Here is a 57,671-nt window from a genome sequence, read left to right as displayed (position 1 = left end):
CCTCGGTTTCAGCGGCATTCAATTGTCCCAAAATACTAGTTACTTTTTCAGATAAAACCTTTTCCATTCTACCATTGAAAGTACCCTTTATACAAGAAAAAATTGACGGTTCGCCACGAAATATGTCGTTTAGCCGATCCATAAATTTCTTTGATTGTAAAAAGGCCACACTTTCCTCATTCCATTTTCCGCCGGTCACCTTATATATTATATACGCATCTGCCTTACGGGGTGTGCGGGTAGAAATTAATTGAAGGTATTCCTGGCCATAGGAGGTAGAAGGAGATACAGCAGTTGCCTCCCAAAGATGGCCTTTAGAGGTGATGGACCATTCCCAGTCCGGGAACATGTCCTGAAGCTCATTGGCATACTCCTCCAATTCCCCGGGTGAATTGGAGACTTCAATATACTCCCGTGAATAAACCGACCACTCCTTAAAGCTAATATCTTCTGCTTCCAATACAGCGGCAAGCCTTAAAATTTCCGATGCACTGTCAGCTACAGTCGTCTTATTCCCAAGTTCCAACATGATAAAACCAATTATGGCAAATAATGATAAAGCCTTTTTAATATTCATGCGCCCGCTCCCTTTCCCTTATTACCATTTTTGCCAGGGAGGGTGGGTACATACATGGGAAATCTCGTCACTTTTAGACAAAGTGTTTGCACATATTGTATTTTAAATCACAATCTTGATTGTACTGAAAAAACACCCATTTGAACACATGAATGAAGTCCTATTTTATTTTCCAGTTATTATGCAATTCAATCGGGGCCGATTTCCCTCCGATATAGACGTTTAACCTCAAGGAAAGTTTCAATTTCTTGCAATCCATTTCACATCCCCAAGAGGTTTTCATCATGAGAAAAGGAATGCACATTGCTTGTTCAAAACTTAAAACATATGCTGGAGCTGCCTTGATAGCAGGAGGTAATCCAAAAAGAAGTTACTTACGGTCGATCCAATTCCGATTGATAGCAGTATGTATAAAATCCTTGCCTGCAGCACTTTCCCAGCACGTAGAAATTTGTCGAAATTTAACGACTGCAATGCCCACCATGTTAATGCTATAAAAATTAGATGGGTAGTAATACCCACCAATGCCTCTGGCCCAAGTCCGCCTACCATTGTTCGTTCCTCCGTTTTTTCTTTCCAGGATTAAAATTTTCCAGAGCTACTAAGTATTGTCTGAATGTTTTTTATATGAAATAATAATAAATATTACACTTTTTATTGTAGGGAATGGCTTCCCCGAAAGCAATTTTTTAAACTTTTAATGGATTTTTAAATACATTTTGGAGAAGGAGATCAATGTGAAAAAAGTAAGAAAAGCAATTATTCCTGCTGCTGGACTTGGCACTAGATTTTTGCCTGCAACAAAAGCAATGCCAAAAGAGATGCTTCCGATTGTCGATAAACCAACCATTCAATATATTGTTGAGGAAGCGATTGAGTCCGGAATTGAAGATATTATTATTGTTACAGGTAAAGGAAAACGATCTATCGAGGATCATTTTGACCATGCTTTTGAATTGGAACAAAACCTTCTGGAAAAAGAGAAATACGACTTACTGGAGAAAGTACAGGCTTCGACGAATATGGTCGACATCCACTACATTCGCCAGAAAGAGCCAAAAGGGCTTGGCCATGCGGTTTGGTGTGCCCGCAATTTTATTGGGGATGAACCGTTTGCCGTTCTTTTAGGTGACGATATCGTCCAGGCTGAAGTTCCATGCCTGAAGCAGCTTATCAATCAGTATGACGAGACTCTCTCTTCTGTTATTGGGGTCCAGCGCGTTCCTGATTCGGAAACGCACCGATATGGAATTATTGATCCGATTGAGGAATACAACAGGCGCTATCAAGTCAGGCAGTTTGTCGAAAAACCGAAGCCTGGCACTGCTCCATCGAATCTTGCCATTATTGGACGGTATATCCTTACTCCCGAAATCTTTATGTTCCTCGATAAGCAGCAAGTCGGAGCTGGCGGGGAAATTCAGCTTACTGATGCTATCCAAAGCTTAAATGAAATTCAGCGGGTCTTTGCTTATGAATTTGAAGGAAACCGCTATGACGTTGGTGAAAAACTCGGTTTTATTGAAACAACGATTGAATTTGCTTTGCAAATGCCAGAATTACGTGAAGACCTGCTTGCTTTCTTGAAGAAAAAACTAGACTAATAGTATAACAAATGGCCGGCTCATAGTTTTGAGCCGGCCATTTGTATCATCTATGTTACCCCTATTTCTGAACCATGGGCTCCAGCTTCCCCTTCGCCAGATCCCGGTATTTCTTAACACAAGCCCTGGCTTCCCCTAAAAACCAAAGGCCCTTCGTTATACCTTCCCTGCACACGCAGATTTCCTTTCTCCTATCTAAGGATATCGGTAAACCCATTAAAATATTCGTGCAAGAAATCAAGTGCCACATTTGGAAGTATACCGAACAAAATGCTGCCCGCAACGGCTATCGAAATGGCAATCGTCAATACCACTGGTGTCTTGATAGCTGAACTATCTTGGGCCGGACGGAAAAACACTTGTGTCAGTATCCCAAAGTAATAAATATACGAGACAACTGTCATGGCAATCATGACAGATGCCAATACATAATGTGGATTCCCCGGGTCAACAAAGGTACCCATAAAGATATTCACTTTGCCGATAAAGCCTGCCGTGCCTGGGAATCCGGCCAACGAAAGGAGCAAGATTCCAAAAGCAGCTGCCAGTAACGGTGCCCGTTTATAAAGTCCGGCAAAATCCTTTATTTCCGATGAACCTGCCTTTTCAGTTATTAATTGGATAACCGCGAAAGCCCCAAGATTCATGAAAAGATACGCGACTAAATAGAACCAGATGGCATCAAACATGAAATAGCTTAATGTTGAGAAGGCTACAAGCATATAACCGGCATGGGCAATGCTTGAATAGGCAAATAGCCGTTTAATATTTCGCTGCCTTAGGGCAACAACGTTTCCAATAATCATTGTTGCGGCTGCAAGGAATGCAATGTAATCCTGCAGCTTCAATAGGAGCGGCATTGTATTTGGTCCCTCAGATGCCAAGGTTCCAAAAACCGAGAGCATGATTCGAAGAATGATGATGAACCCGGCTGTTTTAGATACGATACTCAGAAACGCCGTAACAGGAGTTGGTGCTCCCTGATAGACGTCTGGCGCCCACATATGGTAAGGGGCGGCAGCGATTTTGAAGGATAATCCGATTAAGATCATAAAGAAGGCGATCCCAAGCAAATAAACATGCTGGGTATCGGCAGTCATTTGAAGAACACTGGCAATTTCCTTCAGATTTGTCGAACCAGCCAAGCCATATACATAACTCATTCCAAACAATGTAACTGCAGTGGAGATACTGCCATTAAGAACATATTTCATTGCAGATTCGTTCGAATCAAGCCTATTTTTCCGCATCCCAGCCAGGATATAGGATGAAATAGACAGTGTCTCTAGACCAACGAACAACGTTATTAAATCGCCGCTTGATGCCATAATCATGGCACCCAGGAGAGCTGTCAGGAATAAATAGAAAAATTCTCCCCGATATTCCTCGAAACCGTCTTTCGGATCATACTGTATTGCCAATAGCAAAACGAGCGCAGAACCGGCCAACAGGATGAACTTGAATGCCTTGGCAAACGAGTCCAGCCTGAACGTATCGGCAAGGATGGACGTAACTGGTACATCAATCATCCCGGCAAGTGAGATACCCGCCGAAATAATGGCGACAATCGCAATCCAGCCCAGAATCCTTCGGTCATTTTCCTTTGGCATAAATAAATCAATCAGTGTCAGAAGCGCTGCAGTGCCGAGGATAATGAACTCAGGCATCATCGCTCCCCATTCATATGAAAGCAATTCGTTTAAATCCATTGCGCATCAACCCCCCAGCCCAAGCATGATAGTTTTTAGAGCCGATTGAAGCGGTGAGCCGAGCACACTTGGGAATACACCTATCAGTACTATAAGGAATAAAAGAGTCACTGCAGGCACATATTCAACGCCCTTCAAGTCAGATACAGCTGTAAATTCCCGATGAGACTGCCCATATGTGATGCCAAGAATCGCACGCAGCAGGTATACCGCAGTCATAATAATACCGATACAGCCTATTGCCGCCAGAACTGGCATTACCTCAAACAACCCCAGGAATGCCATAAATTCGCTTACGAATCCTGACATGCCAGGCAGCCCGAGAGATGCCATGCCGGCAGCCAGCAAAATACCAGAAGCGATTGGCATGCCTTTCGCAAGGCCGCCCAGATTCGCAAGAAGGGATGTATCAAGCCGGTTATATAAGACTCCAACAAGGAAGAACAATAAGGCTGAAATCAATCCATGTGAAATTACCTGGAATATAGCACCCTGAATACCTGCCTCATTTAATGCGGCCAGTCCAATCAGGACGATTCCCATATGAGAAATGGATGAGTAAGCAAGCACCATTTTGAAGTCCTTTTGGATAAAAGCCAGAAAGGCACCGTACAGGAGATTCACAATGCCGAGTATGGCGATAATGACTGAAAGCTCCTTGAACTGTTCAGGGAAGATTCCGAGGCCAAATCGAATCAATCCGTATGCTCCAATTTTCAGGAGAATGCCCGAGTGGATCATGACAATTGCAGGTGGAGCCTGAACGTGTACCTTTAGCATCCAGCTATGGAGAGGCACAATTGGCAGCTTGATGCCAAAGGCAACGAGCAGTGCAATCAATAAGCCCATCTTGACGCTTGCCGTAATCGGTTCATCCAATCCAGCAGCCGGATCTTTTACCAATGTCTGAAGAATGTCGATATTGGTGGTGCCCAGTCTCGAAAATAGAACCATGATTACAATCAGCAAGATGGCTGAACCAAGCCCATTGTAAATCAAAAAGCTATAAGCTGCTTTTTCCCTTTCAAAATAACCCCACTTTCCAATCAGGAAGAACATTGGAATAAGCGTCATTTCAAAGAAGAGGAAGAATAAAATCAGGTTTTGAGCCGTAAAGACACCAAGCATGCCAACCTCAAGGAGAAGGAACAGCATGAAGTACCCTTTCAATTCCCTGTTTACCTTCCAAGAGGCCAGCGCCGCAAGAGTTGCGACAACTGCTGTCAATACAACCAGCAGCATGGAAAAGCCATCGATCGCCAGTTCATAGTAGACAGAAAAGAAGTTCTCCTCGGTAAAACCGCCAAATTGGATCCACTCGGCCCTAACCGAAAAGTCTTCAAGGTCTTTGCCCCATAGGTAATGGAGATACGTTCCAACTGCGATAAGCAGTGGAGGAATGGTAGCCAGGAATCCTACTAGCTTTACAGACTTCTCATTCGATTTACCAACAAAGGCCAAAACTGCGATTCCCAACAGAGGGGAGAATACGAGCAGTGTAAGAACAAACGAAAGATCCATTACAAGTACCCCCCTGTCAGCGCAAAGATGACTGTCAGTACAGCAAGTCCGATGAAGGCAATGGCAGCATAAGTTTGCACTTGTCCGGACTGAAGTTTCGATCCTGTTTTGCCCAGAGCCTGGATTGTACCTGATACTAGGCTTGCCAATCCTTCAACCAGGAAAATATCAAGATAGCGGAAAAAATGGCTGATGCCCTTCGTTGCATTAACGACAGACAGCTGGTAAAACTCATCAACATAATATTTGTTATAGAGAATGGTGTGGAGCATTGGTGTACTGCCGCTTAACCAATCCCTTGAAATTGAACGTTTTCCATACATGAGCCAAGCAAGGAAAATTCCCGCCAGCGACACGAGTGTTGCAACAAGCATAATCCAGGCCGGCCCTTTGATATGGCCGTGTCCAAGTGCTTCGGTTCCTTCAGTAAGCCAATCGCCGAGGAATGAGCCAAACCATGGTGTATTAACGTAGCCAGCTACAACCGCAAGGACGCCAAGAATAATCATCGGCCCTGTCATAGAGGCAGGAGATTCGTGCACATTTTTTGTATCAGAACGGGATTCGCCCCAGAAAACCATAAAGAACAATCGGAACATGTAGAAGGCTGTAAAGAATGCCGCAATCACTGCAAGAGTGAACAGGATTGGATGCCCTGCCTCCCAAGCGGCGATCAGGATTTCTTCTTTACTGAAGAAACCGGAAAATAACGGGACACCACTGATAGCAAGGGTTCCGATTAGGAACAGTGGTCCGGTGAGCCTCAGTTTTTTCCAAAGACCGCCCATCTCTTCAATATTCTGTGTGTGGACGGCATGGATGACACTCCCTGCAGCCAGGAACAGGAGCGCTTTGAAAAATGCGTGGGTCATCAAGTGAAACACGCCTGCTACATAACCTGCAGAACCAAGTGCAAGCATCATGTAACCGAGCTGGCTGACTGTCGAATAGGCAAGTACCCTTTTGATATCCTTTTGAACAAGGCCGATGCTTGCCGCAAAAATGGCAGTGAATGCGCCAATGGTAGCAACCGTCAGCATAGCGGTTTCACTGGCATTAAACAGTGGGAACAAGGCGGCAACAAGATAGACACCGGCCGCAACCATTGTGGCTGCGTGAATCAAGGCAGAAACAGGTGTCGGGCCTTCCATCGCGTCCGGAAGCCATGTATGCAGCGGGAACTGGCCAGACTTACCCATAGCCCCTACGAAAATGAGAATTGCAATCAACGTTAGCATTCCGCCTGCAATAGCTCCGCCTTCTACTGCTTTAAAGATTTCATCATATTCAAAGCTGCCAGTTTCCCAGAATAAGAGAATCATGCCTATCAAAAGGCCAACATCACCAATCCTGGTCATAATAAACGCCTTCTTGGCGGCAGCCTTAGCTTCCTCTTTGTAGAAATAAAAGCCAATCAGCAAGAATGACCCAAGCCCTACCAATTCCCAGAATATATAGGTTTGCAAAAGGTTCGGTGAAATGACCAATCCCAGCATGGCAAATGTAAACAAGCCAAGATAGGCATAGAAAACCGGAATGCGCTCATCGCCTTGCATGTATCCTTTCGAATAGATATGTACGAGACAGCTAACGAGCGACACAATAAGTAGCATCAATGCATTTAGTTGGTTCACTTCAAATCCCGCTGTTAATTGAATCTCCCTTATTGTGAGCCAAGTAGCCTCGGATTTATATGTAGGCTCTGAAAATCGCTCAAAAAGGACAAACAGAGACATGGCAAGGGTTGCCAGCGTCAGCGCTATTCCTACATAAGCGCTTGCCTCTTTAAGGCGTTTTCCGAATAAAAGAAGAATCAAAAACGATAAGAGCGGGAGAAGCGGTATGATCCATGCATTTTCCATCAATACACTATCCCCTTTTTAAACGCGCATCCATTTGTCAGTGGTCTCTGTCAGCGCGCCTGATTGAGCCTTTTAGACAGGCTCCGCAGGTCGGCCCTGCGTTTTACTAACCATCAGCAAAGAACGCTGATGGAAGTTTCACTATCTCCACGTGTGCCCTACAAGACAAAGCTTCGGAAGCGTTCACCTCGAATGAAAAAAAGCTTTAGCTCTTTCGAGGAGGCTTCGCTCGCATTAAGGGCTGTACGCGGCACTTCCGCTTTTAATCTATCCAGCTTCAGCGCCCAGCGTCTAGTGTCCTTCGGTCCCCTCTGTTACGATAAGTCAACATCGATTCGCTTTCGCTCCTCGTGTTTCCTTTATCTCACTTCGAGGCCCTCCAGGCCATACGCTGCTTACCGGGCACTTCCGCTTTTAATGTTTCAAAATATCCATTTCGTCGACGTTGACGGTTTTTTTGTTTCTGTATAAAGAAATGAGAATCGCTAGCCCTACAGCCACTTCGGCTGCTGCGATTGCCATACAGAACAGCGCGAAGATCTGCCCGTCAATAGATGGAGCCACGCCATATTTGCTGAAGGTAACAAGGTTAATATTGACTGCATTCAACATCAATTCAATTGAAATGAGTACGATGACTGTATTACGTTTTGTAAGGGCACCGTACAAACCAATGCAAAACAGTATCAGTGCCAGGGCAAGGAAAGCAGAAGCCGGTACACCGGAACCCATATTACTCGCCCTCCTTCTGATCTTTTTTTGCCAGGATAATTGCCCCCACCAGGGCAACAAGCAGGACAACAGAAACTAGTTCAAACGGAATGATATATCTAGAAAACAGAGCAATGCCAATTTGTTCGGTGTTGTTTACATGAAGGGTATTAGAGCCAGGATTTAAATCTAGATTATAGATACCGGCATACACCACACCGGCAAATGCTGCAACCCCCAAAAAGACAGGAATATTTCGCAAGTTCCCTTTCTGCTGCTCGCCTTCATCGTCATGTTTTGTAAGCATGATCCCAAAGAGCATGATGATGGTGATCGCACCGGAATACACAAGTATTTGTACGGCAGCGATGAACTCAGCTGAAAGCAAAATGTAAATTCCAGCAATGCTGACGAATGTGAATACGAGGGCGACGACCATATGGACGACTTTCGTTAAGTTCAAAAGAAGCACGCCCCCGATAACTCCGACTAACGCAAGCCCCATAAAGGCCAGAAATTCTCCTGAGATCATGGCTTATTCACCTTCCGAACATTCTCATCATTTTCATCCAGCCACTCAAGATTTTTAAACAGGAAATCCCGGCTGTATTCAGCAAGTTCAAAATTATTCGTCATAATAATTGCTTCGGTAGGGCATACCTCTGTACACAGGTCGCACAGTATACAAATTTCGAAATTGATATCGTACGTATCAATGACCTTTCCCTTTTTAGTCGGATCCGGATGCTTTTTCCCTGTTAGCTGTATGCAGTCAGTTGGACAAATATTTGCACATTGATTGCAAACGATGCATTTTTCAGGATAAAACTTCTGAATTCCCCGGAATCGGTCAGGCAACGGCAGCGGTTCATTCGGATAATCGTACGTTACCTTTTCCCTGGTCAGATTTTTCAGGGTATATTTTAAGCCTTTTGCCAATCCAAGCATGTTCTCACCCCTTATTTCAATCATTTAAGACAAATTCCTATTCGCTAAAAGAGTTCCAAGAGTTCTTTAATAAGCGCAGTTAGGAAAACGTTAGCCAACGCAACCGGAAGAAGGACCTTCCAGCCAAATTCCATTAGTTTATCTGCGCGGAAACGCGGGAATGTGGACCTGAACCATATCAGGATAAAAATAATTAAACTAAATTTAAGCGAGAACCAGACTGCTCCCGGAATAAAATTGAGAATCTCCAAAGGTGGCAGCCATCCGCCCAGGAATAACACTGTAGTTAGAGCTGCCATTCCAAACATGTACACATATTCCGCAAGCATAAAAAATGCCCATCTAAAGCCTGAGTATTCGATATGGTATCCTGAAATAATTTCAGATTCCCCTTCTGGGAGGTCGAATGGGACACGGTTTAACTCTGCAACGGACGCCACCAGGAAGACAAGAAATCCAATAGGCTGCAGAATGATATACCACCCATTTTTCTGAGCGTCGACAATGTCGTTCAAGTTCAGGCTTCCCGTCAGCAGGATGATACCAAGTACTGACATAACAAGCGGTATTTCATAGGATATCATCTGGGCTGCTGCTCTCATGCCGCCGAGCAATGCATACTTGTTATTTGAACCCCAAGAGCCGATGAGGATACCAAAGGTAGTCAAACCTGATACCGCTATATAGTAGAGAAGCCCGACACCAATATCAGCAAATTGAAATGCATCTGTAAATGGAATTGCCGCGAGTACCATAAAGGAAGGTGCAAAAGCGATCACTGGAGCCAGTATGAAAAGCGGCCGGTCAGCTGCCTTCGGAATAATGTCTTCCTTTAGCAGAAGCTTTAATACGTCCGCCACTGTCTGAAGCAATCCCCAGCGTCCGCCAACCTGGTTCGGGCCATGCCGCATTTGCATGAAGCCCATGACCTTTCGTTCCGCGAGAATGCCATACGTTACGAAGCCTAGAACAACGAGCAGGAACACCGTGGTTAGCAAGAAAAAGATAGCAAAGTTGGCCAGCCCCGGGGTTGAGGAAAGCAAATTTTGTATCATTACCCATCCACCTCCCCGAGGACAATATCAATAGCCCCCAGAATCGCAATCATATTCGCCATATTTTCACCGACCAGCAGCTTCGGCAGGATTTGCAGGTTATAGAAGGAAGGTCTTCTGAATTTAAGGCGATATGGCTCTTTTTTTCCATCACTTGCAATATAGCAGCCGATTTCCCCGCGCGGTGATTCAATTCTGACATATGCTTCACCTTTTGGAGCCTTGATAATCTTCGGTACCTTGGCGAGGATTTCCCCTTCCTCCGGGAATTGCTCGCACGCCTGTTCAAGTATTTTCAAAGATTCCTCGATTTCACGGGTGCGGACATGGTAACGGGCCCAGGCATCGCCGCCCTCCTCGGTAATCACGTCAAAATTAAACCGGTCATAAATCGAGTAAGGTTCATCCTTGCGTAAATCATATTTGACACCTGTACACCTTAGATTCGGGCCGGTCAATGAATATTGGATTGCCGTTTCCTTTGAATAGCGGCCCACGCCCTTTACCCTATTCCTAAAGATTTCATTGCCAGTTACAAGCTGATGATAGCCTTTAAGCTGTTCCCTCATGTATGGGATAAATTCTTTTACTTTATCAATCCAGCCTTCAGGCGCATCCCATTTTACGCCTCCAACACGCATATAGTTGAAGGTCAAACGGCCGCCGGAAAGCTCATTGAGCATATTGATAATCATTTCACGTTCTCTGAAAGCATAAATGAATGGGCTAGTTGCACCCAAGTCAAGCAGATATGTTCCCCACCAGACAAGATGGCTAGCAACCCTATTCAATTCCATTGCAATGACTCTAAGGTATTCCGCCCTTTCCGGTACCTGGATATTCATCATCGTTTCAACTGCATGGCAGATTACATAATTATTTGTCATTGATGAAATGTAATCCATCCGGTCTGTATATGGAATGATTTGTGTATATTGAAGATTTTCAGCAATCTTTTCAGTTCCGCGGTGCAAATATCCAATCACCGGCTGTGCATCCGTAATGATTTCTCCATCAATTTTGACGACAAGCCGGAACACTCCGTGGGTACTTGGGTGCTGAGGCCCTACATTCAGCAGCATTTCTTCAGTTCGTATCACAGGTTACACCTCCACGTCGTACTGCTCGTAGTCTTTTCTTAGTGGATGGCCTACCCAATCTTCTCCCAGGAGGATCCTATGCAAATTCGGATGTCCTGTAAATGTAATCCCCAGCAAATCATAGGCTTCACATTCAGGCCAGTTTGCACCTGCCCATAACGGATGGAGGGATTCGATTGTTGGCTCGTCACGATCAACTTTCACTTTCAAAGCCACAGATTGGCGATTTTTGTATGAGTACAAGTGAACATACAATTCCATATGTGTCTCAAAGTCCGACCCGTGCAGCTCCGATAGATAGTCAAAGCTGAGCTGTTCATTGAATTTAAGGAACTGGGCGACCTTGTAGTAGGTTTCCTTCTTGGCTACAAGTGTAGGGACATCCTTTGAAAGTTTATTAATATAGGAATCTTCCAAAACATCCTTGCCAAGATGCTCTTCAATCACTTTTACATACTTATTAAGATAAACTTGGTTAGGAGAAGGAGCTGCCGGTGCTGTTTCTTCCTTCTCAGCGCCGCCTTTTGCTGATGCTGCAGCACGTGCCTTTGCAGCTGCTGCAGCTTTCGCCTTCGCGGCAGCGATGGCTTTTGCTTTTTCGTCATCGCCGGCTGCCTCAGCACCTGCTTCGCCCGACTGTTTTGCGAGTGCGGCTGCCTTTGCCTTTGCTGCAGCTGCCGCTTTTGCCTTCGCCGCAGCGATTGCTTTTGCTTTTTCATCATCGCCCGCTGCCTCAGCACCTGCTTCGCCTGACTGTTTTGCGAGTGCTGCCGCCTTTGCCTTTGCTGCAGCTGCTGCTTTTGCCTTCGCAGCCGCAGCTGCCTTTTTCTTTGCTAAATCGGAATCGTCACCAGTTTCAGGTACAGTTCCTTCTACCGGCTGGGAGTTTTGAGGCTGTTCGGCGTTTCCAGCTTCACGCCGTTGTTTCGCTAGTGCAGCTGCCTTCGCCTTCGCAGCGGCTGCCGCCTTTTTCTTCGCTAAATCTTCATCCTCAATTAATTGTTGAGGTGTTTCCGCTGGCTGGGCCTTTTCCTGGCTCATTTCCCCTGTCCCGGATTCACGCCTCTGCTTCGCGAGTGCAGCTGCCTTTGCTTTCGCTGCCGCTGCTGCTTTCTTTTGGGCTAGTTCCTCATTATCTGCAGATTGTTGTACAGGTTTTTCAGGTTCAGCCTGCGGAACGTTATGTACAGGCTCATTGGCCTTGGACGCTTCCTGTGCTGCTTTCGCCGCACGTTTTGCGGCCGCGGCTGCCTTTGCTTTCTCTACTGCTTCCTTTTTTAGTTGCTCAAGATCTTTCTCCCCGCTCATCGGTTAGATCACCTTCTTCCCCGTCTTCGCCTCGTACCGAATCTTTTCTTTAAGTTTATTGATACCATAGATCAGGGCTGCCGGATTTGGCGGGCAGCCGGGAATATATACATCGACCGGAATAATTTGATCCACGCCTTTTACAACTGAATAGGAATGGATATATGGACCTCCGGCAGTTGCACAGGAACCCATAGCGATTACCCATTTTGGTTCCGGCATTTGGTCATAAAGGCGCCGGACAATCGGTGCCATTTTTTTCGTGACCGTCCCGGAAACAATCATGACATCAGATTGCCGGGGAGAATTTCTAAAGAAGGATCCAAAACGGTCAAGGTCATAATTGGCTGCTCCGACCCCCATCATTTCAATTGCGCAGCAAGCGAGCCCAAAAGTCATTGGATAGAGGGAATTGCTTCTTGCCCAGGCTTTTACCTGTTCAAGGGTAGTCAAAAAGACATTCCGCTTCATTTCTTCCATTTCATGAGGAGATATGTTGTCCAATTTTAGTTCCATTTCAACACCTTCTTTTTCCAAGCATAAACAAGCCCGAGCACAAGCATCAATGCGAAAATCAGCATTTCGATCAATGCAAAAATCCCGAGCTTATCATAGGCTACTGCCCATGGATACAAAAACACTGTTTCCACATCAAAAATAACGAACATTAGGGCAAAAATATAATACCGGACATTGAATTGCACTCGTGAATCGTGAAACGGTTCAATCCCGCTTTCATAAGTGGTATACTTCGCATCACTTGGTTTATGTGGACGCAGAAGCTTTCCTAAAAACAGTGCCACAATCGGCAGCAAAATCCCGAGACACAGAAACACAAAAACTATCAGATAATTATTCTGATATACATTCAGCAAATCCATGCCCATCCCCTCCAATGTTGTAGAATTTTCACACTTGTTAAACATGTAACCGAATACAATTATAGCATTGTTGGATTTGTGTGTCGATAAACCCTGATATAAAAAGAAGAGTGAGTTTGTTTCTCATTTTTATCGACAAAATATTCTAAATTGTCACCGTCCTTTATGAAGCATCCTTACCGTAATTCCTTACTATATGTATTCAGTACAGGCCTTTTTCATCCATGTAAAGGACAGTTTCCCAAAGTAATTGCCTTCTTAAAACCTGCCGGCCAGTCCAATGGGTTTCAAAATCCTATTTCACCCGAGTGCATGCTCTGATTGAGATATTTAGACCATATAAATCGCCTTGATTATATACACAATCAAAAACCACCTGACTGTTTAGATATAGGCCTGGAGGCGGCTTGCTACTATTCATTTTGTTGGGTTAATGAGCCATTGGCTGGAAGATTTGTAATAGTACGTTCTGCCACTCTATGAAATGCCTACTTTTACTTTTTTACCCGATGTGCTTTGCTTCCGGCCGATATACTTCCTTTGGGGAGGGAATCTGTATGTATGTGGCAATGGGCGGAGTTTGGACAAGTACCATTTAGGCATTCACAACAACTGGTTCAATTGGCGGAAATATCAGAAAAACTAGCAGAATACTAAAAATTTGCGCAAAAAAACTCCCTTTCGGTAACCAGGCTGCCTGTCCAAAATTTTTTTGGGGGAGGCCCTTTGGCTTTGCGTCCCTGCCTTTCAACAGGTTTGCCATTTCGGATAAGAGTCAGTTTATTTTCTCTTCATCTAAAAGTATAGTTGCTGGCAAGCTAAAGTTCTACAACCTTTTGGAGTAATTTCCCAACGTAAAGACCTTGTCAGTTTAGGGAACCAGCTTGGCATGGATGATTAATCGGTGTGTTGCAGTATCGACTGGATCACAGGTGATCAGGGTCAACATTCTATCATCTCCATTTCCCCTTAAAACCGATGTATCAACCGGAGTAACAATGGAAATTTTAAAGACCTTGTATTTATAAGTTTGTTGTTTGTTTTTAATAACGATACTATCCCCTGACTCGAGTTCTCCAAGCCTGTTAAACATCCTCCCAAACGACCTGCTTCTATGCGCGGCAATGGCGGCATTCCCGGCTTCCCCCGGATAGGCAGTGCCTGTCAGATGCCCCGCTCCATATTTCATATTCTCCGTGGTCGCTCCCTCCAGTAGCGGAAGCTGTACTCCTATCTTCTTAATTTCTATCACTCCAAGAACATGAGATTTTTCTTTAGGTTCTTTGTCTTTGTTAGCGTGTTTCTTTTTCTTGGCCCCAGTGGTTTGCTTTGCTGCTGAACCCGCTGCCTCAATCGGAGCTGCATCAAGGGACCCTTCGAATATTTCCGTTAGCTGGCTGAGGCTGTTTCTAGCACGATTGTCAATTTCCAAAAACTCTTCTCCACTGGCTTCCCATTCCCGAATTATTTTTTTCTGCATGTAATCACTGTAAAGGTTTTTGCCGGAGGGGTAAGCGATTAGCACCAGCCCGATTAAAATCAATAATACGGCTGTAATCCTTCTCATTTTCATCACCCTTTGTTCCAGTCTCGAACTTCTTTAACTATTAAATATCAGCTAAAAAACAGAGGGAGAACTTAGTCTCCCTCTCCCTCATTTCTTCAGGCAGTCCTCCTTCTTAACGCCCTTAGCATTCCCGTTCCGGCAATACAGAAAAGCAATCCAGCTAAATAGAATGCAAACTGGCTATTCTCCCCGGTACGCGGAAGCTCCTCACTGACTCCCCCTATTCCGCCAGGAACACTCGGCGGTACGGGCCCTCCCGGCACTTTTGGCTCATCTATAATCACGCCGGTACCGTCTTCTGGCCCTTTACATGCCATGTTGATTGTAATTGAATTCCCGTCTATCACCAGTTCTGATTGGCCAAGATCGGAAAGAAGCATTGTATGGTCTTTTCCGCCCATGGTTACAATCAATCCTTTTACCGACTGAACATCTATATCTTTAAGATTAAGGGATAAGGTTTCTTGCTCCCCGTTAACAGTAAAGTTTACTGTTGAACCATCCTTGAGAAGCAGTACTGCTTTTTCAATTATGCCGAGGCAGTTTCCAAGAATGACTTTCACTGACAATTCCACAGGCGTTTCTTTTGGAGGTTCCTCATTTGGACAGTTTATTTTTATTTCAATTTCGCCATTTTCCTTTACTTCTTCAGTGACGTTTATATCTGAGAGAAGATACGTTTTTGTTTCTTCGCCAATTTTTAATTTTACGCCTGTAATATTTTCTAGTTTTATATTTTCAAGCTGCAGGACTAGATCGAGAAGATTGGTGTATTCAATCTCTCTGCCATCCCCGAGTACAAGCCACGCCTTCTCCACATGGCCGATACAGTCTTCAATGACAAGCTTTACCTTTGTTGGTTCAGGCTTTCCCTCAGGCGGTGGTTTTGGACAGTCAATCGTAATCACAATCGTGCCATTATCCTTCACTTTAACCTTAATATCCTGGCCAGTAATTAAGTATGATTTAAACTCGTCCCCAATCTTCACCTTTACTCCCTTTATATCCTTGAGGCCAATATCTTCAAGCTTCAGGCTGCCAGTTAGAGAATCAAACTCTATTTCCCTGTTTTCTCCTAATACAAGCCAGGCCTTTTCAACAGTTCCAAGACAATCCTTTAGAATGAGTTTTATTTTACTCATGCCAGGTTTCTCAGCTGGAGGCTGTTCTGATTTACATTTAATCTTAAAGACGATTGTCCCGTTCTCATTTTTAGGCGACTCTACTAATACTTCCTCTTTTTTGAAAATAAGTTCTTTTCCATCCTTAAGGACGACCCCTACCTTGTCAATATCCTCAAGGGTCACATCCTTGAATTCAACGATGTTCCTTTCAAGGTCTAGCCTCTTTCCATTCGTGAGGATGAAAAATGCATGGTCTACTAAAGGCATGCAGCCCTTGATATAGTTTACTTTAAATTTAATAGGCTTTTCCTTATCACTTGGCGGGTTATTGTCTTCTGGAGGTGTGTTATCTTCTGGTGGTGTAGTGTCTCCCGGTGGTGTGGTGTCTCCTGGTGGTGTGGTGTCTCCTGGCGGTGTGGTATCTCCCGGTGGTGTGGTGTCTCCTGGTGGATTATTATTGCCATCCCCTGGAGGTGGGTCTTCTTTACACTCAATTTTAAAGATAACTGTACCGTTTTCGTTTTTAGGCGATTCGACGAGAACCTCTTCCCTTTCAAAAAGAAGCTCTTTTCCGCTTTGCAAAACAACGCCTATTTTGTCAATATCCTTTGTCTCAACGTCTTTTAGGGTAATACGATAATCATCAAGAATGATTTTGGAGCTACCATTCAGAATAAAGAATACATGGTCTGATAGGGGCATACAGCCATTAATAAGATTTACTTTAAACTTGTTGGTCTTGCTGTTTCCATTTTCATCTCCCTTACCTGGCGGATTTTCCCCACCATTTCGTGGGCTTTCTCCTTGTTTAGGCGGTTTTTGTTCTTGGCCCGGTGACTTCTTTCCTTCTCCAGGAGTTTCATTCTTTTTATAGTAAAAAGCAATATGGCTGATTTCTTTGTTATCTGGTGCAGCTAACCCTTTTCCAGATAGCGCTCCGTCAGGATAAGGAGTTTCATCGCCACCTCTTCCTCCCTTTACATTTACGAAATAGACAGGAATATTCGACGTCCAGGATACAGATTTTGCTTCCTTTTTATTGCCGGCCTTTTCAAATTTAAGGTTGACCTCAAGTGTCCCTCCCTGATGTTTATAGGTTCCATCCTTCCAAGCCTCTGAATCTACCTTGAACATTTCAAACCCTTCCTTGGGCTGGGCGACTCCTCCGTTATTGCTATTGTTGGCAAAAACAGCCCCGTTCGGAAGAAGATTGAAGAACATAAGCAGTGCAATAAGCAGTAGTCCGATTTTTTTATTTTTCAAAAACTATCCCCTCTTTCACTATATTTCGTACCTCAACAGGAATAAAAGCAGCTTGTCCTCTAAAAAGGCATCACCCCGTTTATATAATTATTTATGAAATAGCCGATAGCCTACCCGATACGAAATATCGAGTAAACGCAAAAAAGCTGCCAGAAATATTCTGGCAGCTGGACGGCCATCATCAAAAAATGATTACAGGCTCCTAGGCTTTGCGTCCCCTCCTTTCGGAAGGTTTGCCTTTATCGTTTTTATGTAGATAAATCGATTGATGAAAATCCCATAATTAACCGTTCATTACAGTATATGGATTACCCCGCATTCAACCAGTCCTAAACCCCTTCTAGTAAAAATGTGCCAAATTGACTATTTTTCATACAATGTTCAGGTTTTGGATTAAAACAAAAAAAGCTGGTTGAGGAGATGTCATGTGACAGTCTCCCAACCAGCTTTTTAATTATTAGTTTTATAGTCTTCTTTCCGCAACAGCCAGACGGTTGATGGCACGCTGCAGGGCAAGCTCAGCCCGTTTGAAGTCAACGTTTTCCTGCTGGCGCTCACGGAGTCGCTGTTCGGCACGCTCTTTCGCACGCAGGGCACGCTCCACATCAATGGCATTCGACTGTTCAGCAGCCTGGGCCAGGATCGTGACTTGATCAGGACGTACTTCAAGGAATCCGCCGGTAACTGCAACATAATCCGTGTTTCCATCCTTTTTCAGCCTTACTGCACCAATATCCAATGGGGCTACCATTGGGATATGGCCGGGAAGAATCCCGAGTTCACCGCTCTGAGCTTTTGTGCTAACCATCTCAACATCTGATTCATATACCGGGCCATCGGGAGTTACAACACTGACTTTCATCGTCCTCATTTTTCACCCTCCTGGCTGGTTTAAACCTCTACACCCATGCGTTTTGCAGCTTCAACAACATCCTCGATACGGCCGACCAGACGGAACGCATCTTCCGGAAGATGGTCATATTTACCGTCAAGGATTTCACGGAAGCCTTTAACCGTTTCTTTAACCGGTACATAGGATCCAGGCTGACCGGTAAACTGCTCGGCAACGTGGAAGTTTTGAGAAAGGAAGTTCTGGATACGGCGCGCACGGTGTACAACAAGCTTATCCTCATCCCCTAGCTCATCCATACCAAGAATCGCAATGATATCCTGGAGTTCCCGATAGCGCTGGAGTGTTTGCTGTACCTGGCGGGCCACACTGTAATGCTCCTCGCCAACAATTTCCGGCGACAATGCGCGGGATGTTGAGGCAAGTGGATCCACCGCAGGGTAGATACCCATTTCGGATAGTTTACGCTCAAGGTTTGTAGTTGCATCCAAGTGGGCAAATGTTGTAGCAGGAGCCGGGTCAGTATAGTCATCGGCTGGAACATAAATGGCCTGAATGGATGTAACGGATCCTTTGTTTGTAGATGTAATACGTTCCTGCAGCTTACCCATTTCTGTAGCAAGGGTTGGCTGGTAACCTACAGCTGATGGCATACGGCCAAGCAACGCGGAAACCTCGGAACCTGCCTGAGTGAATCGGAAGATATTATCCATGAAGAATAGAACGTCCTGTCCTTGTTCATCACGGAAATATTCTGCCATAGTCAAACCAGTCAGGGCAACACGCATACGCGCGCCAGGCGGCTCGTTCATCTGGCCGAATACCATCGCAGTCTTTTTAATAACGCCGGAATCGGTCATTTCATGGTAAAGGTCATTTCCTTCACGAGTTCGCTCCCCAACACCCGCGAAAACCGATATACCTCCGTGTTCCTGCGCGATGTTATTGATCAATTCCTGGATAAGAACAGTTTTACCAACACCTGCACCTCCAAAGAGGCCGATTTTACCACCCTTGATGTATGGTGCCAGCAGGTCAACAACCTTAATGCCTGTTTCAAGAATTTCGACCTCTGTAGAGAGCTGTTCGAAGGTTGGCGCTTCTCGGTGGATTGAATCCCTGCGCTCGCTTTGAGGAACATCTTCTTTCAAATCGATAGCCTCGCCAAGTACGTTGAATACGCGGCCCAGTGTTACATCACCAACTGGTACTGAAATTGGCGCACCAGTATCTACAACTTCTACACCGCGAGTCAAGCCGTCTGTCGAAGCCATAGCGATTGTCCGGACAGTATCATCACCCAGGTGAAGGGCAACCTCCAAAGTCAGGTTAATATCGACTTCCGATGCATTTTGAGCTTTGGTATTAATAGTTAATGCGTTATAGATTTCCGGCAGTCTGCCGCTTTCAAACTTTACGTCAACTACCGGACCCATAACCTGCAGGACTTGTCCTGTGTTCATCGTTTTCCCTCCTATCGTTAGAAAAACCCGCCAGTTACTGGCCTTCGTTTTCCTTTTCCGTTAAAAAAGGATAAAGTACTTTCCTTTTTATAAAAACCCGAAAGCTGGAATGTACATTTCACTCCATACAATAAAAAAGGTGGGGAGTACGGCGGTTGGTCCCGCCTTGTGCTTCCCGGTCCTGACCCTTCTTCCTGCCTGAAGGAGGGTTTTTATCTATTCCAGCGCGGCTGCTCCGCCGACAATTTCAGTGATTTCCTGAGTAATCGCGGCTTGGCGCGCACGGTTATAAGTCAAACTGTAAGAACTGATTAATTCATTGGCGTTGTCTGTTGCATTCCTCATTGCCGTCATTCTCGCAGCATGCTCGCTTGCCTTGGAATCGAGAAGAGCTCCATAAATCAAGCTTTCAGCATATTGGGGAAGGAGAACATCCAGGATCGCTTCAGCATTCGGTTCATATTCATATGATGTAAGCTTTGATGAAGCTGCAATATCTGTTAGCGGGAGCAGCTTCTTATGAGTAACATCCTGTGAAATTGCACTTACGTAGTGGCTATAGTAAATATGTAGTTCATCAAATATGCCATCTGAGAACATGCCAACCGTATTGCTGGCAATTTCTTTAATATCATCGAATGACGGCTGGTCCGAGATTCCAACAATATCAAGCACAACGTTCATGCCCCTTTTACGGAAGAAATCACGCCCCACCCTGCCAATCGCAATAATGCCAAATTCGTCGTTGGACTTATGCTTTCCCTGGATAGCCTGAAGAGCTTGGCGTAAAACGTTGCTGTTGAATGCGCCGGCCAACCCCCTGTCAGACGTAATGACAAGATAACCGGTTTTCTTAACTGGCCTGTGCTGCAGCATTGGATGGTTTACATCCTTACTGCCCACAGCAATGGAAGCTGTTACTTCCTGGATTTTTTCCATGTATGGAACAAATGCTTTCGCATTGGTCACGCCCCGGTTCCATTTAGCGGCAGATACCATCTCCATCGCTTTAGTAATCTGGCTCGTCTTTTTTGTGGAGGTAATCCGGGATTTTATATCGCGTAATGATGCCACTGGTTCTCACCACCCTTTTTCAAAGTTTGGCATGGGGGCAGGTAAATGCCCCTGCCATCTTGTGTTGTAGAATAATAATTATTCAGTTACTGCAAACGTCTTTTTGAAGTCGTTGATTGCAGATGCCATATCTTCATCGGAAGGAAGCTCCTTCGTTGTACGGATATGATCCAACACTTCTTTGCGGTTGTGGTCGAGCCAGGCATGGAACTCGGATTCAAACCGGCGGATATCGGTTACAGGAATATCGTCAAGGAATCCGCGAGTCAATGCATATAGAATCGCAACCTGCTTTTCAACAGGCAGCGGCTTGTGAAGGTCCTGTTTCAACACTTCTACAGTACGGGCACCGCGGCCAAGCTTCGCCTGTGTAGCTTTATCAAGGTCCGAACCAAACTGGGAGAATGCTTCCAATTCACGGTAAGAAGCCAGGTCGAGACGCAGTGTCCCGGAAACCTTCTTCATCGCTTTAATCTGCGCGGAACCACCAACCCTTGATACGGAAAGACCTGCGTTGATCGCCGGACGTACACCGGAGAAGAACAAGTCAGACTGAAGGAAAATTTGTCCGTCAGTAATGGAAATAACGTTTGTTGGGATATAGGCAGATACGTCCCCTGCCTGTGTTTCAATAAACGGCAGAGCAGTGATGGAGCCAGCACCTTTAGCATCACTCAATTTAGCTGCACGCTCGAGTAGGCGGCTGTGCAAGTAGAAAACATCCCCTGGATATGCTTCACGGCCTGGAGGGCGGCGGAGCAGCAAGGAAAGTTCACGATAAGCAGCTGCCTGCTTGGAAAGGTCATCATAAACGACCAATACGTGCTTGCCTTCATACATGAATTCTTCAGCCATTGAAACACCTGCATATGGAGCCAAATACAATAGCGGAGCAGGCTGGGATGCAGCCGCAGTCACAACAATCGTATAATCAAGAGCGCCGTATTTACGCAGCGTTTCTACCGCATTACGTACAGTTGATTCTTTCTGGCCAATCGCAACATAGATACAGATCATGTTCTGGCCTTTTTGGTTAATGATTGTATCAATTGCCACTGCTGTCTTACCGGTCTGGCGGTCACCGATGATCAACTCACGCTGTCCGCGGCCGATTGGCACAAGAGCGTCAATCGCCTTAATGCCTGTCTGAAGCGGCTCATGTACGGATTTACGATCCATTACACCAGGAGCTACTGCTTCAATAGGGCGGGTTTTTGTTGTGTTGATTGGACCCATTCCATCGACCGGCTGGCCAAGAGGATTTACGACGCGCCCGATTAGCGCTTCACCTACAGGCACCTCCATGATACGTCCGGTACGGCGGACTTCATCACCTTCACGGATTTCTGTGTATGGACCAAGGATAATAATACCAACGTTATTCTCTTCAAGGTTTTGCGCCATTCCCATAACGCCATTCGAAAACTCAACAAGTTCTCCAGCCATGACATTGTCGAGGCCATGAGCACGAGCGATACCGTCACCAACCTGAATAACAGTACCAACATCACTCACTTGGATTTCCGACTGATAGTTTTCAATTTGCTGTTTTATCAGCGCACTAATTTCTTCAGCTTTAATGCTCATGAGTTTCACCCCTATCTACGAATCTTAGATCAATAGTTTACGTTCAAGACGGTCCAGCTTGCCGCGCAGGCTGCCGTCGAATATTCGGTTTCCAATACGGACTTTGATGCCGCCCAAAAGATCGTTATCAATGATATTCTCGATGCGAAGTGCGCGCTTGCCAACCCTGGCTGCAAATGAAGCTGACAAAGCAATTTTCTCTTCATCTGAAAGCGGACGGACGCTGTAAACCTTTGCTTCAGCAATCCCTCTCGCATCATTTGCAAATTCGATATATCCATCAGCGACGCCAGGAATTTCATTTTCCCGATGACGGTCAATCAGGATCATCAATGTGTTCTGTACATATGGATTCACAGCATTGAACGCGCTTTTTACAATTGCCTTTTTCTGTTCCAGAGATAGCCTCGGAGATTTCAGCACTGCATTCAACTCGTTATCGGACTTGAATACCTCCCTGACAACCCGCAAATCTTCTTCAATCACATCCAGCAGGCCATGTTCTTTTGCCAGCTTGAACAAAGCCATTGCATAGCGTTTTGCAATCATAGAAGTGCTCATCGGCCTTTTCCTGCCTCTTGAATAAATTCGTCAATCAGCTTTTGCTGGTCCTGTTCACCCAGTTCGCGCTCAATTACTTTCGAAGCAATCAAGACAGAAAGCGAAGCAACCTGCTCGCGAATGGCGGCAACAGCCTGTTCTTTCTGCTGTTCAATTTCAAGCTTTGCTGATTCTTTAATGCGGTCAGCCTCGGCGCGGGCAATCGCAATGATTTCCTCACGCTGGACATCTCCCTGCCTGCGTGCATTTTCAATAAGGGCCTGTGCTTCAGTGCGCGACTCTTTCAATAGCTCACGCTGTTCTTCCAAATGTTTCTTCGCTTCGAGATTGGACTTTTCGGCCTGATTTATTTCGTTTTCAATATGTTGTTCACGTTCTTTCATGACGCCCATCAGCGGGCCCCATGCGAATTTTCTCAGTAATGCCAGCAATATAAGGAACATTGCTAATTGGAATAAAATATCACCGTTGTTGAATTTAGTGGCTGCTCCTAATACCAAACTGCTTGTCAACACCCTCGAGTCACTCCCTTCAAGAGTCAATCACCCGGATTCCGGATGCATATTAGTGGATACGAATTATAATTAATGTCGTGATAAACTCTATTTTTTGAATAAAGGAAAGGCGAAGTTCCTTTTTATGCGGTCTTCGCCATTGTAAAAAATCTATTATCGGCCAACTACCATAAACGCGATAACAACAGCCATGATAGGAATCGCCTCTACGAACGCAACCCCGATAAACATTGTTGTTTGAAGCATACCGCGCGCTTCTGGCTGGCGGGCCATTCCTTCTACTGTCTTAGATACAATCATACCGTTACCCAAACCTGCACCCAATGCTGCCAAACCAATTGCAATTGCTGCTGCTATAAGACCCATAATAATAAATTCCTCCTCGATATTGTTTGTAATTTTTGTTTTTGTCCATAATAATGAACAGGTTATATGTTATCAATGATCAGTGCTCACTTTGTGGGAAATGTAGACCATTGTCAACAATGTAAAGATAAAAGCTTGGATTGATCCGATAAAGACAGAGAATCCTTGCCATACAATTGTTGGTAAAGCTGCGGCCAGTACTCCGCCAAATGAGTTGGCAAGTCCTGTAGCCAGCAATCCCAGCAAAATTTCCCCTGCATAAATGTTTCCGTAAAGACGAAGACCAAGTGTCAATGTATTCGAGAACTCTTCAAGAAGCTTTAACGGAAACAGGAATCCTACAGGCCTAAAATAGCCTCTAGCATATTCCTTCGCCCCATGGAGCTTGACGCCGTAATAATGAGCGAGCCCCATAACCATAACTGCCAGTGTCAGTGTGATGACAGGGTCGGCTGTTGGGGATTTCCACCAAAGGGTATCGCCGTATGCTACAGCCAATGGAAGTCCCAGCATATTCGATACAAATATGTACATAAGTAAAGTTATGCCTAAGATATGGAACCTTCCGCCAGTTTTCCAATCCATGGAGCCTTTAATGATGTTCTTGACAAAGTCCATCACCCACTCCATGAAATTCTGCATGCCAGTTGGCTTCATGGCGAGCCTGCGAGTCGAGAGTACGGCGATGAGAAAAACAATCAGGCTTGCCGCCGTAATGGTCAAGATGTTTGATAAGTTGAAATACAGACCAAAAAACGGACCTACTATTGGATTTTCATGATGCAACAATATTCACCTCGCTTCTTATATCTATTTAGGTATAAGCATCTGTTTAAATAAATATATCATAATGACAATATAGGATGTCATTAGCCCTATCACTACACTGATAAGATGAAAATGTTCGGGATATTCCATAGCAATGATGACAGCAAAGACAGCTGCAGCCATCCTGGAAAACGTACCAAGCGAGTATACCTTCCTGCCTTTAACAGCAGCGTCCCCAAGTTGGTCCGTCTTTCTCACCAACATCCAAAGGTTAAACAAGCTGAGGGCTGTCCCCATAAAGAGCCCGGCAAAAATCTGCCGGTGGTCTGTAAATCCCCAGGCAAGTACATATAATGATAATAAGAAAAAGAGATATTTGCGAGTTCGGGCGTAAATTGCCCTTAAATCTGGCATATTTTGAATCAGTCTCCTGAAAAGTAATGCTGGACAAGGCGAAGGACGGCATATATTCCAACTGCCAATCCAATGAACAGCCCTATTATTAAAAATAGAGGTTCTGTTCCCGACTTGCCGTCAAGCCATCTCCCGGCAAAAATGCCAAGAAGGGTCGAGCCGACTAACTGGGATAGAATGGCAGACATAAGTGCCATTGCCTTGAAAGGGTTGCGGTTTTCATTACGCATTCTATCGCATCCTCACTTTTGAGAATGAGAAATGGGCAAAAAAGAGGTTATATGTATAGATAGAAGGATCCTGAAAATAATCGGAGCATCCCTGTTGGTTTAAATGAAAACCCTATCATTTATGCCCTTTGTTAGCATACAATAGCACTTTGTCGATGTCAATTTATTTGTGGTGAAAAAATTCACAAACTTTTCACTAATCGGACAATAATCAGGCTGCTAGTAAGATAAATTGATTTTTTTAATTTTCCCTATCTGTGAAGGACTTCTCCTTATATAACAACTCCTCCTGGTATTTCAAATAAAAAACCTCTTATTAAAACAATACCACAAAATCTTTTTGGTTGCTTCAAATATACCACCGGAACACTTTGTAAATTTTTTGTAAAGATTTTAAACAAGCTCCCCGCCATTAAGGGACAATATACCGAATAATGGTAACTGTCACTGATAAGCCCCATTAGTACTATACATTCCTTTACGGTGCAGGATTAATTTTGATTGTTGTTTCAACCATATCCTCTCGGCCTGCCTTTCTTGCAAACACCTTCGCACTATACGTTCCGGGTTCTGGAAGTTTATCCTCATCAATAGACTTCCTAATCATTCCCCTGTCAATTCCCCTCCCGTAATCCAGGTAACCGGCGAAACGATAATCTGCCTTCCGGAATAAAGCGATTCCAAACTCATCAGCTCCTCCTGGCAAATAGACTTCATACATATATTTTCCAGGCCCATCACCATCAGCAAAACTAAAGCCCATCACACGTGGGTAATCCGGTTCTGCAAATGCAAAGTTATACGGGAGTTTAATCTTACTGCTGCCGGCATGGATTAATAATGTACCATCTGCCATTTTTCCTTTCAGCTCATCACCATCGATACGCAATGTTATTGCAACCGTCCGCTGTTCACCAGCCTTAAGGTAAAAGGGCAGCGGCATCTTCCAGGAAAGACCGGGTTGCATTGCGGGAATGGCAAACCCTATCCTGACACTTTGATCGCCAGTATTTTTTATCGTAAGATTGCGTTTATCAGATGTTTTCCAAAATGTTTTTGGCATTTTTCCAAATGACAACGATCCCGGCATAACGAGTACATCAAGCTGAACGGCCTTCTCTGGCAAAACCCGGCCTGCCCCTTGTTCAAACGTTTTGTAACCACCTCCATTTGTTCCCCCAACAGGCAAGGCCGAATTCATAAGTGCCGCTTTTATTTCGATAGGACCCCAGTCTGGGCGAGCCTGTTTAATGAGGGCACAGGTACCTGCTACATATGGAGCAGCCATACTTGTCCCGCTCAGCTGCAAATAGCCTCCCGGTATTGTGCTAGAAATATTAACCCCTGGTGCGACAAGGTCAGGCTTGATTGCCAAAGAGCCAGTAACAGGCCCTCTTGAGCTGAACGGTGCCATACGTCTGCTTTCTTCAAAAAACAAAACACGGGCCGAATTTTTCCCAGCTTTTATCCCTCTTAAAACAGCTTCTCCAGCAGCCATAGGTGCGGACGCAACTGGTATCGAAAGTTGAGAACCTAGATTCCCCATAAAACTCCCACTTTTATTATTGTAAATAATCGCGCCTCTGGCACCTGCTTTCACGGCATTTTGGGCCTTCTGTGCAAAGGTAAGTTTTCCTCGTTTTATAAGGGCAATTTTGTTTTTAGACTGTAAAAGCTCCTGTTCTGTTCCGTAGCCTCCATCAGCTAATTCAAATGATGGGGTGGTTCTCCACTCTGCCGAACCGCCCATAGCATCAACCCTAAATTTTTCTCGGGTTCCTTCTATTATTATGTAAGGAACCTTCGTAACTGGTGTTGACGCACCTACCGAAATCGCCTTTGCGGCCGTCCCCGGTGCACCTACTGTCCATTGGCGCGGACCTGAATTACCAGAAGCTACAACTGCTGTTATCCCTTTATCGACCACACTATTCAAAGCAATTGCTAAAGGCAAATCAGGTCCGTTTATACCATTTCCAAGAGATAAATTCAAAATATCAACCTTGTCTTTTATTGCTTGTTCGATTGCTGCCAATACTTGTTCGGTCGTTCCTTTTCCCCCGGGTCCCAAGGCCCGATATGCTTTTATTTTTGCCTCCGGAGCAATACCGCGCATTTTACCATTGGCGGCAATAATGCCTGCTACATGAGTTCCGTGCAGTGTAGAAAATCCTGCGTCCCCTTTCGACTCCATCGGATCTTCATCAAGATCAATGAAATCTCTGCCCCCAAGGTAATTTTTTCTCAGGTCTGGATGGGTATAATCAATACCCGTATCAATAACTCCAACCGTAACACCTCTTCCAGTCAACAATCTCCGCTTGCTATCCACTACACGGTTATGGTTGCCTGAAAAATTCCCCTGATCTTCAAAGGAGACCTTTTTTCCCGGAGATAGAACTTCCGTTTCATATTGTTGAACTGGAGAAAAAGTTTCCACCCACTCTTCTTTCTTAAGCCTTGCTAACTGCTCATGCTCTCCTTCTATAGAAAACCCTTGAATCGCTTCAGAAAATACATGGCGAAGCTTTACACGAGGATATTTTTTCAAAAGGCTTTGAATTTGTTCTTCCTTCGCCTTCGTCTTCATCGTAATAATGACCATTTCAATCGCATGCGGGTCCTCAGTTGGTAGTGGAGGAACCGCTTTGTCTTCTTGACTGGCTTGTACATTGCCCATCAAAAAGATTAGTAGCATGGCTATAGTAAGAACTCTCATAGGATCACCCCTTCATTCATAGGGTTTGAAGGGGCATCTAAAAGTATTCACACTCCTTTTGTTTAGCAGGGCTATGCTTCTTTGATATAACAAAAAGCCGGACAGACCAACTGGGTCCATTCCGGCTTTTTAATTTTTTTCAGTTTATTTTGTCCCAAACAGCCTGTCGCCAGCATCGCCGAGCCCCGGTACAATATAGCCATGGTCATTTAGCTTTTCATCGAGACCCGCAATATAAATATCTACATCCGGATGTGCTTCGTGTAATGCTTCAACGCCTTCAGGTGCTGCAATGAGGCACATGAATTTAATGTTTTTCCCGCCACGCTTCTTCAGCGAGTGGATTGCTTCAATTGCCGATCCCCCTGTTGCAAGCATTGGATCCACAACAATAAAGTCGCGTTCTTCAACATCGCTAGGAAGTTTTACATAATATTCTACAGGCATCAAGGTTTTAGGGTCACGGTATAAGCCAATATGGCCAACCTTGGCTGCAGGAATCAGCTTAAGTATGCCATCAACCATTCCTATCCCGGCCCGAAGGATTGGAACAAGGCCAATTTTCTTCCCGGAAAGAACTTTTGCTTTGGCTATGCTTACCGGGGTTTCGATTTCAATGTCTTCAAGAGGCATGTCCCTTGTAATTTCAAAAGCCATCAGTGTAGCCACTTCGTCAACCAGTTCGCGAAACTCCTTTGTTCCAGTGTTTTTATCGCGTATGTAGGTAAGTTTGTGCTGAATTAACGGATGGTCAAATACATAAACTCTCGCCATACTAATCGCCCCTCTACTTTTAATTCTTCAGTTATAGGTTACACACTTCGTCTCATTTTACAGAAAAAACTTCACCAGGGCAACAATGTTTCCTAGCAGCAGACATAATAAAGCCGGCCCCCTCAAATGAAGGTTGCCGGCTAGTTACTTTAATATTCAGGATAAAGGGTAAATTTGCTTGTTAACGCGTCAACGCGTTCTTTTGCTTCGGATAGCTTTGCTTCATCCTCATGGTTCTTCAACGTAACCGCAATAAGTGAGGCAATTTCCTTCATTTCCGCCTCTCCAAACCCGCGGGAAGTGACCGCCGCTGTTCCGATACGAATTCCGCTTGTTACAAATGGGCTTTCAGAGTCGAATGGAATTGTATTTTTATTTACTGTTATCCCAATTTCATCTAAAACCTTTTCAGCAACCTTTCCAGTCAAGCCCAGTGAGCGAAGGTCAATTAGAAGCAGATGGTTATCTGTCCCTCCTGAAACAAGTGAAAGACCTTCTTCCTGCAATGCAGCCGCCAATGCTTTTGCGTTTGCAACAACGTTCCCTGCATATTCCTTAAAGCCATCCTCCAGCACTTCACCAAATGCAACCGCCTTTGCTGCGATTACATGCATAAGAGGGCCCCCCTGGATGCCCGGAAAGATAGACTTGTCTATTTTCTTCGCAAATTCTTCACGGCAAAGAATCAAGCCACCCCGAGGTCCGCGGAGTGTCTTATGTGTAGTAGATGTAACGAACTCGGCATAAGGAACAGGGTTTTGATGAAGGCCAGCTGCAACCAGACCGGCAATATGAGCCATATCAACCATCAAATATGCGCCCACTTCATCGGCGATTTCCCTGAAGCGTTTGAAATCTATTTCGCGCGGATAAGCGCTTGCACCAGCAACGATCAACTTCGGCTTATGTTCAAGAGCCTTCTCCCGAACATCATCATAATTGATTAGATGGGTTTTCTGGTCAACTCCATATTCAACAAACTTGTATTGTACTCCGCTGAAATTCACAGGGCTTCCATGTGTCAAGTGTCCGCCATGGGACAAATTCATACCAAGGACTGTATCCCCCGGCTCAAGCACAGTGAAATAAACTGCCATATTCGCCTGCGCACCTGAATGGGGCTGTACATTCGCATGCTCGGCACCAAAGATTTTCTTTACCCGGTCGCGGGCGAGGTCCTCTACAATATCGACATATTCACACCCGCCATAATAACGGCGGTGAGGATAGCCTTCAGCATACTTATTGGTCAGCACCGACCCTTGCGCTTCCATGACTGCTTCACTAACAAAATTCTCAGATGCAATCAGCTCTATTTTTGAACGCTGCCTCCCCAATTCCTTCTGGATTGCTTCAAAAACTTGTGAATCCCGCTCTGCCAAATGCTTCATGATAATCCCCCTCGAACGTCCCTTATTAAAGATGCTTGAAAATTCTCTATTATTTTATCAGTTTCCTATTAGAAAAGATACTTACGTGCAAGATAGATTCTCTGTAGTCCGTTCGTAAACAGCCCGTGGGCCGCCAATGAGCTTCGGCCTTGTTTTCGCAAGTGTGACATTGGCTTCGCCAAGCCTTCTGCGAGCAACCCTGATAGGAACTGCCACCTTTTTCAGATGCATCCCTATCAAGGTATCACCAATATCAATGCCAGCTTCGGCCTGGATAGATTCAACTACGACAGCATCCTCCATCGCATTAAACGCATAGGTGGCCATTGCCCCGCCCGCATGCCGAACAGGAATAACCGAAACTTCTTCTAAATTGTGTTCAAGCACAGTAGACCTTTCGACTACCAACGCCCTGTTCAAATGCTCACAGCATTGAAACGCCAATTTTACTCCTGTCTTTTCGCAGAGCTTATCAAGCTGCCGATAAATCACTTCAGCAATCTCCATTGTCCCCGCTGTTCCGATCTTCCTTCCTGCCACTTCACTCGTACTGCATCCTATGACCATCAGGCTTCCAGGGCGGAGATTTACTTGTTCAACAAATCCTTCGAGAATTTCTAAAAGTTCCTTTTCAAGTCTATCAATTGCGTCTTCCATAACGATATCCTCCCAACCATGGGCAGGCTTCGACAAAAGCACAGACAAACGAATTGTCTGCGCTTCCTTAGCGAAAGTGCCACTTATAGATTTTTGCCTTCGTATTCAGTGATCTTTCCAACCCGATTTGCATGTCTTCCGCCAGTAAAATCTGTTGTCAGCCAAATTTGCGCAATATCCCTTGCCAGGCCAGGCCCTATCACCCGCTCACCCATTGCCAGCATATTGGAATCATTGTGTTCCCTCGTTGCTTTTGCACTAAATGTATCGTGAACCAACGCACAGCGTATCCCTTTTACCTTATTGGCTGCAATGCTCATCCCAATTCCCGTTCCACAAATCAGGATGCCTCGGTCAAACTCTCCAGCAGCCACTTTTTCTGCTACAGGAAGAGCGTAATCCGGATAATCGACAGAAGTACTGCATTCACACCCGAAATCCTCATATTCTATTCCCAACTCTTCAAGAAGGGATGCTATTTCCTTGCGGATTGTAATTCCGCCATGATCTGAAGCCAGCGCTACTTTCATTCTCAGTATTCCTCCTGTATTTTTCACCTTGATTCAGAGTTCAAACCCCCGTGGTGAGGTATTCTTTCTTCTTATTATTTTGTTTTTTACTTTTTCAACAATCGTTTCATGGCTTTTGAAATAAGGTGTTCCAGCTCTGCATAGGTTGCCCTGTAAATATCCACATTTCCCCCAAATGGGTCGCTTACATCAGGATAACCATCTTCCCCGGCGAATGCTTTCAGGGTATACGTTTTATGGGCAGCCTCAGGAAATCGGGCCGTTAGCGCCTGTTTATGCGAAAGGGTCATGGTCAGGATAACTGTTGCCCATTCCACATCATCCTTTGAAAGCAGCCTTGATTGATGGCTGTGGGCAAGGCTGTTCTCATCTAGAACTTTTATAGAGTTTAGGGAAGCCGCTCCCCCATCGATGGCATAAACACCCGCGGACCTCGCCTCGACACCTTCCAGGTTTTTATTTTTTAAAATAGCCTCTGCCATAGGGCTTCGGCATGTATTCCCGGTACAAACAAACAATACGCGATGCATGTGGCCATCCTCCTTCCCTATCATTATAAGACGGCTACCCGCAATTTTCCAACTAGCCATCCACCGCTACAAAGAATTGGCATTTGCAGCGCACCCAGATCATATGGCCACTTTCTTTTTTTCCAAAAAAAATAGGCTTCCATCATGGAAGCTGTTTAAGACTTAAATGTTTTAAAGTGGCAGTAAAAGCTTAATACCAAAGGCCAGCAGGATGATGCCTCCCAATGATTCACTGTATGAACCAAGCCACCCCTGCACCTTTCTCCCTGTTAAAAGGCCTGCCCATGTCAATACTGTTGCTGCTAAACCAAAACAGGCAATTGCTGCAACGGTCCGTGCTCCATAAATACCCAACGTAAGCCCGACTGAAAAACTATCAAGACTCACGCTTAAGGCAAAAAACAGTAGGCCGAAGCCAATTGGCGTAATAATGCTCTCCTGTCCCTTCCTAAATCCTGCCCATATCATCTGGATGCCTAGCAGGATTAGCAACAAACCGCCAATCAGGGACGCAAATGAGCCAAACTGATGTGACAGGAACCTGCCTGCAATCATACCGACAAGAGGCATCCAAACATGAAATATTCCGATCGTAATCCCAATTTTAAAAATTTGGCGGAGCCTGAGCCTGTACATGCCCATCCCCAGCCCAACCGAAAAAGCATCCATTCCAAGCGCAAACGCCATTAAAAGCAGCGTCGCAATTTCCCCTACTAATGACGACATTAGACCAGCCTCCCGGACATGCTAGTTCATCATATGCACGTCCAACAGGGAATAGAAGGAAAAATCGGCATAAAGTGAAACTTCAATCAGTGGGGGTTTTCTTCATCCCCCACTGATTGTTAGTCCCGTTCTACTGCCGCTAACTCGCGAAATTACGGCGAACAAGCGGCACTATGAACCCGATTGGTTCAACTATGCCGCTGAAATGCACAGCGGCAAGTTTCACTGTATCTCACCAATCGGGCACATGCGGCTGTTATCCCCACCTACGCTTCATTGATTCCCCAGCCTTGTGGTGGGGATCTTACAGCCCGTTATTGCGGGATAAATAAAACAGCTGGAATGGCTAGTCCAGCTGTTGGGCTTTACTCTACTATCACTTTATTTCCGGCAGCCTTCATTAATCTGTTCATGATGGCATGTCCGACTCCTGTTTCAGGAAAAGTTTCACTTATAATCACATCAAGTTTATGCTCGTTAAATGCTCTCAGCGTCTCATAAAGAGCAGCTGCAACTGTTTCGAGATTGTCTCTGCTGCCACAGGCAATTACACTATCAGCCTCATACCCGCCCGCTGTCTCTTCTGCTGCCAATATGCCGACCCGCTTTCCTTCCCGTCTAAAATTGGAGGCGACTTCCTGGAGGAATTCCTTCTTTCCCTTCACAAGATAAAGCGGAGCCTCAGGAGCATAATGGCGGTATTTCATTCCCGGTGCTTTTGGTTTTGAATCACTGTTTCGGAGCGCAGGATCAACTTCCACCATCCCAATGACAGCCTCCAGCTGTTCCAATGTAATTCCGCCAGGTCTTAAAATAGAGGGTACAGAGCTTGTACAATCAAGGACTGTCGACTCTACCCCTACCCCTGTGGAACCCCCGTCGACGATTCCGGCGATCTTTCCCGTTAGGTCATGTGCTACATGCCGGGCTGTTGTCGGACTGGGCTTTCCTGAGCTATTTGCGCTAGGCGCAGCAATTGGATGCTTACATTCCTTTAGGAGAGCGAGAGCAACTGGATGGTCTGGCATCCTTACACCCACAGTATCAAGGCCGGCTGTTGCTTTTTCAGATAAGGCCCCTTTTTTCATCTGCAAAATGAGCGTTAATGGTCCAGGCCAAAATGCCTCAATCAGCTTATCTGCTACTTCCGGGATATCTTCTACAAATCCTTCCATCTGGCTGGTATCTGCAATATGAATGATGAGCGGGTTATCGGATGGCCGCCCTTTCGCATGAAATATCTTCTCGACCGCCTCATCGCTTTCGGCATTCCCTCCCAGACCGTAGACTGTCTCCGTAGGGAAAGCGACGACCTCATTGCTTGCCAAAAGCTCTGCCGCACATTTAATTTTATCTAAATCATCCAGGCCATTTCTTACAGCCCATATTTTTGTATCCATTTTCCTTCACCTAAATCTCTCTATCAACTGATTAATGGTTCCGTTTCTTCTTTTGAAAGTATAAAAGAAGAAGATACCAAAAACAAGTGTTATCAACATATTGTGGATAACAGTAGTGGAAAAGTGGATAACTTTGTGGATATATCTATTTTACAAGTGAAAATCTTAAAAAAACAGAATTGGTGACACTCAATACATTCAAAACATGAATAGAATTAAAAAATTCTGGGGGCAATTCAGATTTTACAATTCTCTTAAAGCCGATCATTTCAAAGAAAGGGATTGCGGTCCGTTTATTTGTAGCCAAATACAAAGCATTAACATTTTGGTTAGCCGCGAGCTCCACCATCTGCTTAAACATCGCCAGCAAATCTTCTTCTCCCATCCCAGGAGAAATGGCAAGTGAACGGAGCAGGCCTGCTTCTCCATATTGCTCCATACCAAGACAACCTCTCAACCTCTCTCTATCTTCAGCCAAAATGAACTGCCCAGCCCCTCTCCCTGTCAATCCATCTGTACTTAATCCAGCTTTGTTAAGAAACTCAATGATCCCCGTAAAGTCAGTCTCTTCCCCGATTCTGATTGTCATTTGCATGTCCCCACTCCCATTCTAGTAATCTACTTTATCCCGTATTAACGGGCTGCAAGACCCCGACCTTAACCCCTAGAAGAATCAAAGAAGCTTAAGCGGGGGATAACAGCCCGTAAAAACCCGATTGGTTCAACTAGGCCGCTAAAGTGCACAGCAGCAAGTTTTACTATATTGCTATGAGAGAGGGAGAAAGAATAGAACAATATTAAAAGAGGCTGTCCCAAAAATAGGGGACAGCCTCTCTGCAGAATACCTATTTACTTATTTTCGTTTTCCCAACGGGCTTTTCCGCCCTTTTCGCCTATTTCTTCATAGAAGCTCTTGTCATGATTGCGGGATGTGGCCTCTCCGCCTTTTTGACCGATTTCAGAGTAGAAATCACTGTTATGATTTTGAGCGGTTGCCTCTCCACCCTTTTGGCCAATATCCTGATAAAAATCCTTGTCGTGGTTCCTGCTAGTCGCTTCTCCACCCATTCTACCTGCTTCTTCACGAGACATCTTGCCATTGTTGTTAGCCATTGTAAGATTCCTCCTTCATGAAATTTGGTAGTACACCCTGCTTTTATCCTGCCTTCTCAATTAAAAACGCTTTACCGCGCTTTGTAATGAAGTTGTCACCACCTCGCAATCAATTAGGAAAAGCTTTCCCCATCTTCCATGTTTTTTTATGCTTAAAACTCAATAAAAAAAGACCCATCCGGGCCCTTAGTTGATAATTTTTTCCCACATTTCAACAACGAAGAATTTTACCTTTATCGGCTGCTCATCTTCAGGTGTGAATACCGGTTTTTTCTTCTCTTCTTTGCCTGTTGATATTGGTTGCAAGCCTTCCTCTCGTTCTTCAGAATGAACGTTTTCCTCTTGCAGCATCTCACCCTTATCAGTCTCTGGTCCTAGCTTCTCATCTTTAGGCACTTCACTGTCAGCCGATACAGCTTCCCTGCTCTCTTCAAAACCTGGTGATGCCACTGCGGTGCCATTTGAAAAGTCCAGAAAGCATAGAGGCGGATATAGGACACACCACCAATTTGCTCCTTTTCCTTCGCCAAGAGTAATCAGGATTGCTTCGTACTCGCCAGCTGGATACAAAAACTGTCCATACAGCTTCGTCGGGAATTTTACTTTGCCGAACTCGGCTTTTGCAGCCTGATCGGAACCATTTTCACTTAGAACTTCTCGAGCAATTTGTTCAATTTCGGGCAGGCCTGCCTTTATGGTTTCCCTTGCTTGGTCAAGTGACGTCAGGTCGCCAACCCATTCTGCTATTTTTTCATTCACTTCATCCCGGACCTTGCGTTTAAGGTCCTGGTCGACTTTCCGATCACTATTTGCCAGGATTCTAAGTCTGATGGCCTCACCCGGAATGATAATTTCCTCTTGGCTTGTGGCCTTTACTTTAGGCATATATAAATTGGCAATTGTTCCAATTGATAGTACAACTAAATACAGCCATACGAGAATTTTATTGTTCATTTCCCCCACCGTCCCTTCACTATCAACAGTGTCGCCAAGATGGGAGAATCGCAAACTAGTAAATTTCTTTTTCTTCAAATTTTTGGTATCAATAATAAATTATACAAGAGGAACTGATAAGTTTACTTTTAATTTTCGCTGAACAAAGGAATGCTCCCATGAATAATCAACCGCAGAGACAGGCGGTTTTTGCCTGTCGCGAGGCGCTTCGCTTTCCGTGGGGCGGGCGGTGAGCCTGTCTAGCCGCTCCCACCAGGACGTTGAATTAGCTTCCTTGAAAAAGCACCGCAGAAGAAAATGCGTCTTTTGCATTTTCGAACGAGTCTTCGCGCCTTCCGCTTCAATTAAATTAAGATTCTTTAGTTCCTCTTACACACTTTGTTTTTCTTTTCAAAAACAACAAAGCCCGGCGTTAGGCCGGGCAACTTCACTATTTATAGGGTTGGTTCTGGTGTGCTGACTTCTTTTAGAAGTACGAACTTTCCTTTTTCAAAAATCATTTCCTTTAGGGTATACAAAAAGCCGGATTCCCCATCCTCACTCTGAACATATTCAAGGACCATATCCCAAACCATGAATGGCTCATTAACCTGAATAGTAGGAATATCAACTAGCCCTAAGTCAGGTTCAGTCGTCAACAATGTCATATCCCCAGCGTGGAGGCCATGAGCCCTCAACTCGATAATGGCATCCTCAAGCTTATGAAAACAGTCAAAAATGCCGGCAATGGCATGATTCATGTTCGTTCTCCCCCTATGTTTAAAAGCCGACTCATTGTTTTTACCCGCTGACCGGCCCCCTTAAACACATATTCGAAGGAATACTATTATTTATGGCTGTCGCACACTGCAAACGTAAACCATCCGTTCCCTTCCATTCATATCAAGAACTACTTCCACCGAGGCTTCGGGGAACGTTTTCCTACAAAGCTCAGCAACCGCTTCCCCCTGTCCTGCTCCTATTTCAAAGCCAACAAGTGATTGGCTTTTAAGTACCTTTGGAAGCTGCATCATAAATCTCCTGTAAAAATCCAATCCATCCTGCCCAGCGAACAAGGCCCTGTGCGGCTCATGTTCTGTTACAACATCCGACATCCACGCTTTATCTTCTTCGGGGATATAGGGAGGGTTGGAAAGAACAACATCTAGTTTCATACCTGAATCTATAAAAGGCTCCAAGAGATCCCCCTGGATAAAGGTTAGTTCAGCCCCAAGAGCCCTCGCATTTTCTCTAGCAATCTTTAATGAAGCTTCTGCAATATCAGTAGCTGCCACATCCAGGACAGGAAGTTCCAGCTTCATCGTAACGGCAATTGCCCCACTTCCTGTTCCAATATCGGCAAGCCGCAAACCCTCCCCAGCCCCAAACAATGTCTTCATTCTCCTTAGGGCACCGTCAACCAGTTCCTCTGTTTCAGGACGCGGAATTAATACTTCTTCGTTGACTATAAATTTCCGTCCATAAAATTCCTCATGGCCAATAATATACTGGACCGGCCTTCCGGCTGCATGCTCCTTTACAGCCGACTCAAATGCGTTCCAGTGTTCCACTGCCAACTCATCCCGGATTGTAGCAAACAGCTGGGCCCTTGACATGCCAGCTATATGGCGCAGCAGCAATTCACCGGCAAATTCCTCCCGTCCCGCCTTTTTTAAAAAAGGAGAAGCCCAATTTAGGGCTTCAAACACTTTCTTACACATCGGAGGCACTTTCCAGCTTCTTGGACTGATCTTCAAGGGTCAATGCATCAATAATTTCATCGAGCTTACCCTCAAGGATAATGTCCAGCTTTTGAAGTGTCAGGCCAATCCGATGGTCTGTCACACGGTTTTGCGGAAAATTATAGGTACGAATCCGCTCGGAACGGTCTCCGGTGCCGACAGCCGATTTCCGTACCTGGTCATACTCAGCCTGTGCTTCCCGCTGGAATTTATCATACACACGGGCACGGAGGATTTTCATTGCTTTGTCCCGGTTCTTGTGCTGGGACTTTTCATCCTGCATCGAAACAACAATTCCTGTTGGAATATGAGTTAACCGCACTGCGGACATTGTTGTATTAACGGACTGGCCGCCTGCACCACTTGATGCAAATGTATCGAAGCGGATGTCCTTGTCATGAAGCTCTACTTCCACTTCTTCGGCTTCCGGCAAACATGCTACAGTAGCAGTCGATGTGTGAATCCTTCCGCCGGATTCTGTTTCTGGAACACGCTGGACACGATGAGCGCCGTTTTCATATTTCAACCTGGAATAGGCCCCTTGGCCATTAATCATAAAGATGATTTCCTTAAAGCCGCCAAGGCCGGTTGGGCTTGCATCCATTATTTCGGTTTTCCATCCCTGGGCTTCTGCATAACGGCTATACATGCGGTAAAGGTCACCTGCAAATAGTGCCGCTTCATCTCCCCCAGCCGCACCACGGATTTCAAAAATAACGTTTTTATCATCGTTCGGGTCCTTCGGAATAAGGAGAATCTTAAGCTTTTCTTCAAACTCCTCGATTTGCGAGGAAAGCTCGCTGACTTCCTCCTTTACCATTTCGCGCATGTCAGCATCCAGCTTTTCATCCAACATGGCTTTTGCATCCTGAAGCTGTTCCTTGACTGACTTATATTCCCGATAAACTTGTACAGTTTCCTGTATATCTGATTGCTCTTTTGAATATTCACGAAGCTTTTTTGAATCACTAATAACGTCCGGGTCGCTTAAAAGCTCATTCAGCTTCTCGTAACGATCCTCAACAGCCTGAAGACGATCAAACACACTCATTCACCTCAAGTTTGTAATCTAACTTTTTGTATCCACATTGTTAAAGGGCAGCAATTCTGACTGCCCAAAACGTCCAATTTGTTTGAGCATTAACACCAAGGGAAGCCTTCCATTAAATAGGTACTCTTTATTATATTACAGGTGAGTTCCTCCGTCAAAAGAGCCTATAGTGATTGTTCTTTCCATCTTTTTAAATGAGGGACACCTAGTCTAAGATGTCATTTAAACCAGAGAAATAACCAATAAAAAAAGGTTTGTCCTTTAACTTCGGACAAACCTCTTTATTCTCTCATGTACTAATTGGCATCTTAAAGCGCTTTTGTTTTATTGACCAAGTCAACCTCTTCAACAGCAATAGCTGTTTTTGGAACCTCGTGATGGTGCCTGCAGCGCGGTTCGTATGCTTCTGAAGCACCAACAAGAATGACAGGGTCATCATAAGAAGCCGGACGCCCATCAATCAGGCGCTGCGTCCTGCTCGAAGGTGATCCACAGACAGCGCAAACTGCCTGAAGCTTTGTAACCAGCTCGGCAATGGCCATGAGTTCAGGCATCTTGCCAAACGGCTCTCCGCGAAAGTCCTGGTCAAGCCCCGCGGCAATCACCCGGTATCCACTATTCGCAAGGTGCTGGATTACATTGACAATTTCATCATCAAAAAACTGAACTTCATCTATAGCTATAAGGTCTGTTTCAACATCAATATGGTCAAAAATGGCAGTGGAGTGGGAAATAGGCATTGCAATAAACGAAGATCCATTATGGGAGACAACGGACTCCTCACTGTAGCGGTTATCAATCTTTGGTTTAAAAACAGCAACTTTTTGTTTCGCGAACTGGGCACGGCGTACCCTTCGGATCAACTCCTCCGATTTCCCCGAAAACATGCTGCCGCATATAACCTCTACCCAACCGCTTTGCTTCATTACATACATACTGTTGCCTCTCCTTCCTTCCATACCCTGTCAATTTATTATGTATAAGTGAACTCGATTTCACACATATCTCTATATACGTTATAAAACCCAATAATCTGGCAAAACAAACACAAAAATCGCCAGAAAACGGGTAATTCCGCAGTAGAAAAAGTAAAAAAACAGGCAAGCGATGTTGATTCTTGCCTGTTTTTGAACAGTTGCATTTTTATTGCTGCTTAATGCCGTATTTCTTGTTGAAGCGGTCAACACGTCCGCCAGCTTCAGCGAATTTTTGACGGCCTGTATAGAAAGGATGGCACTCGGAGCAAGTTTCAACACGGATCTCGTTTTTAACAGATCCTGTTTCAAACGTGTTACCGCAAGCGCAAGTCACCTTTACTGTCTTGTAATTTGGATGAATTCCTGCTTTCATTCTTTTCATCTCCTTCCGCCCTGAGTCATTCCGAAACAGAGTTATAAAATCGGGCAATTGTCCCGATGTGGAAAAACACACTGGTATCATTATAGCAGGGACATACCCATTTGGCAAGATGGGATTTTCTAGAAAAAGGGTTTTTCTTTGGTTCTTCACCAAAAGAAGTGGTATAAACTAGTTTGTTAATTTCCACTCCACAAAGGGAAGCTTCTTAGAATAATCATCGCAGAGACAGGCGCTTTTTGCATTTTCAACGAGTGCGCGCCTTCCGCTCCAATCAACCTGCTCTTTTATTAAAAAATCGCACTGGTAAAGTCCAATCCTACTTTTCTCTACGATTGCTGCCTTCTTGATGTATTAGCCTTCATTTCTTCGCCAACCTGGGCAAAGAATTCCTCATTCGATTTGGTCTGCTTCAGTTTCTTTAAGAAACGCTCAGCAAAGTCCGGACTGTCAGACATCGACTTTCTGATTGCCCACAGTTTGTCTAGATGATCCTTCGGCAACAGGAGCTCTTCCTTCCGAGTTCCTGAACGGCGAATGTCGAGGGCAGGGAAAATGCGCTTTTCAGCAAGAGAGCGGTCAAGGTGAAGCTCCATATTGCCTGTACCTTTAAACTCTTCGTAAATCACATCGTCCATTCTTGAACCTGTATCAACCAGGGCTGTTGCCAAGATTGTCAGGCTGCCGCCCTCTTCAATATTTCTTGCCGCACCAAAGAAGCGCTTTGGACGGTGGAATGCGGCAGGATCGATACCGCCGGATAAAGTACGGCCGCTTGGGGGAATGACAAGGTTATATGCCCGAGCAAGCCTGGTAATGCTATCCATGAGAATAATGACATCCTTCTTATGTTCTACAAGCCTCATAGCACGCTCGAGTACAAGCTCGGCTACTTTTATATGATTTTCCGGTACTTCGTCAAATGTTGAACTGACAACATCCCCTGCAACAGACCGTTCAATATCTGTTACTTCCTCTGGACGCTCATCTATTAAAAGAACAATGAGTTCTGCCTCCGGATGATTTGTGGTAATGCTGTTGGCAATTTCCTTTAACAGCATTGTTTTACCTGCTTTAGGAGGGGCAACAATCAGGCCGCGCTGACCAAAGCCTACAGGTGCAACAAGGTCCATAATTCGGGTGGAAAGATGCTTTGGAGTTGTTTCAAGTTTGATTTGTCTGTCAGGATAAAGGGCTGTCAATGCTGGAAAATGGACGCGTTCCTTGGCAGATTCCGGGTTTTCTCCGTTAACCGCTTCTACATGAAGGAGGCCATAATAGCGCTCGCTTTCCTTCGGGGGCCTTACCTTCCCGGATACTTTGTCACCATTCCTTAGGTCAAACCTGCGAATTTGTGAAGCTGAAATATAAATATCCTCCGAGCTGGGCGAATAATTAATCGGGCGCAGGAAGCCAAACCCTTCCGACTGAATGATTTCAAGGACACCTTCCATAAAGAAATAGCCCTGTTCTTCAGCTCGTGCTTTAAGAATTGAGAAAATCAATTCCTTTTTTGTCAATTTGCTGTAATAAGAAACCTTGTATTGACGGGCAAGCTCATACAGTTCCTTCAGCTTCATATTTTCGAGACTAGTAATTGTTAATTCCATTAGTACACCACACTTTACTATTTTGGTTCATGTCTTGCTGCATCCACAAGGATGCCTTGGCCATTGAGTAAAACAAGATTTTGTTTTTAGGCTATCTTTTGGATATACCCAAGGACCTGGCGCCTGTATTCCTTTTTAACAGTTGAAATGCCTTGTTTCGTTGCAGAGAGGGATTCTATTAACATGAAGGATTCTTGAAGTTTGATTGGAAGATAGGTTAAGCCTGCAAAACAATTTATATTTTACCCCTATTCACAGGAAATAACCATGTTTTTTAAAAATATCTTTTAAAAGCCGTTCCCGGAGCACTAAAATAAGCCCGGGGACGGCAGCCTGTGAGTCTTTACTTTATAACAAGGTTAGGCTTTTTCGTTAAGCTGTGGCGGCCCTCAATAAACCGGACTGTTCCGGATTTCGCCCGCATGACGATTGAATGTGTCGATCCATAGCTTCCCTTAAACTGAACACCCTTTAGAAGCTCTCCGTCAGTAACGCCTGTTGCCGCAAAAATGGCGTCATCCCCACGAACCAGATCTTCCATCCGAAGCACTTTGTTCACATCGATCCCCATTGTTTTGCAGCGTTCAATTTCAGCATCATTTTGAGGTTCGAGTTTGCCAATCAATTCCCCGCCAAGGCACTTCAGAGCAACAGCGGCTATGACCCCCTCAGGAGCTCCTCCCGATCCGAACAAGATGTCAACACCGGTAAAGTCGAAAGCCGTATTGATTGCTCCTGCTACGTCACCGTCATTAATCAGCTTGATTCTGGCCCCCGCTTCACGAAGTTCCGCAACAATATGGGCATGCCGGTCACGGTTCAGGACCGTTGCCACAACATCCTCAATATCTTTATTTTTGGCACGGGCAACAGCCTTTAAGTTATCAAGAACGGAAGCGTTAATATCAATTTGGCCGACCGCTTCCGGCCCAACTGCGATTTTGTTCATATACATATCGGGTGCATGCAGGAGATTTCCGTGGTCCGCTATTGCCAATACGGCCAATGCATTCCACCCTCCGGCAGCAACGATGTTCGTCCCTTCAAGCGGGTCTACTGCAACATCGACTCTCGGCCCATAGCCTGTGCCAAGTTTTTCGCCTATGTAGAGCATTGGTGCCTCGTCCATTTCTCCTTCGCCGATGACAACAGTTCCCTTCATTGGAACAGTATCGAACACATCCCGCATCGCCGAAGTGGCAGCGCCGTCAGCTTCTTCCTTCTTACCGCGTCCCATCCAGCGGGCAGAGGCAAGTGCTGCTGCTTCAGTTACCCGGACAAGTTCCATTGTTAAGCTTCTTTCCATGGTCTTTCCCCTTTCAACATTCACACGTTTACGAAAAATTAAGACACCTTTAAAAGGCGCTGCCTAAAAGGGCGGGCGCCTTTAAAGACATTTTCCCTCCATTAAGAGGAGGATATAAGTTTACTTTCTACAAATCAGGTATTCTTTAGCTGTTCCGCCTCTTCTTCTGTCATGGCTTCGCGCCATACAGTTGCTCCAAGACCATGGAGTTTTTCAACGAGATTGCTATAACCCCTGTCAATATGCTCAAGCCCAGTAACCTCAGTTATTCCCTCAGCCATAAGCCCTGCGATGAACAATGCGGCACCAGCTCGCAGGTCGCTCGCCTTTACCTTTGCCCCTTGAAGCTGGACTGGCCCTGAAATAATCGCGGATCGCCCTTCAACTTTAATGCTGGCATTCATCCTGCGCAACTCATCAATATGCTTAAACCGTGCCCCATAAATCGTATCTGTGACCATGCTGGAGCCTGCAGCTTTTGTTAAAAGTGCTGTGAAAGGCTGCTGCAAGTCGGTAGGGAATCCCGGATAGACAAGGGTTTTTATATCGACTGCCTTCAGTTTTGAAGTACTCCTTACAAAAACCTGGTCGTCACCCGCTTCGACATACACACCCATCTCGCTTAGCTTTGCCAGCAAGGATTCAAGATGATGCGGGATGACATTATCGACAAGGACGCCTTCACCCATGGCTGCGCCAAGGATAATGTAGGTTCCTGCCTCTATTCTGTCGGGAATAATTGTATGCCTGCACCCATGAAGGTTTTCAACACCTTCGATACGAATGACATCGGTCCCCGCACCTTTGATTTTCGCGCCCATATTGGACAAAAGCGTTGCAACATCAATGATTTCCGGCTCTTTGGCCGCATTCTCAATAATCGTACGGCCTTTGGCGCGTACCGCGGCAAGCATGATATTAATCGTTGCTCCTACGCTGACAACATCGAGGTAAATCCTTGCCCCTTTTAATTCATCCGCACGAAGATATATGGCTCCCTGTTCATTTGTAACACTAGCACCAAGGGCCTCAAATCCTTTGATATGCTGATCGATTGGCCTTGGGCCGAGGTGGCATCCACCCGGAAGTCCAATTACTGCCTTTTTGAACCTTCCAAGCATTGCACCCATCAAATAATAGGAAGCACGGAGTTTTTTCACTTTTCCATTTGGAAGCGGCATCGAAATCATTGCCGAGGGGTCAACAGTCATTTCATTGTCTGAAAGCTGTACCTTCCCTCCTATTTCTTCAAGCAGCCCTTTAAGAATTTCAACATCGGAAATATCAGGAAGCCCTTCTATTACTACCGGGGAATCTGCAAGAATTGTAGCAGGGATGAGTGCAACTGCACTGTTTTTGGCGCCGCTTACCCGGACAGTTCCTTTTAATGGGTAACCGCCGGCTATTTTAAGCTTTTCCATTTTAGTCTCCCTTTCCAGCCATCGTACATTAGCTTTGCGGCTGATTCATAAAACCAGCCGCATTAAAGGTATTATTTTCCATAAGCAAAAGGCACATTCCGACAGTTTGTCTTAACCATTAGTTTACACGAAAATCCCCTTTTCATGTACTGATAACCAAAAAAGTTTATGGAAAAAGTAAGGAATCTTACTCCATCTTAAAAAGGAACGAAACACCCCGCACCCTTACAATTGTTTTCAGAGAGCCAGCTGCCCTTCTTAGAGAACGGTTTAGCGGGAATTCCAGTCCTTTAAAAATGCCTCAATACCCTTATCTGTCAGTGGATGATGGAAAAGCTGCATCAACACTTTGTAAGGAATTGTTGCAATATGTGCGCCCCTTAGCGCAGCCTCAGTGACGTGCTGTGGATGCCTGATGGAGGCAGCGATAATTTCAGTATTCAATCCGTGAACTGCAAATATTTCATATATAGTTGAGATTAGCTCGAGGCCATTATGTCCGATATCATCAAGCCTCCCGAGGAATGGTGACACGTATGTCGCACCGGCACGGGCAGCCAGAAGCGCCTGGTTGGCACTGAAAATCAGGGTTACGTTCGTTTTAATACCCTCCTGCGAAAACGCGTGGACTGCCTTTAGCCCATCGGGAGTCATCGGTACTTTAATTGTAATGTTCGGAGCAATCTTGGCAAGCTCCTTCCCTTCCTTGATCATACCTTCTGCATCCAGTGCAATAACCTCAGCACTTACAGATCCTGGAACAAGATCGGTAATTTCCTTTAAACGGTCTTCGAATGAAACGCCTTTTTCCTTTGCCACAAGGGAAGGATTTGTTGTAACCCCGGAGAGAAGACCAAGGGCATAAGCATCACGTATTTCATTCATATTGGCTGTATCTATAAAAAATTTCATTTGTAATCCTCCAATTTATATAGTATCAGCTAGCAAAAAAATACACTGAAACCGCCTCTATTCAGAAGCGGTTCCAACTATTTTATAGATTAACCTAATTTATTTGCTTTAAGCCCTGCCAGAGGAACCAAATTCACGCATTTTCCCTTGGACTGTTTCCTTAATTGCATCCCGAGCTGGCCCAAGATATTTGCGGGGATCATATTCGTTTGGCTTTGCAGCCAGCACCTCGCGGACAACCCTGGCAGAAGCAATTTGGTTTTCAGTATTTACGTTGATTTTGGCTGTACCAAGCGAGATGGATTTTTGAATATCCTTAGTAGGAATGCCAGTTCCGCCATGTAAAACGAGCGGGACGCCAGTAGCTTGACCGATTTCTTCCATTTCCTTGAAGCCAAGGTTTGGTTCTCCCTTATATGGGCCATGTACGGAACCAAGGGCAGGAGCGAGGCAGTCAATCCCAGTACGGGTAACGAGTTCCTTACATTCCTCAACATCCGCATAGATTACGCCATCAGCAATGACATCATCTTCCTGTCCGCCAACTGTTCCAAGCTCAGCTTCAACAGAAACACCTTTCGAGTGGGCATACTCCACAACTTTGGACGTAATTTCAATATTTTCTTCGAACGGGTGATGGGAAGCATCGATCATGACGGAAGTGAAGCCGGCATCGATGGCAGCCTTACACTTTTCATAGCTAGACCCGTGGTCAAGATGGATTGCGACTGGGACTGTGACACCATAGTCTTCGATAAGTCCTTCTACCATTTTGACAACTGTTTTAAAGCCGCCCATATATCTTCCCGCACCTTCGGAAACACCAAGAATGACAGGGGAGTTTTCTTCTTGCGCGGCAAGCAGGATTGCCTGGGTGAACTCAAGGTTATTCAGGTTAAATTGCCCGACTGCATAGCCTTCCGCTTTTGCTTTGTTGAGCATTTCGGTCATAGAAACTAAAGGCATTATTCTTCCTCCTTAAAGTTGGCTGTTCCGTTAATACGGCCTCCGTAAGTAAGGTTAACCCCCACTAGGCGGATTATGTATAATGGCATACTAACAAACAGCCTTCGATTCCATTTGTTATCATATCAAACCAGGTAAGGAAATGCCATTAATAGGCTGCCTGTGCGCAAAATGTCACAATGAAAGCGAACACATAACTTTTACCCTTTGGAATAAAAATAAAACGCATAGTCTCTCCCCGAAAGATTGGCAATGCATATTTGCTCTATAGGTAACCAGGCTATGACCTCACCGCATATGTCCTTACAGCATTACGGATATCGTCAATGTCAAACGGCTTTGCAAAATGTGTAATCGCGCCAAGATCCTTCGCTTCCTGTATCATGTCAAGCTCTCCATAAGCTGTCATGATGATTACTTTAATATCCGGCTCAATCACTTTCATCCGCTTCAGAATTTCTATTCCATCCATTCCAGGTATTTTCATGTCAAGGAGGACAAGGTCTGGCTTATGTTTCTTTACAATATCCAATGCCTGAATGCCGTTAGCGGCCTGGAACGTAGCATAGCCTTCCTTCTGAAAAACTTCATTCAGCAGGATGCGGATTCCAAATTGATCATCAACTATCAAAATTTTCTCTTTCATGCAACATCGCCTCAATTCCCACTTTTTCTACTCATATGTACATAATCCTTCCTCAGACTAATTCTATTTTTCTCGCCCATATCCTTCAATTTCCCTCCTTCAATTTCCGACATTTTTTGCATAGCTGCAAAATTTGTCTATAATGAAGAAAAAATAGTAGGGGGATACATGTATGCTGAAAATGTTTTCGACGCAGCTTACAGGACTGCTGGGGCGAATATACTCAAAACAGGAAGAAAATTTCGAAGATGCAGCTCGGCTGCTTGCACAGGCAGCTGCCGGCCAGGGGAAAATTTACATCTATGGTGCAGAGGAAATGGCCTCGGTTGGATTGGAAGCCATTAAAGGAGCCGAGCCGTTGAAAAGGGCGGCAATTTGGGAACCTTCCTCCCCTCCAGCTCTTACACCAGCAGACAGGGCCATTATCGTATCGCGCTTTTCCTCTGATCCTGATTTAGTAAAAGTTGCGGGGATCTTACATCAAGAAGGTGTTCCCTATGTATCCATCTGTACAAAAGAGGAAGAAAAGGATAGTACACTTACTGATTTAGCGGATGTCCATATTGACCTTTTCCTGAAAAAAGGACTGCTCCCTGACGAGACAGGCGGAAGGTATGGATATCCGGCACCTATAGCCGCCTTGTACGTGTATTACGCCTTAAAATTTACAATCGATGAGATGCTGGCTGAGTATGAGGAACTTCTTTAATGAATCACATCTCACTTCATTGATAAACCAATATAAAAAGCCAGCCCTCCTTTAGCGGAGAGGCTGGCTTTTGGCATTTTATTTCTCTTTAAGTGAAGCTCCAATAAACTCACGGAATAGTGGCTGAGGGCGGTTAGGCCTTGACAGGAATTCCGGGTGGAACTGGGAAGCGACAAACCAAGGATGGTCGGTAATTTCAATCGTTTCAATCAAGCGGCCATCCGGGCTTGTCCCTGAGAATACAAAACCAGCCCGCTCCATATCCTGGCGATAATGGTTGTTGAATTCATAACGGTGGCGGTGGCGCTCATATACGACCTTTTCTCCGTATGCTTCATGGACCTTTGTTCCTTCAACAAGCTTGCATGGATACAATCCAAGGCGGAGTGTACCACCCAGGTCTTCAACATCCTTTTGTTCAGGAAGCAAGTCAATGATTGGATCCTTCGTAGACGGATCAAGCTCCGCTGAATGCGCCCCTTTGAGACCGAGGACATTTCGAGCATATTCGACAGTTGCAAGCTGCATGCCAAGGCAGATACCGAGGAAAGGAACTTTTTTCTCACGCGCATATTTGATTGCCGTAATTTTCCCCTCAACTCCTCTGTCACCAAATCCGCCTGGTACCAGGATGCCGTCAGAATCACCAAGCAATTCTTCTACATTTTCTTCGGTTACATGTTCAGCATTCACCCAATTAATGTCGATATCGGCATCATATGCATATCCTGCATGCTTAAGTGCTTCAACAACTGACAGATATGCATCCTGTAGTTCGACATATTTGCCAACAAGGGCAATCTTGGTCTTCGCAGACAGGTTTGTAACCTTTTCAACAAGAGCCTTCCACTCTGTCATATCTGCCTCCCCACACTGAAGCTTTAAGTGGTCACAGACAATTTGATCAAGGTTTTGGTCTTGGAGGTCCAGTGGGATGGTATAAAGAGTTTCCGCATCACGGCACTCGATAACAGCTTTTTTATCAATATCGCAGAACAGGGCAATCTTGTCCTTCATATCCTGAGAGACAGGCAGCTCTGTACGGACAACGATGACGTTCGGCTGAATCCCAAGGCTGCGGAGTTCTTTTACGCTGTGCTGTGTCGGCTTTGTTTTCATTTCGCCGGCAGCCTTGATATATGGAATTAGCGTACAATGAATATACATAACGTTATCGTGGCCAATGTCGCTTTTAATCTGGCGAATCGCTTCGAGGAATGGAAGAGATTCGATGTCCCCTACCGTACCTCCGATTTCTGTGATGACGACATCAGCATTTGTTTCATTGCCGGCACGGAAAACACGTTCCTTAATTTCATTTGTAATGTGCGGAATAACCTGAACAGTACCTCCCAGGTAATCTCCACGGCGTTCCTTTTTGAGGACGGTAGAGTAAATCTTCCCAGTCGTTACATTGCTGTGTTTGGTCAGATTGATGTCAATAAAGCGTTCGTAATGTCCTAAATCCAAATCTGTTTCAGCGCCATCGCCGGTGACATACACTTCCCCGTGTTGATAAGGGCTCATCGTTCCAGGATCAACGTTGATGTATGGGTCGAATTTCTGGATAAAAACGCTTAGTCCCCTGTTTTTCAACAGGCGCCCCAGGGATGCGGCTGTGATTCCTTTGCCGAGCGAGGATACAACCCCACCGGTTACGAAAATATATTTTGTCATGTTAAGTCCCCCTCTAATACAGTTTGTTCAATTCCTGTTTGAATACAGCAGGTCTGTCAAAAAAAACGGTGCCATGAGCTAAAATGTTTTTTAAAGGGGAATTGAAACAGTCTTGCGGCGCGGCTTTGGAGCCCTGATTCTCCAATTCCTGCAAAATAAAAAAGCGCCCTCCTGCAATAGTTTGCAAGGGAGCGCTTGATAGCAAATGTTGTTCGTTCCTTTTTTAAGGAGCCCAAAAATGATTCTACAGGCAGAGGTTAGGAATGTCAAGCCTACAGGTCTTCCTCTTCATCCTCGTCATCGGCAAGCTCCTCTTCCTCTAAAGCTTCGAGGCTTTCTTCAAGGTCATCATCAAGGTCTTCCTCAATATCCTCATCGAGATCCTCATCGATTTCCTCTTCATCATCGATGTCGAATTCTTCCTCATCTTCTTCGAATTCATCAGCCTCTTCAATATCATCAAAGCTGTCTTCGTCTTCATCAAGGATGTCGTCTTCAGCAAAGTCATCAAATTCAGCTTCATCTTCAAGTTCTTCGTAATCATCAAGGTCATCATCCAGAACCTTTTTAGCCTTTTTCTTCTTCGGCTTGGCTGCATGGACTTGTTCTTCCTCAACTGTATCGACTGGATACCAGACCCGAAGGCCCCACTTATTTTCACCTAATGAAATAAAACGGCCATCTATATTCAAATCAGTATAAAACTGTGCAATCCTTGATCTTACCTGATCTTTGGAAAGATCTGATGCTTTTGCAATTTCATCAATGATTTCATTGAAAGCTAAGGTTTGTTTCTTATTCTTTAGCAGTTCGTAGGCCATTTCAATCATGGACATTTCCTTTAACTGCTCTTTCGAGTAATTTTCTAGACTCAACATTGGCACTTCCTTTCAAATTTACACCCAAAGGGCTCAGGAAGGGATTCTCCCGAAATACATATTCTTCATTATAAACAAATTCTTCCCGTTTATGCCAGTTCCAAGTGGGAGCAGGCGGAATATTTATTCCGCCATTAAAGAGAAGTAAGAATCAGCAGGGGAAAAAGAAGCCTCACTGATTGAAGTTTCACTTCAAGCTCTACGGTGGTTCTGGCCTCTCTCTTCCCTCTCCCGCCTTTCTTTCTCAATTGATAATTCCTTTAGTGATAACAATAGAAAAAGGATGGCGAGCAACAGGAAGGAGATTGCCCCAAGCTGGTGTTGGTATAAATAATAGAGAGGCCAGGCTGACAGGATGATAAGAGCAACAATATACTTTGTTTTGATCTTCTTCACCAGCCAACCTCCTCCCTTTATATGTATGCCAATATTATATAGTATCCGGGGGAATTTTTAATCCATTTTTGCCTTTTTAAAAAAATAATTGTTTCCGTGTATCGCGTAAGCCAACAAAATGGCCCAGGGAAGAATTAGGCCACTCCCCCGGGCTCTTTTTTATAACTTGATCCACAAAGAAAATTTCGGCAGGCATAGTCCTCGCCCTTGCGGTTTTGTTACATATTCCGGCGATATTGGCCGCCAACTTCGTAAAGAGCATGGGTAATTTGGCCAAGGCTTGCCACCTTTACTGTCTCCATAAGCTCGGCAAATATGTTTCCGCCAGAGACAGCTGTTTCCTTAAGCCGCTTTAATGCATCCGCCACTTTATCTGCATGTTCCTTCTGGAATTTGCGAAGGTTCGCAATCTGCAGTTCTTTTTCTTCCTTGGACGCTCTCGCCAATTCCATATTGTCCATTTCTTCTTCTGAAGGAGGATTTGGGTTCAGGTACGTATTCACCCCAATAATCGGCAGCTCCCCTGAGTGTTTTTTCATTTCGTAATACATGGATTCATCCTGGATCTTTCCTCGCTGATACTGAGTTTCCATCGCCCCAAGAACACCGCCGCGGTCATTGAGTCGTTCAAACTCCTCGAGGACGGCCTCTTCGACAAGGTCAGTCAGTTCGTCAATAATGAATGCACCCTGTAACGGATTTTCATTTTTTGACAGGCCGAGCTCCTTTGTAATAATCATCTGAATCGCCATCGCCCGTCGGACAGATTCCTCAGTTGGGGTTGTAATCGCTTCGTCATACGCATTTGTATGGAGGGAATTACAGTTATCCTGCAAAGCCATCAGCGCCTGGAGCGTCGTCCGGATATCATTGAAATCGATCTCCTGGGCATGAAGCGAACGGCCTGATGTTTGGATATGATATTTCAGCTTTTGGCTTCGTTCATTCGCACCATATTTATCTCGCATCACAGTTGCCCAGATCCGGCGGGCCACTCGCCCGATTACTGTATATTCAGGATCAAGGCCATTTGAGAAAAAGAAGCTTAAATTTGGAGCGAAATCATTAATATCCATCCCTCGGCTCAAATAGTATTCCACGTACGTAAATCCGTTCGCCAGGGTGAAGGCGAGCTGAGAAATTGGATTTGCGCCAGCTTCAGCAATATGGTAGCCGGAAATGGATACAGAATAATAGTTGCGCACCTGGTGGTCGATAAAATATTGCTGAATATCCCCCATCATCCTGAGTGCGAACTCGGTTGAAAAGATACACGTATTTTGCCCCTGATCCTCTTTCAGGATATCTGCCTGGACGGTTCCGCGTACATTTTTAAGGGTGTATGCCCGGACATTTACAAATTCTTCGGGAGTCAGTATCCTGCCAAGTTCCTCTTCTTTCTTTTCGACTTGCTGATGAATGGCTGTGTTCATGAACATAGCCAGAATAATGGGTGCCGGCCCATTAATTGTCATCGAAACAGATGTGGATGGATGGCAAAGGTCAAAGCCATTATACAATTTTTTCATATCTTCCAGCGTGCAAATCGATACGCCACTTTCCCCGATTTTCCCATAAATATCAGGGCGGTAATCCGGGTCTTCCCCGTAAAGTGTAACAGAGTCAAACGCCGTGCTAAGTCGTTTAGCCGGGTCTTCTTTTGAAAGATAATGGAAGCGGCGGTTGGTCCGCTCAGGGGTTCCTTCACCCGCAAACTGCCTTTTTGGATCTTCGCCTTCCCGCTTGAACGGGAAAACCCCAGCTGTATAAGGGAAGGAGCCAGGAACATTCTCACGATACACCCAGCGAAGTATTTCTCCATAATCCTTATACTTCGGCAAGGCTACCTTCGGAATATCAAGCCCTGATAAGCTTTTCGATTTTAATGCTGTACGGATTTCCTTATCACGAATCCGGACTACATATTCATCTGCGGCATAGTCGGCCTTTTTCTTTTCCCATCGGTCAAGAATTGCCTTGGATTCAGGAGAAAGGGCAGCTAGAGTTTCTTGTTTTAATTTATTGAGTTCGGAAAGCACATCATCAGAGGTATGGACTCCAAAGGATTCCAAAACTCCTTCAATTTGAAAAAGCCTTCTGGCCAATTCCGTCTGCTGCTCGGCTTTTTTATGGTAATTGCGTACTGTTTCACCAATTTCCCTTAAATAATACCTGCGCTCCGTCGGAATGATCACATTCTGCTTTTCAACGACAGCTTTTTTGTTAAAAGAGGTTTTCCACTCAGTTCCTGCCTTTTCATTAATTGTTTCCAAAAGAGCAGCAAATACGGCATTAGTACCTGGGTCGTTGAATTGGCTGGCGATGGTTCCGTACACCGGCATTTCATCCGGGTCTTTTTCAAAGAGCATATGGCTGCGCTGGTATTGCTTCTGGACCTGGCGCTTAGCATCCTCAGAACCCTTGCGTTCAAACTTGTTAATGACAATCAAGTCGGCAAAGTCAATCATGTCAATTTTCTCAAGCTGAGAAGGAGCACCAAATTCACTCGTCATTACATACATGGAGATGTCACAAATCTCGGTGATGGCCGCATCCCCCTGGCCAATTCCGCTCGTCTCAACAATAATGAGGTCAAAGCCCGCTGCCTTGGTAACAGCTACCGCATCTTTAATCGCGAGTGACAGTTCGCTCCGGGATGCCCTTGTAGCCAGGCTCCGCATATAAACGCGCGGGTTGAAAATTGAGTTCATCCGGATTCTGTCACCAAGAAGGGCCCCGCCTGTTTTTTGCTTTGTCGGGTCGACCGACAGAATTGCTACCTTTTTGTCTGGTATTTCATTAAGGAAGCGGCGTATCAATTCATCGGTCAGTGAACTTTTTCCCGCACCGCCTGTTCCAGTAATCCCGACTACCGGAACTGTTTTCGCGACAGATTTAACTTTCTCCATAACCTCTGCTGCAGCGGCCTCCTTACCCTCCGACACATGGTATTCGGCGAGCGTAATAAGCTTGGCAAGCGATGTGACCTTCCCTTCTTTTAACCCCTCGATTTCTGCCGGAGGGTCGTTTGGAAGGGTTGAGAAATCACACTCCTCGACCATCTTGTTAATCATTCCCTGAAGGCCAATCTGGCGGCCGTCCTCCGGAGAAAAAATTCCTGAAATTCCGTAATCATGAAGCTCCTTAATCTCGCGGGGGATGATGACTCCGCCACCGCCTCCAAACAGCCGGATATGGCCGGCACCCTTTTCCTTAAGAAGGTCGTACATATATTTAAAGTATTCGACATGCCCACCTTGATAGGAGGAAATCGCGATTCCCTGAACATCTTCCTGAATCGCTGCATTGACGACCTCTTCAACCGAGCGATTATGGCCTAGATGGATGACTTCAACGCCTGTTGACTGAAGGATTCTCCTCATAATATTGATTGAGGCGTCATGCCCATCGAACAGGCTGGAGGCAGTTACAAAACGGACGTGATGGACTGGTTTATAAATTTCTTGCGTGCTCATCTTGTTCCTCCTTTCAATGCTGCGGACTCCCGAAAAAGTTCGCTGCGGCTTCCTTTGCTGATTCCTGACAGCAGCAAATCAGTCTGGTAATCGATATATTCCTCGAGCGTGTACTGTTTTCTTAATGCCCAGCGCCTGAACCCCCACATTTGTCCGAGGACAATGATGTTATGGGCAACCAATTCTGCCTCTTTTTCCGATAGCTGCAGCTCCCCGTTGGCAATACAGCGGTTAATCAATTGGACGAACATCGCGGCCATTTCGTTTTCCTTTTTCAAAACATACGGCAGGGCATCTTTTGATAGTGATTTGGCTTCCTGGTACATAACCAAAACTTCGTCCTGCATATCATTCATGATCCTGAAATAATCAGCTATACCATGTTTCAAGCTTTCCAATGTATTTCCTTTATCGTCAAGGTCCTTCATCAGCTGGGTCGCGACTTGGTCATAAATGCTGTCACATACGAGATACAGCACATCCTCCTTTGTACGAATATATTCATAGAGGGTGCCAATGCTGAATCCCGAGGCCCTCGCGATTTCCCTGGTTGTTGTACGGTGGAACCCCTTTTGCTTAAAAAGCGCTACCGCCCCCCTGATCATTTGGCTGCGTCTCCTTTTAATCAGGAGCTCATCTTTCACGGAAGCTTGGACTTCTCTTTTTTTCAAACATCCCCACCGCCTTTGTCCTTTCATCGCAATCTATTCACTTACTAATGACATAATGAGCTCTAGTTTACATGTTTGCTGAAAGATTGTTGTTTTTGCTAGTAGTTATTTTCGTCCCGCTAAATGAGGCTGCTTTAAAGCACTGCAGGGACAAAAAAGGAATGCTTCCTGGGAATAGGCATCGTTAGGACAGACGGCCTTTGTCTGCCACGAGAGGCCTTTTATTTTTCACGAGGCGTTCTTTGTCTTCCAAAAGGATGCCCCCGGACATTAGGCATGGAATGCACGAGTCTAGCTTAAGAATCTTAGCCCCTTAAGGTCATGTTTTTCTCGGCACACCATGGCATTCCGTCTATTAAATAACTTTTTTGGGACGTTTCTCTCGGTACAGCATGCCGTTCCAGCCATTAAATAACTTTTATAGGACGTTTCTCTCGACTCAACATGCCGTTCCAGCCACTATATCCTTCAGTCCTTCAGGTGAACATGGCAAATCACTTCGTCAGCATCCTTGAGATGACAAGGCGTTGAATTTCCTGGGTTCCTTCGTAAATCTGGGTAATTTTCGCGTCACGCATAAACCGTTCAACCGGGTAGTCCTTTGTATAGCCATAGCCGCCAAATACTTGGACCGCTTCGGTTGTCACTTGCATTGCGGTATCCCCGGCATACAATTTCGCCATTGCCGAAGCCTTGGCATATGGAAGCCCTTCTGTTTCGAGCCAGGCCGCCTGATAGGTTAAAAGGCGGGAAGCTTCAATGGCAGTCGCCATATCGGCAAGTTTGAAGGAAATCCCCTGGTTGGCAGCAATCGGTTTCCCAAACTGGTGCCGTTCCTTTGCATAGTCAACGGCTGCATCAAGCGCTCCCTGGGCAATCCCGACAGCTTGGGCTGCAATCCCGTTTCGGCCGCCGTCGAGTGTCATCATCGCGACTTTAAAGCCTTCTCCTTCTTCCCCGAGGCGATTTTCAACCGGCACGCGGCAATCCTCGAAGATGATTTCGGTCGTCGGCGACGAACGAATACCCAGTTTCTTTTCCTTTTTGCCAACCGAAAAGCCTTCGAAGTCTTTTTCAATAATAAAAGCAGTTGTTCCCTTTTGGCGGCTGGATGGGTCGGTCAGGGCAAAAACTACATAAATATCGGCAACGCCGCCGTTTGTGATAAAAATCTTGGAGCCATTCAAAACATAATGGTCACCGTCTAGCCGGGCTGTTGTCCGCATGCTTCCGGCATCCGAACCGCTGCCAGGCTCCGTCAGGCCATAGGCGCCAATTTTCGAGCCTTCAGCCATCGGGCGAAGGTACTTCTGTTTTTGTTCTTCACTTCCGAATTTAAAAATTGGCCATCCAGCAAGTGAAGTATGCGCAGACAGTGTCACTCCCGTTGATGCACAGACGCGGGAAAGTTCCTCTACGGCAATGCAGTAAGCGAGATAGTCGCTGCCAATTCCGCCGTACTCCTCTGGCCAAGGTATACCAGTCAGCCCAAGCTCGGCCATTTTGTCAAAAATTTCACGGTCAAATCGCTCTTCTTCATCACGCTCAGCTGCTGTTGGTGCAACCTCATTCCTCGCAAAGTCACGGACCATCTTCCTGATCATTTCATGCTCTTCTGTCAATTTGAAATTCATCTTCCATCCCCCTTAATCCTATTGAAATATCCTACAGTTGCTTTGCAATCACATGCCGCTGGATTTCACTTGTTCCCTCATAAATTTCCGTGACCTTGGCATCGCGGAATAGCCTCTCGACCGGGTACTCTTCGGTATAGCCATAGCCTCCGAACACCTGAATTGCTTCCGTTGTTGTCTCGACGGCCGTTTTTGATGCAAAAAACTTAGCCATTGATGCTTCAATTCCGCACTTCTTCCCTTCTGACCTAAGCGACGCCGCACGGTATACAAGCAGCCTTGATGCCTCCACTGAGGTCGCCATATCCGCGAGCTTAAATCCGATTCCTTGATTGGCTGCAATGGGTTTTCCGAATTGGTGTCTTTCTTTTGCATACCGTATTGCTTCTGAAAGTGCCGCCTCGGCAATTCCCAGGGCCTGGGCGCCAATCCCAATCCGCCCGCCATCCAGATTGGCCATCGCAATCTTGAAGCCTTGGCCTTCTTGCCCAAGAAGGTTCTCACGTGGAACTTTCATATCCTCGAAAGTCAGCTGGACTGTCCTCGAACCATGAAGGCCCATTTTCTTCTCATCCTTGCCAATAATCAAACCAGGGGTTCCTTTTTCAACAATGAATGCAGAAATGGCGTCATCTGCAGTCCGGGCAAACACAATGTAAATATCGGCTTCGCCGCCATTTGTAATAAATACCTTCGATCCATTCAGTACATAATAGTCCCCGTTTAATACAGCTTTTGCCTTCAGGCTGCCGGCATCGGAGCCCGCACTTGGTTCAGTTAGACAAAACGCACCAAGCCATTCTCCCGCAGCCATCCTTGGGACATATTTTTTCTTTTGCTCTTCATTCCCGAAGTAGAGAATGGGATAGGTTCCGACCGAGGTATGGACACTCAGTATCACTCCGACAGCCGCACTCACTCTTGATATTTCATTGATTGCAATAATGTAGGACATAAAATCCATTCCCGCTCCGCCATATTCCTCCGGGACTGGAATTCCCATCAGTCCAAGCTCCCCCATCTTTGGAAGCAGTTGTTTCGGAAATTCACCCCGCTCCATTTTTTCAACCCATGGGGCGATTTCCTTTTCGGCAAACTCGCGGACCATCTTTCTCATCATTTCCTGCTCTTCTGTAAAGCGAATATCCATCTTCATCCCCCCTTGCCCTTCAGTGATAGATTTACAGAAATCAATATTCGTAAAAGCCGCGCCCAGTCTTTTTCCCGAGCCAGCCTGCTTTTACATACTTCCTGAGCAGCGGACAAGGACGGTATTTGCTGTCCCCAAACCCTTCATAGAGCGTTTCCATAATATACAGGCACGTATCGAGTCCAATGAAGTCTGCTAACGTCAAAGGCCCCATTGGGTGATTCATCCCAAGCTTCATG

56 protein-coding genes, 1 pseudogene and 2 riboswitches (2 of these 59 only partly in view) are annotated in these 57,671 nt (G+C 45.3%); of the genes and pseudogenes, 2 read left to right on the top strand and 55 right to left on the bottom strand.

The window, feature by feature from the left end; all coding sequences use genetic code 11:
* On the bottom strand, nt 1-577 hold the 5' portion of the coding sequence (locus tag A8F94_RS22445) for a YwmB family TATA-box binding protein (RefSeq protein WP_077247864.1). Its footprint begins 158 nt before the window's first position; the window shows 577 of its 735 coding nt (coding positions 1-577); its start codon is at nt 575-577; its stop codon lies off the left edge, out of view.
* A 318-nt stretch (nt 578-895) separates the two neighbouring features.
* Nucleotides 896-1,129, bottom strand: coding sequence for a DUF1146 family protein (locus tag A8F94_RS22440; RefSeq protein WP_066205979.1), 234 nt, complete (start codon nt 1,127-1,129; stop codon nt 896-898).
* Between the two features lie 185 nt (nt 1,130-1,314).
* On the opposite strand from A8F94_RS22440, the gene galU reads away from it, so the two are divergent.
* Nucleotides 1,315-2,181, top strand: coding sequence for a UTP--glucose-1-phosphate uridylyltransferase GalU (gene galU / locus A8F94_RS22435; protein ID WP_066205976.1), 867 nt, complete (start codon nt 1,315-1,317; stop codon nt 2,179-2,181).
* Nucleotides 2,182-2,372: 191 nt separating this feature from the next.
* Here galU and nuoN read toward each other — a convergent pair whose 3' ends face one another.
* The 45 genes and pseudogenes from nuoN to A8F94_RS22210 form a co-directional block, all read right to left on the bottom strand.
* Nucleotides 2,373-3,890 (bottom strand): NADH-quinone oxidoreductase subunit NuoN, encoded by a 1,518-nt coding sequence (gene nuoN, locus A8F94_RS22430; protein ID WP_066205974.1) that lies wholly within the window; start codon nt 3,888-3,890, stop codon nt 2,373-2,375.
* Between the two features lie 6 nt (nt 3,891-3,896).
* Complete coding sequence (locus A8F94_RS22425; RefSeq protein ID WP_066205972.1) at nt 3,897-5,411, bottom strand: complex I subunit 4 family protein; 1,515 nt, start codon at nt 5,409-5,411, stop codon at nt 3,897-3,899.
* On the bottom strand, nt 5,411-7,276 hold the full coding sequence (gene nuoL, locus A8F94_RS22420) for an NADH-quinone oxidoreductase subunit L (RefSeq protein ID WP_066205969.1): 1,866 nt from the start codon (nt 7,274-7,276) through the stop codon (nt 5,411-5,413). Before nuoL ends, A8F94_RS22425 begins: the two co-directional genes overlap by 1 nt.
* Before the next feature lie 411 nt (nt 7,277-7,687).
* Nucleotides 7,688-8,005, bottom strand: coding sequence for an NADH-quinone oxidoreductase subunit NuoK (nuoK, locus tag A8F94_RS22415; RefSeq protein ID WP_066205967.1), 318 nt, complete (start codon nt 8,003-8,005; stop codon nt 7,688-7,690).
* 1 nt (nt 8,006) lies between these two features.
* Nucleotides 8,007-8,516, bottom strand: coding sequence for an NADH-quinone oxidoreductase subunit J (locus A8F94_RS22410; protein ID WP_066205964.1), 510 nt, complete (start codon nt 8,514-8,516; stop codon nt 8,007-8,009).
* Nucleotides 8,513-8,932 (bottom strand): NADH-quinone oxidoreductase subunit NuoI, encoded by a 420-nt coding sequence (gene nuoI, locus A8F94_RS22405; protein WP_043930033.1) that lies wholly within the window; start codon nt 8,930-8,932, stop codon nt 8,513-8,515. The genes A8F94_RS22410 and nuoI overlap by 4 nt, the downstream gene beginning before the upstream one ends.
* Before the next feature lie 44 nt (nt 8,933-8,976).
* On the bottom strand, nt 8,977-9,987 hold the full coding sequence (gene nuoH / locus A8F94_RS22400) for an NADH-quinone oxidoreductase subunit NuoH (RefSeq protein ID WP_066205962.1): 1,011 nt from the start codon (nt 9,985-9,987) through the stop codon (nt 8,977-8,979).
* Nucleotides 9,987-11,087 (bottom strand): NADH-quinone oxidoreductase subunit D, encoded by a 1,101-nt coding sequence (locus A8F94_RS22395; RefSeq protein WP_066205958.1) that lies wholly within the window; start codon nt 11,085-11,087, stop codon nt 9,987-9,989. The genes nuoH and A8F94_RS22395 overlap by 1 nt, the downstream gene beginning before the upstream one ends.
* 3 nt (nt 11,088-11,090) lie before the next feature.
* The gene (locus tag A8F94_RS22390) at nt 11,091-12,395 is read right to left on the bottom strand and encodes an NADH-quinone oxidoreductase subunit C (protein WP_066205955.1); all 1,305 of its coding nucleotides are present in this window, start codon (nt 12,393-12,395) and stop codon (nt 11,091-11,093) included.
* A gap of 3 nt (nt 12,396-12,398) precedes the next feature.
* Nucleotides 12,399-12,911 carry a NuoB/complex I 20 kDa subunit family protein gene (locus tag A8F94_RS22385; RefSeq protein ID WP_066205952.1) on the bottom strand — a complete coding sequence of 171 codons (513 nt, stop codon included), beginning with the start codon at nt 12,909-12,911 and terminating at the stop codon, nt 12,399-12,401.
* Complete coding sequence (locus A8F94_RS22380; protein ID WP_066205944.1) at nt 12,902-13,276, bottom strand: NADH-quinone oxidoreductase subunit A; 375 nt, start codon at nt 13,274-13,276, stop codon at nt 12,902-12,904. Before A8F94_RS22380 ends, A8F94_RS22385 begins: the two co-directional genes overlap by 10 nt.
* Nucleotides 13,277-13,956: 680 nt before the next feature.
* A riboswitch (cyclic di-GMP riboswitch) is annotated at nt 13,957-14,047 on the bottom strand.
* Between the two features lie 100 nt (nt 14,048-14,147).
* Complete coding sequence (locus A8F94_RS22375; RefSeq protein ID WP_066205943.1) at nt 14,148-14,843, bottom strand: class D sortase; 696 nt, start codon at nt 14,841-14,843, stop codon at nt 14,148-14,150.
* A gap of 95 nt (nt 14,844-14,938) precedes the next feature.
* Nucleotides 14,939-17,230, bottom strand: a complete 2,292-nt coding sequence (locus A8F94_RS22370; protein WP_066205940.1) for an LPXTG cell wall anchor domain-containing protein — start codon at nt 17,228-17,230, stop codon at nt 14,939-14,941.
* A gap of 159 nt (nt 17,231-17,389) precedes the next feature.
* Nucleotides 17,390-17,478, bottom strand: a riboswitch (cyclic di-GMP riboswitch).
* Nucleotides 17,479-17,693: 215 nt separating this feature from the next.
* Nucleotides 17,694-18,101: a F0F1 ATP synthase subunit epsilon gene (locus A8F94_RS22365; protein WP_066205937.1), complete on the bottom strand. Its 408-nt coding sequence runs from the start codon at nt 18,099-18,101 to the stop codon at nt 17,694-17,696.
* 20 nt (nt 18,102-18,121) lie between these two features.
* The gene (gene atpD / locus A8F94_RS22360) at nt 18,122-19,543 is read right to left on the bottom strand and encodes a F0F1 ATP synthase subunit beta (protein WP_066205934.1); all 1,422 of its coding nucleotides are present in this window, start codon (nt 19,541-19,543) and stop codon (nt 18,122-18,124) included.
* A 216-nt stretch (nt 19,544-19,759) separates the two neighbouring features.
* Nucleotides 19,760-20,617, bottom strand: coding sequence for an ATP synthase F1 subunit gamma (gene atpG / locus A8F94_RS22355; protein ID WP_066205932.1), 858 nt, complete (start codon nt 20,615-20,617; stop codon nt 19,760-19,762).
* A 78-nt stretch (nt 20,618-20,695) separates the two neighbouring features.
* Nucleotides 20,696-22,204 carry a F0F1 ATP synthase subunit alpha gene (gene atpA / locus A8F94_RS22350; RefSeq protein ID WP_066205930.1) on the bottom strand — a complete coding sequence of 503 codons (1,509 nt, stop codon included), beginning with the start codon at nt 22,202-22,204 and terminating at the stop codon, nt 20,696-20,698.
* Nucleotides 22,205-22,228: 24 nt separating this feature from the next.
* Nucleotides 22,229-22,765 (bottom strand): F0F1 ATP synthase subunit delta, encoded by a 537-nt coding sequence (locus A8F94_RS22345; RefSeq protein WP_066205927.1) that lies wholly within the window; start codon nt 22,763-22,765, stop codon nt 22,229-22,231.
* Nucleotides 22,762-23,280, bottom strand: coding sequence for a F0F1 ATP synthase subunit B (locus tag A8F94_RS22340; protein WP_066205925.1), 519 nt, complete (start codon nt 23,278-23,280; stop codon nt 22,762-22,764). Before A8F94_RS22340 ends, A8F94_RS22345 begins: the two co-directional genes overlap by 4 nt.
* Before the next feature lie 153 nt (nt 23,281-23,433).
* The gene (gene atpE, locus A8F94_RS22335) at nt 23,434-23,646 is read right to left on the bottom strand and encodes a F0F1 ATP synthase subunit C (protein WP_066205922.1); all 213 of its coding nucleotides are present in this window, start codon (nt 23,644-23,646) and stop codon (nt 23,434-23,436) included.
* 72 nt (nt 23,647-23,718) lie between these two features.
* Nucleotides 23,719-24,432 (bottom strand): F0F1 ATP synthase subunit A, encoded by a 714-nt coding sequence (gene atpB, locus A8F94_RS22330; RefSeq protein ID WP_066205919.1) that lies wholly within the window; start codon nt 24,430-24,432, stop codon nt 23,719-23,721.
* Between the two features lie 24 nt (nt 24,433-24,456).
* Nucleotides 24,457-24,828: an ATP synthase subunit I gene (locus A8F94_RS22325; RefSeq protein ID WP_066205917.1), complete on the bottom strand. Its 372-nt coding sequence runs from the start codon at nt 24,826-24,828 to the stop codon at nt 24,457-24,459.
* 8 nt (nt 24,829-24,836) lie between these two features.
* Nucleotides 24,837-25,058, bottom strand: coding sequence for an AtpZ/AtpI family protein (locus A8F94_RS22320; protein ID WP_066205914.1), 222 nt, complete (start codon nt 25,056-25,058; stop codon nt 24,837-24,839).
* A 478-nt stretch (nt 25,059-25,536) separates the two neighbouring features.
* On the bottom strand, nt 25,537-27,777 hold the full coding sequence (locus A8F94_RS22315; RefSeq protein ID WP_066205911.1) for a S8 family serine peptidase: 2,241 nt from the start codon (nt 27,775-27,777) through the stop codon (nt 25,537-25,539).
* A gap of 144 nt (nt 27,778-27,921) precedes the next feature.
* Complete coding sequence (upp, locus tag A8F94_RS22310; RefSeq protein WP_066205908.1) at nt 27,922-28,551, bottom strand: uracil phosphoribosyltransferase; 630 nt, start codon at nt 28,549-28,551, stop codon at nt 27,922-27,924.
* A 149-nt stretch (nt 28,552-28,700) separates the two neighbouring features.
* The gene (gene glyA / locus A8F94_RS22305; RefSeq protein WP_066205906.1) at nt 28,701-29,942 is read right to left on the bottom strand and encodes a serine hydroxymethyltransferase; all 1,242 of its coding nucleotides are present in this window, start codon (nt 29,940-29,942) and stop codon (nt 28,701-28,703) included.
* A gap of 81 nt (nt 29,943-30,023) precedes the next feature.
* On the bottom strand, nt 30,024-30,599 hold the full coding sequence (locus A8F94_RS22300; protein ID WP_066205903.1) for a TIGR01440 family protein: 576 nt from the start codon (nt 30,597-30,599) through the stop codon (nt 30,024-30,026).
* A gap of 83 nt (nt 30,600-30,682) precedes the next feature.
* Nucleotides 30,683-31,129 carry a ribose 5-phosphate isomerase B gene (gene rpiB, locus A8F94_RS22295; RefSeq protein ID WP_066205900.1) on the bottom strand — a complete coding sequence of 149 codons (447 nt, stop codon included), beginning with the start codon at nt 31,127-31,129 and terminating at the stop codon, nt 30,683-30,685.
* Between the two features lie 86 nt (nt 31,130-31,215).
* The gene (locus tag A8F94_RS22290; RefSeq protein ID WP_066205898.1) at nt 31,216-31,659 is read right to left on the bottom strand and encodes a low molecular weight protein arginine phosphatase; all 444 of its coding nucleotides are present in this window, start codon (nt 31,657-31,659) and stop codon (nt 31,216-31,218) included.
* Nucleotides 31,660-31,830: 171 nt separating this feature from the next.
* The gene (locus A8F94_RS22285) at nt 31,831-32,385 is read right to left on the bottom strand and encodes a manganese efflux pump MntP (protein ID WP_066205896.1); all 555 of its coding nucleotides are present in this window, start codon (nt 32,383-32,385) and stop codon (nt 31,831-31,833) included.
* A 365-nt stretch (nt 32,386-32,750) separates the two neighbouring features.
* Nucleotides 32,751-33,785, bottom strand: coding sequence for an L-threonylcarbamoyladenylate synthase (locus A8F94_RS22280; protein ID WP_066205892.1), 1,035 nt, complete (start codon nt 33,783-33,785; stop codon nt 32,751-32,753).
* A gap of 145 nt (nt 33,786-33,930) precedes the next feature.
* Nucleotides 33,931-34,374 carry a GNAT family N-acetyltransferase gene (locus tag A8F94_RS22275; RefSeq protein ID WP_077247863.1) on the bottom strand — a complete coding sequence of 148 codons (444 nt, stop codon included), beginning with the start codon at nt 34,372-34,374 and terminating at the stop codon, nt 33,931-33,933.
* A 263-nt stretch (nt 34,375-34,637) separates the two neighbouring features.
* A pseudogene (locus tag A8F94_RS22270) lies at nt 34,638-34,898 on the bottom strand (KGG domain-containing protein); the annotation flags it as partial.
* Nucleotides 34,899-35,084: 186 nt separating this feature from the next.
* Nucleotides 35,085-35,852 (bottom strand): stage II sporulation protein R, encoded by a 768-nt coding sequence (gene spoIIR / locus A8F94_RS22265; protein WP_066205880.1) that lies wholly within the window; start codon nt 35,850-35,852, stop codon nt 35,085-35,087.
* A 434-nt stretch (nt 35,853-36,286) separates the two neighbouring features.
* Complete coding sequence (locus tag A8F94_RS22260) at nt 36,287-36,592, bottom strand: hypothetical protein (protein WP_066205877.1); 306 nt, start codon at nt 36,590-36,592, stop codon at nt 36,287-36,289.
* A gap of 90 nt (nt 36,593-36,682) precedes the next feature.
* Nucleotides 36,683-37,552, bottom strand: a complete 870-nt coding sequence (gene prmC / locus A8F94_RS22255; RefSeq protein ID WP_066205875.1) for a peptide chain release factor N(5)-glutamine methyltransferase — start codon at nt 37,550-37,552, stop codon at nt 36,683-36,685.
* Nucleotides 37,545-38,618: a peptide chain release factor 1 gene (gene prfA, locus A8F94_RS22250; protein WP_066205872.1), complete on the bottom strand. Its 1,074-nt coding sequence runs from the start codon at nt 38,616-38,618 to the stop codon at nt 37,545-37,547. The genes prmC and prfA overlap by 8 nt, the downstream gene beginning before the upstream one ends.
* 314 nt (nt 38,619-38,932) lie before the next feature.
* Nucleotides 38,933-39,559 (bottom strand): thymidine kinase, encoded by a 627-nt coding sequence (locus A8F94_RS22245; RefSeq protein ID WP_066205869.1) that lies wholly within the window; start codon nt 39,557-39,559, stop codon nt 38,933-38,935.
* A gap of 208 nt (nt 39,560-39,767) precedes the next feature.
* Nucleotides 39,768-39,974 carry a 50S ribosomal protein L31 gene (rpmE, locus tag A8F94_RS22240; RefSeq protein ID WP_066205866.1) on the bottom strand — a complete coding sequence of 69 codons (207 nt, stop codon included), beginning with the start codon at nt 39,972-39,974 and terminating at the stop codon, nt 39,768-39,770.
* Between the two features lie 335 nt (nt 39,975-40,309).
* On the bottom strand, nt 40,310-41,590 hold the full coding sequence (rho, locus tag A8F94_RS22235) for a transcription termination factor Rho (RefSeq protein WP_066205863.1): 1,281 nt from the start codon (nt 41,588-41,590) through the stop codon (nt 40,310-40,312).
* A gap of 343 nt (nt 41,591-41,933) precedes the next feature.
* Complete coding sequence (gene glpX / locus A8F94_RS22230) at nt 41,934-42,896, bottom strand: class II fructose-bisphosphatase (RefSeq protein WP_066205860.1); 963 nt, start codon at nt 42,894-42,896, stop codon at nt 41,934-41,936.
* Between the two features lie 134 nt (nt 42,897-43,030).
* Entirely contained in the window at nt 43,031-44,317 is a 1,287-nt protein-coding gene (locus A8F94_RS22225; RefSeq protein WP_066205858.1) for a UDP-N-acetylglucosamine 1-carboxyvinyltransferase, read from the bottom strand.
* A 270-nt stretch (nt 44,318-44,587) separates the two neighbouring features.
* Entirely contained in the window at nt 44,588-45,229 is a 642-nt protein-coding gene (gene fsa, locus A8F94_RS22220) for a fructose-6-phosphate aldolase (protein ID WP_066205856.1), read from the bottom strand.
* 108 nt (nt 45,230-45,337) lie between these two features.
* Nucleotides 45,338-46,195, bottom strand: a complete 858-nt coding sequence (locus tag A8F94_RS22215; protein WP_066205853.1) for a class II fructose-bisphosphate aldolase — start codon at nt 46,193-46,195, stop codon at nt 45,338-45,340.
* Nucleotides 46,196-46,475: 280 nt separating this feature from the next.
* Nucleotides 46,476-46,841 carry a response regulator gene (locus A8F94_RS22210; RefSeq protein ID WP_066205849.1) on the bottom strand — a complete coding sequence of 122 codons (366 nt, stop codon included), beginning with the start codon at nt 46,839-46,841 and terminating at the stop codon, nt 46,476-46,478.
* Nucleotides 46,842-47,013: 172 nt separating this feature from the next.
* Between A8F94_RS22210 and A8F94_RS22205 the strand changes: the two genes are divergently transcribed.
* Nucleotides 47,014-47,550 carry a DUF2529 family protein gene (locus A8F94_RS22205; RefSeq protein WP_066205846.1) on the top strand — a complete coding sequence of 179 codons (537 nt, stop codon included), beginning with the start codon at nt 47,014-47,016 and terminating at the stop codon, nt 47,548-47,550.
* Between the two features lie 78 nt (nt 47,551-47,628).
* Here the strand turns inward: A8F94_RS22205 and A8F94_RS22200 are convergent, their stop codons facing one another.
* From A8F94_RS22200 to A8F94_RS22165, 8 genes are all read right to left on the bottom strand, one after another.
* On the bottom strand, nt 47,629-49,227 hold the full coding sequence (locus A8F94_RS22200) for a CTP synthase (RefSeq protein ID WP_066205843.1): 1,599 nt from the start codon (nt 49,225-49,227) through the stop codon (nt 47,629-47,631).
* A 272-nt stretch (nt 49,228-49,499) separates the two neighbouring features.
* The gene (rpoE, locus tag A8F94_RS22195; protein ID WP_066206123.1) at nt 49,500-50,102 is read right to left on the bottom strand and encodes a DNA-directed RNA polymerase subunit delta; all 603 of its coding nucleotides are present in this window, start codon (nt 50,100-50,102) and stop codon (nt 49,500-49,502) included.
* A gap of 195 nt (nt 50,103-50,297) precedes the next feature.
* The gene (locus A8F94_RS22190) at nt 50,298-50,501 is read right to left on the bottom strand and encodes a hypothetical protein (protein WP_066205840.1); all 204 of its coding nucleotides are present in this window, start codon (nt 50,499-50,501) and stop codon (nt 50,298-50,300) included.
* Nucleotides 50,502-50,719: 218 nt separating this feature from the next.
* A complete protein-coding gene (gene icmF / locus A8F94_RS22185) occupies nt 50,720-53,977 on the bottom strand; it encodes a fused isobutyryl-CoA mutase/GTPase IcmF (protein WP_066205836.1) in 3,258 nt (1,085 codons plus the stop codon).
* Complete coding sequence (locus A8F94_RS22180) at nt 53,974-54,648, bottom strand: TetR/AcrR family transcriptional regulator (protein WP_066205834.1); 675 nt, start codon at nt 54,646-54,648, stop codon at nt 53,974-53,976. Before A8F94_RS22180 ends, icmF begins: the two co-directional genes overlap by 4 nt.
* Before the next feature lie 494 nt (nt 54,649-55,142).
* Nucleotides 55,143-56,282, bottom strand: coding sequence for an acyl-CoA dehydrogenase (locus tag A8F94_RS22175; RefSeq protein ID WP_066205832.1), 1,140 nt, complete (start codon nt 56,280-56,282; stop codon nt 55,143-55,145).
* Between the two features lie 31 nt (nt 56,283-56,313).
* Nucleotides 56,314-57,432, bottom strand: a complete 1,119-nt coding sequence (locus tag A8F94_RS22170) for an acyl-CoA dehydrogenase (RefSeq protein WP_066205830.1) — start codon at nt 57,430-57,432, stop codon at nt 56,314-56,316.
* A 40-nt stretch (nt 57,433-57,472) separates the two neighbouring features.
* On the bottom strand, nt 57,473-57,671 hold the end of the coding sequence (locus tag A8F94_RS22165) for a 3-hydroxybutyryl-CoA dehydrogenase (RefSeq protein ID WP_066205828.1). Its footprint extends 650 nt past the window's final position; only the last 199 of its 849 coding nucleotides appear in the window; its start codon lies off the right edge, out of view — the gene reads right to left on this strand; the stop codon is at nt 57,473-57,475.

This window comes from Bacillus sp. FJAT-27225, assembly GCF_001685025.1.
Lineage (GTDB): Bacteria > Bacillota > Bacilli > Bacillales > Cytobacillaceae > Bacillus_D.
The sequence above is the reverse complement of the archived record's forward strand: the minus strand, read 5'-3'. Positions and strand labels throughout refer to the sequence as shown.

What these genes read in the sequence shown, in the direction of transcription:
- rpiB (WP_066205900.1), bottom strand. Translation starts at nt 31,129, where the DNA reads ATGAAAGTAGCGCTGGCTTCAGATCATGGCGGAATTACAATCCGCAAG.
- icmF (WP_066205836.1), bottom strand. Translation starts at nt 53,977, where the DNA reads ATGAGCACGCAAGAAATTTATAAACCAGTCCATCACGTCCGTTTTGTA.
- rho (WP_066205863.1), bottom strand. Translation starts at nt 41,590, where the DNA reads ATGGAATTAACAATTACTAGTCTCGAAAATATGAAGCTGAAGGAACTG.
- A8F94_RS22210 (WP_066205849.1), bottom strand. Translation starts at nt 46,841, where the DNA reads ATGAAAGAGAAAATTTTGATAGTTGATGATCAATTTGGAATCCGCATC.
- A8F94_RS22285 (WP_066205896.1), bottom strand. Translation starts at nt 32,385, where the DNA reads ATGTCGTCATTAGTAGGGGAAATTGCGACGCTGCTTTTAATGGCGTTT.
- glyA (WP_066205906.1), bottom strand. Translation starts at nt 29,942, where the DNA reads ATGAAGCATTTGGCAGAGCGGGATTCACAAGTTTTTGAAGCAATCCAG.
- glpX (WP_066205860.1), bottom strand. Translation starts at nt 42,896, where the DNA reads ATGGAAAGAAGCTTAACAATGGAACTTGTCCGGGTAACTGAAGCAGCA.
- A8F94_RS22325 (WP_066205917.1), bottom strand. Translation starts at nt 24,828, where the DNA reads ATGCCAGATTTAAGGGCAATTTACGCCCGAACTCGCAAATATCTCTTT.
- A8F94_RS22390 (WP_066205955.1), bottom strand. Translation starts at nt 12,395, where the DNA reads ATGAGCGGGGAGAAAGATCTTGAGCAACTAAAAAAGGAAGCAGTAGAG.
- nuoI (WP_043930033.1), bottom strand. Translation starts at nt 8,932, where the DNA reads ATGCTTGGATTGGCAAAAGGCTTAAAATATACCCTGAAAAATCTGACC.
- A8F94_RS22410 (WP_066205964.1), bottom strand. Translation starts at nt 8,516, where the DNA reads ATGATCTCAGGAGAATTTCTGGCCTTTATGGGGCTTGCGTTAGTCGGA.
- A8F94_RS22290 (WP_066205898.1), bottom strand. Translation starts at nt 31,659, where the DNA reads ATGCATCGCGTATTGTTTGTTTGTACCGGGAATACATGCCGAAGCCCT.
- rpmE (WP_066205866.1), bottom strand. Translation starts at nt 39,974, where the DNA reads ATGAAAGCAGGAATTCATCCAAATTACAAGACAGTAAAGGTGACTTGC.
- spoIIR (WP_066205880.1), bottom strand. Translation starts at nt 35,852, where the DNA reads ATGAACAATAAAATTCTCGTATGGCTGTATTTAGTTGTACTATCAATT.
- A8F94_RS22315 (WP_066205911.1), bottom strand. Translation starts at nt 27,777, where the DNA reads ATGAGAGTTCTTACTATAGCCATGCTACTAATCTTTTTGATGGGCAAT.
- A8F94_RS22200 (WP_066205843.1), bottom strand. Translation starts at nt 49,227, where the DNA reads ATGACAAAATATATTTTCGTAACCGGTGGGGTTGTATCCTCGCTCGGC.
- atpD (WP_066205934.1), bottom strand. Translation starts at nt 19,543, where the DNA reads ATGAACACAGGACAAGTCCTGCAGGTTATGGGTCCGGTAGTTGACGTA.
- A8F94_RS22175 (WP_066205832.1), bottom strand. Translation starts at nt 56,282, where the DNA reads ATGAATTTCAAATTGACAGAAGAGCATGAAATGATCAGGAAGATGGTC.
- A8F94_RS22300 (WP_066205903.1), bottom strand. Translation starts at nt 30,599, where the DNA reads ATGGAAGACGCAATTGATAGACTTGAAAAGGAACTTTTAGAAATTCTC.
- A8F94_RS22320 (WP_066205914.1), bottom strand. Translation starts at nt 25,058, where the DNA reads ATGCGTAATGAAAACCGCAACCCTTTCAAGGCAATGGCACTTATGTCT.
- nuoK (WP_066205967.1), bottom strand. Translation starts at nt 8,005, where the DNA reads ATGGGTTCCGGTGTACCGGCTTCTGCTTTCCTTGCCCTGGCACTGATA.
- upp (WP_066205908.1), bottom strand. Translation starts at nt 28,551, where the DNA reads ATGGCGAGAGTTTATGTATTTGACCATCCGTTAATTCAGCACAAACTT.
- A8F94_RS22385 (WP_066205952.1), bottom strand. Translation starts at nt 12,911, where the DNA reads ATGGAACTAAAATTGGACAACATATCTCCTCATGAAATGGAAGAAATG.
- atpA (WP_066205930.1), bottom strand. Translation starts at nt 22,204, where the DNA reads ATGAGCATTAAAGCTGAAGAAATTAGTGCGCTGATAAAACAGCAAATT.
- A8F94_RS22260 (WP_066205877.1), bottom strand. Translation starts at nt 36,592, where the DNA reads ATGAATCATGCCATTGCCGGCATTTTTGACTGTTTTCATAAGCTTGAG.
- fsa (WP_066205856.1), bottom strand. Translation starts at nt 45,229, where the DNA reads ATGAAATTTTTTATAGATACAGCCAATATGAATGAAATACGTGATGCT.
- A8F94_RS22280 (WP_066205892.1), bottom strand. Translation starts at nt 33,785, where the DNA reads ATGGATACAAAAATATGGGCTGTAAGAAATGGCCTGGATGATTTAGAT.
- A8F94_RS22425 (WP_066205972.1), bottom strand. Translation starts at nt 5,411, where the DNA reads ATGGATCTTTCGTTTGTTCTTACACTGCTCGTATTCTCCCCTCTGTTG.
- atpE (WP_066205922.1), bottom strand. Translation starts at nt 23,646, where the DNA reads ATGGGTCTTATAGCAGCAGCAATTGCAATTGGTTTGGCAGCATTGGGT.
- nuoH (WP_066205962.1), bottom strand. Translation starts at nt 9,987, where the DNA reads ATGATACAAAATTTGCTTTCCTCAACCCCGGGGCTGGCCAACTTTGCT.
- A8F94_RS22245 (WP_066205869.1), bottom strand. Translation starts at nt 39,559, where the DNA reads ATGTATGTAATGAAGCAAAGCGGTTGGGTAGAGGTTATATGCGGCAGC.
- prmC (WP_066205875.1), bottom strand. Translation starts at nt 37,552, where the DNA reads ATGTGTAAGAAAGTGTTTGAAGCCCTAAATTGGGCTTCTCCTTTTTTA.
- A8F94_RS22440 (WP_066205979.1), bottom strand. Translation starts at nt 1,129, where the DNA reads ATGGTAGGCGGACTTGGGCCAGAGGCATTGGTGGGTATTACTACCCAT.
- A8F94_RS22380 (WP_066205944.1), bottom strand. Translation starts at nt 13,276, where the DNA reads ATGGATTTGCTGAATGTATATCAGAATAATTATCTGATAGTTTTTGTG.
- A8F94_RS22275 (WP_077247863.1), bottom strand. Translation starts at nt 34,374, where the DNA reads ATGACAATCAGAATCGGGGAAGAGACTGACTTTACGGGGATCATTGAG.
- A8F94_RS22205 (WP_066205846.1), top strand. Translation starts at nt 47,014, where the DNA reads ATGCTGAAAATGTTTTCGACGCAGCTTACAGGACTGCTGGGGCGAATA.
- A8F94_RS22365 (WP_066205937.1), bottom strand. Translation starts at nt 18,101, where the DNA reads ATGAGGACGATGAAAGTCAGTGTTGTAACTCCCGATGGCCCGGTATAT.
- A8F94_RS22225 (WP_066205858.1), bottom strand. Translation starts at nt 44,317, where the DNA reads ATGGAAAAGCTTAAAATAGCCGGCGGTTACCCATTAAAAGGAACTGTC.
- A8F94_RS22345 (WP_066205927.1), bottom strand. Translation starts at nt 22,765, where the DNA reads ATGAGCACTTCTATGATTGCAAAACGCTATGCAATGGCTTTGTTCAAG.
- nuoN (WP_066205974.1), bottom strand. Translation starts at nt 3,890, where the DNA reads ATGGATTTAAACGAATTGCTTTCATATGAATGGGGAGCGATGATGCCT.
- A8F94_RS22215 (WP_066205853.1), bottom strand. Translation starts at nt 46,195, where the DNA reads ATGCCTTTAGTTTCTATGACCGAAATGCTCAACAAAGCAAAAGCGGAA.
- A8F94_RS22375 (WP_066205943.1), bottom strand. Translation starts at nt 14,843, where the DNA reads ATGAGAAGGATTACAGCCGTATTATTGATTTTAATCGGGCTGGTGCTA.
- A8F94_RS22170 (WP_066205830.1), bottom strand. Translation starts at nt 57,432, where the DNA reads ATGGATATTCGCTTTACAGAAGAGCAGGAAATGATGAGAAAGATGGTC.